Source organism: Sphingobium sp. TCM1 (assembly GCF_001650725.1).
In the GTDB taxonomy this organism is placed as follows: domain Bacteria; phylum Pseudomonadota; class Alphaproteobacteria; order Sphingomonadales; family Sphingomonadaceae; genus Sphingobium.
Genome location: NZ_LXVX01000008.1, coordinates 57672 through 111453, shown reverse-complemented (window position 1 = coordinate 111453; position 53782 = coordinate 57672). Strand labels below are relative to the sequence as shown.

Sequence of the window (53782 nt, the reverse complement as noted above, 5' to 3'; positions counted from 1 at the left end):
AGATGTGTATAAGAGACAGGCTTCACTGAAGGCTGGTATAACCCGAGGATAGAGATCATGCCTCTGCAAAATCGCGTCGATCCACTCGGCAACATTATGGCGCATAACTCGCGCGGCATGCTGATGGTGAATCGCGGTCGCCTTCATGATGAGAACAAGCAAACGGCAGCAAGGGTTGGACAACCCAAAGCTGGGTCACCTGTGCCTTGAGTGTCAACCGCCGGAGGCGTGAAATCATGGCGCCCGGTAGCTATTATACCGAACTATTCTTCCTCGACGAAGCCACCGCCCTTGCAGCAGGGCATCGGCCTTGTGAGGAATGCAGACACGAAAATCACAAGGCATTCGTTGCCGCCTGGAAGCGGGGCCATGGGCTCGCCGAGGATCACAGGCTCACTGTCAAAGATATCGACACCATCATGCATCGCGCCCGCAAGCAACTCTTCCAAAGCCGCAGCCTTGTCGATCCCAATAGCATTCCAGACGGCGCCATGGTCGCCCATTCAACCAGCCAGGTGTGGATCAAATGGGTGGACGGTTTTTATCCATGGTCCTTCGATGGTTACGGTCCAAGGCAAAGCACACTCGACAGGCCGGTTACGCTGGTCACACCAGCCAGCACAACTCACGTCCTCCATGCCGGATGGTTGCCCCGATAATGCCGAGATGGTCGCTGACAAACGGAATCCAGCAGACCTCACCACCTCCCGTCCCCGATAATTGATTCCATGCGAGCCCGGTCGCGGCATTTGAGTGTCGCCGGGAATGGTTCGGTGCTAGTCCATAGGGACTAGGCCGAACGGGTGAGGGATCGCCATTCTGCGCATCGTACCGGCCTGAATATGCAGCGCCCTGCCCCCGGTGCAGCCTATAGCCTCTCCCGCATCGAGGAAGGTGGCGATGCAGATCGATTCGGGTACGACGCAGGAATTCTGGCAGGGCGGTGAAGATGCCCCGAGGGCATCGGTCAGGCGCCTTACGATCGAGCGGTGCCGGATTGCGTTGTGGTGGCTGATGCTGGTGGCGGTCGTGGCCGTCGCGATCATGAACCTGCGCTTTCTTTGGATAGATGTGCCGCGCATCATGCACCGTGCCGTCGATCATCTGGAGCATGACCGGTTCAAACTGTTCCTGCATCTGTCGACCGCACCCTTCATCCTGGTGACAGGCGCGGTGCTTTTCCGAAGGGCCTTGCGCGAACGCTGGCCCCGGCTGCATCGCTGGGGCGGGCGGATATATCTGAGCGCGGTGCTGGTGACTGCTCCGGCCACCTTTCTGATGGCGCTACGGGAGACCGAGGGACCGCTGACAGTGTTGTCGTTCGCGACCCTTTCAATCCTGTGGTTCGGCACCGCGCTGCTCGCCTGGCGGGCGGCGCTGCGGCGGGACCATAATGCCCATGGACGCTGGATGGTGCGGAACTACGCGCTGACATTTACGAACGTGACCTTCCGCGCGGAGTTGCATCTCCTGTTGTTGCTGGGCTTTCCGCTGCCGCTCGTCTATGAACCCGTCCGCATCCTCCAGATCATTCCCAACCTGATCGTCGCGGAACTGATCATTCGGTCGAGATTTCTCACGGCTGCGAAATGGTCCAGCCTGCGGCTGGGCCAACGGAAAGAATGGTCGATTACAAGGACCAATAGTGGATCGGGGACGGGAACAACCGCGAATCGAAGCGGCTCCTGACATCCGCGAACATCCCTGCGGGATTAAGCATGTCGCGGAGATTTTCGGACGACAGCTGGTCATAGACGCGATGCGGCACCGCCAGAACCAGCGCGTCCAGTCCGGCAAACATGGTCAAGGGCGTGGTTCCGGCGCCGAAAAGCCGACCAACATCGGCTTCGTCCGCGATCGGATCGTGCAGCAACACATTCAGCCCATAGTCCCGCAGGGTCCGTACCATGTCGACCATGGCCGAGTTGCGAAGGTCCGGCACATTTTCCTTGAATGTCAGCCCGAGTATCCCCACCGACCCGCGCGCTAGCGCGACGCCGCTGATCGCCAGGGTGCGAACCACCTGCCCGGCGACATAGGCACCCATGCCGGCATTGATCCGGCGGCCCGCGAGAATGACCTCCGGATGATAGCCGAGTTGCTGTGCCCTTGCGGTGAGATAATAGGGATCGACACCGATGCAGTGCCCGCCGACCAGGCCGGGATGGAATTTCAGGAAATTCCACTTGGTCCCGGCGGCGGCCAGAACGTCGCTGGTGCGGATGTCGAGCAGATGGCAGACCTTCGCCACCTCGTTCATCAACGCGATGTTGAGATCGCGCTGGGTATTCTCGATCACCTTCGCGGTTTCGGCGACGGCGATGGAGGGAGCGCGGTGCAGACCGGCGGGAACGATGCGGCCATATATGGCGGCCACTCGGTCCAGCGTCGCCATGTTCTGGCCTGCGACGATTTTCACGACATCCGCGATCCCATGCTTCGTATCGCCGGGATTGATCCGTTCGGGACTATAACCAAGGACGAAGTCAACGCCGCGCGCCAACCCCGACGCCTGCTCGAGCAGCGGACCGCAGACATCCTCGGTCGTCCCCGGATAGACGGTGGATTCGATGACGACCGCCGCACCAGGCCGCATATGCGCCCCGACGGTCTCGCAGGCCGCGCGCAGCGCACCAAGGTCGGGGCAATGATTGGCGTCCACAGGCGTCGGCACCGTGACGATCCAGAACGTCACGTCGGCAAGATCGTCCGGGCGGTCGGTCAGCACTAGCCCGGTTGTCCGCAACGCTTCGACGCCAATCTCTCCCGTCCAGTCATGGCCGTCGCGCAGCGCCGCGACGCGCCGGTGATCTATGTCGAAACCGATGACCGGCAGGCCCGCGCCGGCAAAGGCAATGGCCAATGGTAGTCCGACATAGCCAAGGCCAATGACCGCGATCCGCTCCTGCCCGTTCATAGGCATCACGCAGCCAAGCCCGCAGCGTCGGACCTTTCCCGTCGGCAGGAGGAAGCCAGTTCGGCCATCGTCACGCTGGTCATGCCAAAATCATCGGCCATCCTTCGATAATCGTCCAGGATTGCGCCCAACATGTGCAGGTTCTGGTCAATATCCTGCCCGAAATTCTGGGGATGCCACCAGATATGGCATATTCCGCGTCGCTGCGCGGCACACCGCATACGGCCCCTGATCCGGATGCGCTGGAGCTGGTCGAGCGCGGTCAGCCGGATCTGCGCCGGGCGCAAGAAGTGAGAGGCGGCGATGTTCACCAACCCCGCCGTCACGACCGGACGACCGGGCGCGTTAGGTGTCAGCGGCAGATAAGTTTCCGCCAACCGGGCGGCGCGATGGCGCAGATGGTCCCCCCGTCGCGGACGACCGTCATGGGAGCCCCCCTGCTGCGTTCCCCTGAAGCTCTCATATCCTGCAGATCGGCAAAGCGGCAGATAGGCTTCCTTCACCTGATTGCGCGGAAAGACGAGGCTTTTCAACTCTACGCCCAGCGAGGCCGCCGCTTTGGAAGCCGCTGCGAGGTCCGCGGCGAAAGATTCCGGGTCATTACCGTCTTCAAGGGCGTAATAATGCGAGAAGCTGTGGCCCGCTATCTCCTGCCGAGGATAGGCCCCGATCCGCCGCAACAGCGACCGACCGAAATGAAGCGGGTCTTCCCGCTCGTTACGACCGACATCGTTCAAACGGGCATAGGCGGAAAGGGCCGGATCGGCATAGCTGGGCCGCTGGGCAGGCAGTTGGCTCAGCATCTCGTCCCTCTCATCGAAGAACAACAGGCCAACCGTCGCCCATGTGAGCGCGACATTCCGCTCCGCCACCAGGTCGAGGATGCGCGGAATCGCGCGACGGGCACCATGATAGGCCGCCAGTTCGGCCGGGCCGATCCGTTGCGGCTCGCTGCCCCAGGCCTGTTCAAGGTCGAGGGAGATGACCAGCGCTGGAAGGCATCCTTCAGCAGACAATCGCGCGCTCCAGGGATAGAGGGAACCGAACTCAATCTACCCGCACCGAGCCGCCATGCCTCGTTGACATAACGGCGCGCCCAAGCGCATCCGACGTACCGATTTTGGGCTAAGGCAACCGGCCCGCAATCGACATTGCCCCGACCCGGCGCCTGCATCAGCTTCCTACCAAAGTGATCGAAGGAAGGCACGTGTCCAGCTCAGTTTCGCGATGTCGAGCCGATGCGGAGTCTATCCATCGGACGGACATTTTGATCATCGGCGCCGGTCCCTCCGGCCTCACCGCAGCCGACCGCCTCGTCTCGGCCGGACGACGGCCACTGATCGTCGAGCGATCCCCGCATGTCGGCGGCCTGATGCGATCCCTGCGTCACGGCCGCTTCACGGTCGACCTGGGCCGCAAGGAACTCTATGCCCGCATTCCCGAGATCGACGCACTGTGGACAGGGCTGCTCGGCGACGCCCTGAAACCCTACTCCCACCGGATCGGCAGCCTGTTCGCCGGACGGATATTGGAGCTGGCCGGCCAGTTTCGTGGCCCGACGCGCGGTATGCCGCCCGGTCTGCTGATGCGCGGGGGCTGGGATCTGGTACGCGGCTGGATCGACGGAGCGATGCGCAGGCCCGACAGCTATGAACGTTTCTGGCATCAGCGCACGGGGCGTCGCTTTGCACAGGTACTGGCGCAGGGCTATTGGGAGAAGTTTCGCGGTCGCCCGTGGCGCGACATGCCGGTTCCCGAAGAGCTGGCGGACGGCGAACGGGGCGGATCGCACAGTTTCGCGGCGGTAGCGCAGGGACTTAGGCTGGCCGCGCGAGGCGGTGTCGGCCGCCAGTCCAGCTGGCGCCATCCTGCGCTCGGCACAGGACAGTTGACCGACCAACTGGCCCGGCGGGTAAGGCAGGGCGGCGGCGAAATCCGTCTGGAGACGGAAGTCGTAGCGCTGGCGCCGGACGCGGATCAGTCCTTTTCGGTGACTTTGCGCCATCGCGGCGATGCGATACGGTGCCATGTCGGTACCGTCATTTCCAGCTTGGCGCCCGACGCGCTCCAGTCACTGCTGGTGCCCGGCGATGAACACGGACGCGCCGATCCAACCCGCTGTGTGGTCATGGTCTATCTGTTCCTCGATGAGCCGCCCCGCTTTCCCCATGCCTGGTTGGAAGTGAATGACCCGATGGTGCAGGCCGGCCGGATCACCAATTATGCGGCTTTCGGCGGAGACATGGTGCCGCCCGGGATGACCGCACTGTGCGTTGAGTTCTTCCTTGACGAGGATGATCCGAGACATGGCCGTTCCGATGGGGATTGGATCACGCTCGCCATCGACGAATGCCGCTCCAACCGGTTGATCCGGCCCGATCATCTCATCGACACGCGGATTCATCGCCTGACCCGATGCAACGCCGCCGCCAGCTGGCGCGAGGCACAGGACCGCCGACACGGTGCCTTCTACCAGCGGCTGCCCCTGTATCCGAGCCTGTTTCACGTCAATCGACCGGGAACCGACTGGGCGAGCTTTGCAGGGGTTTGCGCGGCGGACGCGATTTTGGCTGGCAACCGCAGGACCTTCGATGCGCGCGCCGACCCCACCCGCAGCTATGCGGCAAGCAATGAGGCTGCGACGCTGATGCGATCGGAGGTCACATGCAGCGCCCCCTGATCGTCATCGCGGGGAGCCTGTCGGTTTCGCTCACCAATTTCCGCGGGCCGCTGATCGCGCAACTGGTCAGCACCGGATACCGCGTCATCGCCTGCGCGCCCGATACGAACCCAGTGGTCATCCAGGAAATCCTTGCGCTGGGCGCCGAATTCCGGGTTGTTCCGATGCGCCGGACCGGGCAGAATCCGCTGCACGACCTGCGGACGCTCTTCTCCTATATCCGCCTCCTCCGACGCGAACGCCCAAAGGTCGTTCTTGCTTACACGCTAAAGCCGATCGTTTACGCTGGACTAGCTTTGCGCTTCTTCCACGCTCCCCGCTTCGTCGCGATGATGACGGGTCTGGGCTATGTGTTCGGCGAAACCGGCAGCAGCGGATGGCTGCAATGGCTGACGGCCCGTCTCAACCGGGCGGCATTGCGCCGGGCGCAGGACATCCTCGTCTTCAATCGCGACGATGCCGATGAACTGTTGCGGCGTCGGATGATCGACGATCGATCCTTGGTGACGCTGGTTCCCGGGTCCGGCGTTGATTTGCAGCGGTTCGCCCGACGCCCCTTGGCCAACGGAATGCCTGTCTTCCTGCTCGTCGCGCGATTGCTGGCCGACAAGGGCATAGGCGAATTCGTCGCAGCAGCCGCAATCGTACGCGCCAGCTTCCCCGGCGCGCGATTCCAGTTGCTCGGCCCGTTCGACTCCAATCCGGCCGCAATATCGCCTGCCCAAATCGAAAGCTGGGTCAGCATGGGTAATGTCGAATATCTGGGCAGCACGCGCGACGTTCGCCCCTTCTACGCGCAATGCACGACCTGCGTCCTGCCCAGCTACCGGGAGGGCCTCCCCCGGACAGTGATCGAGGCAATGGCGACGGGCCGTGCGATCATCACAACCGATGTTCCAGGCTGTCGCGACACCGTGGAGGTCGGCAGAAACGGCTTTCTGGTGCGCGCGCGCGATGTTCAGGATCTGGCCAACGCGATGATGCGTTTCTGCCATGATCCTTCGCTGGCAACCCGAATGGGCGAAGCGTCGTATCGCATGGCTACCGACAGGTTCGACGTGCGAAAGATCAACCGGCAATTACTCGACATCATCGGCCACCTCGCCCGGAGAAGCGATCCGGAAGACTTGCCGTGTGTCCCCTTGTCAGCAGAATGCCACAGGTCCATGCAGTGAGCGGAACGGATCGGACGGGGCGACGGAAATTTTGCGCTCGTCACACGAACGTACAATTCGCCGATCCGCTGTCGACCCATCGGAGCGGAAATGGACGATCCCCTGGAGGATGCTTATCGGAACAGCGGAAGAGTATCTATCCCATGCATCGCACGAGCACTTCTGCCACAATCATTACCGGACCGCATCGGCAGACCGTCGACATGTCCAAGATAATGGGGATTGAACATCCCCATCTTCGCCAGCGCTTCGAGATCGGTAATTTCGAGCGTGCGGTGACGCCAGTAAAGCAACCCGGTCGCTCGGAGCAGATTGATGCTGCGATTGACCTGTACCAAGCTCAGCCCCGTGCAATCGGCGATGTCTCGTTGCGCCATCGGACAATCGACCCGGCCCTTTACCCCACTGGTTCCCAGAGCCGACGCGCGCACATATAGTTCACACAGAAGATGAGCGATCCTTTGCGTGGCGCCGAAACGGCCGAGCGTCGAAATCCACTGGCGCTGGATAGCCAGCGTCATGCTCAAATCCCATCGCAGCGCACGTTCGATGCCCGGCACCTGTGCCGTCATGACCGCAAAATCGGCATGGGACAGTTGGGCGAATGCGAGCGGAGACAGCGAGCAGGCGGAGTGATCCTGATGAACCTGGGCGACGTCATGCCCGAAAATATCTCCGGGCATCAGGATCTGGACAATTTGCCGCGTTCCATTTTCGAACTGATGATAACGACATGCCCATCCATCGAGGATGATCCGCACGCATGAGGCCGGATCGCCATCCGCATAAATGTCCTGACGTGGTTTCAGTTGGCGCAACTGTCGACATGCGACTTCCGCCAGCGCCAGCGCCTCTTCGGAAGACAGGCCAAGTTTCCGGCCGATCTTACTGGCATACCCTTTTAGCACCACAGCCTCCACGGACGTGACTTAGAACGCCTCGACCCGTTTTGAACTTTTAATACAAAATATCTAAAAAGTAACCATGGCATTCGTTGCATTAATTACCATGGAAATCGCAGACAGTATCCATCAGCAAAAATTTCTCATTAACACATTATAGCACTCTCACGGTTGACTGATTTCAACATTTATAAGAATATGATTATCATTATCAATTGCATTTTTATCTTCAAATCTTTTCAATAATAAAATCTGTATACTATTTCCCCACACCTCATGATGATCCAAAATCATCTAATGTCGGCTTGGAGCAGGTTGCTGGCGATAGCGACAACTTGTGTGCGGTTAGTCGCACCGAGCCGACGCATCAGTTCCTTTACATGAGCCTTTACCGTCCTCTCACTGATCGTGAGCCGGACAGCAATCTCCCGATTGGTCATACCACGAGCAACGCCTTCAAGCACTTGGCGCTGCCGTTGGGTCAAACGTTCGTCATTACTGAGCAAGCCGGCGGCAGACAGGAAGTTGGCTTGCAACGGTGGCCCCGAAAGCACGGACCGCGGGTAGATGATGCACCCGCGTCCAACAATGCAAATGGCATCCTTGGTCAGTTCGAACGACATCTCGCTGTTTAGATAACCGTCAACGCCCAGACGCATTGCAGCCGACGCATGCTCCATGTCGGTATGAGTAGTCAGCAGGAGAATTCGCCCATTCGGCGCGGCGATCTGCAAAGGACCGATCATTTTGGCAAGGATAGCCTGGTCGAATGCGTCCGAGGCCAAATTGAGGAGGACGGCGTTGAACAACCGCCGTTCAGACAGGATGGTGGCTGCCTCCCACACGCTGCCAACCGCTGCGACGGAACGTATCTCCGGCGTGTCCTGGAGCGCTGCCATCAGGCAATCGCGCGTCAATGAGCGGGGATCAATCACCAGCAGATGCAGTTCGCGCAACATATCGCGCCCTGCCGCCGCAAGCCCTCCCTCAATTGCGATTAAGTCTGGGGGCAACGACTTGCCCTTTCTAGCAAAACGGTCACCGGTCCGCCAATCTGGCCCGTCCGTATCCTGCATCAGTGCGGTTCCATATAAAGGCCCATTTCCCGCGTTAGCGGAGCAAGCCGATTGAGCGCCGCCCCAGTGACAGGCTCTCCGAACTGCAATATCGCAGGCCGCCTCTCGATTGATCGAGCGGGTTCCGCGAAGCAGGCATAGGGTTCCTGGAAGACCCGCTCGATGATAGCGATCCGGTTCCCGCGACGTTTGGCCAACCGGGGAACACCACCCCACAGCGGCAGAGCGGCGATTGCTGAGACATGCCGCCGCGCGACGTAAGGGGGCAGCCGAAAATCTGGCAGCGCACGATGCTGCATAATCGATCACTCCGAATCGGAATGCCGCCGGACATTGGTGGCCGGTCAGAGCTTACGCGTGGCTCAAGGCGCTGCTAGGAACCAGAAGTATGTAGCTCGGCAATTCCGGGTAACTTCGCGCATCCCAATGCTGATCGCGAGCTCAATCCTACCCCTACGGAACTATCCCTCTTTGCCGCTGGAAAATTGCTTCGTAAAGCGGCAGGCCAAGACCATGAACCAACCGCCGTCGCCGCCGCCCCTTCCCGCACCGGTCGACAGGGCTACAGAAGCAATGGCTGTCGCGCATGTCCCGCGGCACGATTTAGCCGCCCCGCCGAGCGTCCAGTCTCCCCTTCAGAGGATGCTGCGACAAGCGGCACATCTTGCCACCGGGAACGCCACCGCGGTCGGAATCGGCATGATGACTCTGGCGCTTATGGCGCAGATGCTGGGACCGGCTCTGCTCGGGATAATCGCCATGGTCGAAGCCTATGGCCGTCTGATCGACCAGATCATTCGCCTCGAATCCTGGCAGGCCATCATCCGCTATGGCTCAGCCGCAATAGAGAAAGGCGATCGGGCGGCTTTCGTGCGCCTGGTTCAGTTCGGTGTAGCGCTCGACGCGATTGGCGCGCTGGCAGCCGGCGCCATCACTTTTCTGGCCGTTCCGTTTGTCGGCGCATGGTTGGGCTGGAACTTGGAAACCCAGAACATGGCCAGATATTATAGTATCGCGGTCGTGTTCGGTATTTCTTCCACGCCGATCGGAATTCTGCGCCTGTTCAATCGTTTTTCGGTCATCGCCTGGCTCGAACCAGTGCTTGCTTTGTTGCGTCTTGCTGGCGTCGTTAGTGTTGCAGTGTTGGGCGGGGCGATATGGCCTCTGCTGGCAATCATTATCGCTATTCCTTGCCTTCAGCGGCTCGCCCTGACTTTAGCGGCGATCCTTGAGTTAAGACGCAATGGCTACAGATTCGCACCGAGCTTCAGCGGCCTTTCCCATGCACGCGAATTTCCGGATATCTGGTCTCTCGTGCTTTCATCCAATGGCGTCGTCCTCATTCGCAAGGCCACGCAGGAAATGGATATTCTCGCCGTCGGCGCCATAGCCGGCCCGATCGGCGCCGGCATCTATCAGTTCGTACGCAAGTTTACCCTTGCAGCCATGAAAGCGGGTTCCATGCTGCAACAGGTGGCACTGCCCGATCTGGCGCGCCTGTGGGCGCGCCGGGATATCGACAATTTCGTGACAGCGATTCGGCACGTCGAACTGCTCACAATTGCGGTGGCGGTATCCTTCGTGCTGGGAGTGCTTGCGGTAGGCGACCGAGCGATCCTGCTGATCGCCGGCCCGGGGTTCGAGGATGCCGGACCAGCGTTGCTGGTCCAGTCCTTCGCCGCATTGCTCTTCCTGGCCGGGAGCGCCCTCCGCCCCGCGCTGATGACGATGGGCCTTCAGCCCCAAGTGTTCCGGGTCGCACTAGTCGCCGGCGTCGTTTTTGCACTCACCCTTTACCTTGCAACACCAAGGCTGGGCGTGATCGGCGCCGGCGTGGCGCACATTTTGTTCAATATTATATGGCTACCTTCATGTCTGCTATTGTTCGCACGGGCTCTAAAACGGGAGCGCGAACCGGCGTCTCCGCATCACTCACCAGCCCCCGACTGACGGCCCAGATCGCCGCCTGTGTCCGGTTCCGCACGCGCAGTTTCCGCAGGATTGCCTTGATATGGACTTTCACGGTAGCATCGGCAATCTGCAAGCGACGAGAAATCACCTTGTTCGGCTCGCCGTCGACCAGGCAACGCAGAATGTCGACCTCGCGGGTGGAGAGATTGCTGCCGGCGACGCCCACGCTCCAATATTTCGAAATCGAGCAAGGTTGCGATTGCGCCAGAGATTCAGCGATCTGGGACGGCAGCACCTTCTCACCAAGGGCCGTCAGTCGCAGAGCGCCCGCCAAAGGACGGCAGGAGATCTGCTTGACGACATAGCCGTCCACCGCTCCGGTCATGAAGGCGCGCGAGACATCCTGCACACTATATTCGTCGGCCATGATGACGATACGGCCATTGGGATAGCGTGCGCGAACCTCCTCGCAAGTCGCCAGCCCTTCATCGATGTCGGTTGCATCGACGATGATTACCGTGCTCTCGTCAACCCTATGATCCAGATCAATCGGTCGTGAAACGGTGCCGTCGACCAGGAAGTCCTCTTCTATAAGTATTCTCTTCAAACCTTCGCGGATTATCTCATTCTTGCCTACAATGGCCAGATGAACGGGTGCTTCTATCATGTCCAGTCTCCCCCTCGTGGATTAGGGCGGATCGTGCGACCAATTCTCGAAGACTTTTCCGATCCTCGGTTGATAACTATTTATTAACCCCACTTACGTCCAAAAGGGCTAGAAAAAAAATATACCAGTTTAACAATCGCTCGATAAATGCATCGACGCAAAAGAATGTCCGAAAATGTGACACTTCGACAGGCATTGCTTACAGCAACAGAAGCAGTTTCAGACATCAACTTGACACAGGTTAGCAATGCTGTCCTTGCGTCGCACCATTTATCAGGATCGCAGGGCCGGTGTCCCGATTGATGGAGATGCGGCGCCTCGGCGCGAATCGAAAGATTCGTCACGCGCCATCTCGATCGCGCGCATCCACGTCTCCAATATAGCGCTCTCGCCAAACTGTTTCGCCCTTTCGATCGCGGCAGCACTCAGCCGCCTGCGGCGATCCGGAGAAGCCATCAATCCGGCGAGCGCATCCGACAGCGCGGCAACATCTTCGGGCTTCACGAGAACACCGCTTACTTCGGGTTCGATCATGTCGGAGGGGCCGAAGTCGCAGTCATAAGCCACGACGGCAAGCCCTGCCCGCATGGCTTCGCCAACGACGTTGCCAAACCCCTCATATCGAGAAGAAAGCACAAACAACGTCGCCTCTTCAATCCATTCGCCATGCCGCGCCGTACATCCGGGCAGACTTATCCGATGTGCCAATCCCAGCTCTTGTACCTGTCCTTCCAAGGCGGACCGTTCCGGTCCTTCACCGAATATCCTCAAATTCCATTCGGGAAAGCGATCGGACAGCGTCGCGAAGGCAGCGATGAGCATGTCGAAGCCTTTTTGCTTGTCGAGCCGGCCGACCGCAACCAGTTGAGGCGTTCCGCCCTGCCGCGGCAGATAGGGGAAGGCCGAAATAGGATTAGGTATGACAATGGCCCGATCGCGTTCAGCCTTGCGCAAACGTTCCCTGCCGCGATGAGTCAGCATGACAATGGACGAGGCGCGCGGGTACAAATGACGCAGTGCGCAACGCCACAAGGGATGCGCGGGCTGGCGGTCCGGATTGTTGCGTTCCGAAACCAAGACTGGAACATCCAATCCAAGGGTGGCCAGCAAAGTGAGCACATTGATCTTCGTGAGGAAGGATATGACGACGTCAAACCGCCCGCGCAGGTGTCGCCGGAGCATCCACAGGCGGCGTACCACCCTGATTACCGCCGCCGGCCCTTTACCCCCACTAGGCAAAGCGAGACGCACCAAGGCGACGCGCGGATCAATCGCATGAAAAATCGGGTCATCGGGTGAATCGAACGTGATGATCGTCACGTCCCAGCCGCGCCCGAGCGCAGCCTCCGCCAGTTTGCTGATCACGCGTTCGGCGCCGCCGGCGCTCAGGCCCGACAGGATGAATGCGACCTTCATACGGCCTGTCGCCGTTCGGCTACCTGATCCAGCAGCGCCTCGATTGAGCCATGACTCAACTGGTCCAGCGACTGGATCGTCATGTCAGCCCGATGTGCGTCACTGGGCGCCGTTCTGGGATGGACGGCTTCAGGGCGGTCGATCTGAATGGTCGCCCAGCCCATGGCGCGCGGCGCCAGGAAATCCTTGGCCGGGTTGTCGGCCACATAGATGAAGCCGGTCGCCCTTCCCGCATGGGCCGTCCGCACGGCCTCGAACGCGCGCCGATGCGGCTTCCAATAATCCCGCCCCCAATCATCGGTGCAGATCATCGGGCCAATCGCGAAGCGGGACAGTCCCAGAGCGGCAATCTTGCCATGTTGCGCGACGCTGAACCCGTCAGTCACCAAGGCGAAGCCGTAATCATGACCGGCGGCGAGAAAATGCTCCGCGTCAGGCGCGAGCCGGATGTCCGGAACATGCTCCCGATACACCGAGACCATTTTCGCGATGACCGCAGGATCGAGCGGATGGCCCAAAGCAGCCAGCGACGCGTCGAACAATCGGTCATTCCGTCCTGACCGCAGCAGTCCGGTCGCGGTCATGCCCAGTCCTTCCATACCAAGCGTCGCGCGAGCCCAGCCATCCACCGCGCGGATACCGCTATGGATATAGTCCCGCTCCAGATAGAGCGTATCATCGAGGTCGAAGACGAGGGAGACGGTCATGGCGATACGAAGATCGCCGCGTCGTACCGCAGCATCATAACTCCGGCCGTCCAGTCATTTCCCGCGCTGCTGGGCAAACCCATACGTTCCTCGATCAGCCATTGGGCAAAGGAAGCGCCAGCGGACTCCGCAAGGGGATAGCCGCCGCCGAAGCGGGCGTTGATTTCGAACAGCTTGGCCGACCCGTCCGGCGAGATGATCGCCTGATAGCAAAGCGCCCCACGCGACCCCGGGAGCGCGCGTGCCAGTTTTTCCGCGATATCGACAAGTTGGGGCGGGCGTCCGGTAATCCCCTTCTCCACCTCACCTGCGCGTACCTGCAAGCGATGATGCGGCACGACAGAGCGAAGCCCGCCCTTGCCGTCAAAATAGAGATTGACCGTCCACTCCTCCCCCTGGAGCAGTTCCTGGACGATCATCGGTTCAGGCGCGGTCGCCGGCAGCGCAGAGATATCGTCCAGTCGCGTGATCGCACGGCCGGCACTGCCATGACGGGGTTTGACGATCGCCGGCCCTTTCCAAGCCTGGCGATCGACATGTTCCCAGGCGACACTATGGGGAACCGGAATGTCGTGCGCGGCCAGAAATTCGGCCGTGAGCAGCTTGTCCCGGCATATCTCGACAAGACCAGGATCGCTGACGGACACCCATACGCCCGCTGCGGCGAAGCGCTCTCGCGCGTCGGCCAGCGGCTGAAGCTCCGGATCTATCGTCGGCACCACGAGGCCAACGCCATGATCGCGGCAAATTGCCTCTATTGCAGCGACATAGCCCGGATCGTCCGCACGCGGCACGCGGATCGCCTTGTCGGCGAAGCGACAGGCCGCGCTCCATTCAGGCTGGACGTCGCAGGCGATGATCCGCAGATCGACACCCAGATGGCCCGCCGCGCGGCGGAAGGCGATGAGCAGTTCGACCCTGCGCCCGGCGGAGCAGAGCAGCATGGTGAGTTGCCGTTGCGAGGGCGGCGGAGGCGTGACATCCATCACCCGTTCTCCCGTCTCCTGATACATCAGATCATCTCCCGAATAAGCAGGAATGCCTCAGCGGCATGACGATGCACGGTCGCCCCCCGCAACATCGCGAGCGCGCGCAACGCTTCGGGCGACCGCTCATTGGGGAAGGCGCAGCATTGTGACCCATAGCAGGCGAAAGCCGCAAGTTTTCGCTCCAGCGTTTCGCTGATGTCGATGAAGACATTGGGCACGAAAGACGGCTCGATATGCGGCGCGGCCCAGTTCGTCTCCGATAGGGTTTCATAGGCATAGAGGCGTCGTGGATAGGTCCACGTCCGGGGCCGCGCGGCGACCATGGCGGAGCGAAAGATCAGTTGATGATCCAGATGGATGTCACCCAGAAACGGAAGGAATATCGTGTCGGGCCGCACCTCATCGAACAGCCGGCCAAAGGCGGCATTCAAGTCGGCATGGGGCACCCGATCCAGCTCCGCCGCGGGTTGATCGAGAAAGTGGGTGCGCGCCACGCCCAGCAACTCGTGCGCGGCCACCGCCTCCTGCCGCACCCGATCGGCGCTTTCTTCGCTGTAACGCGGGGGCCGGCCGCGCGTCGCGATCGCCACATGGACTTGCTGCCCCGCGTTTGTCAGGCGTGCGATCGTACCGCCGCATCCCAACACCTCATCATCAGGATGAGGCGCGATGACCAGCGTGATGCCGGCGTCGCCCAGCGGCCCCTTCATCAATTCCCTCCCAATATGCTGTGCAGCGCTGGCCTGCGCGACAGGCCGGATTCGAATTCCATCACATGGATCGCGCGGCCGTCGCCGCAACAAACGGCGAAGCCTTGCTCGTCGCGCAGGACCACCTGTCCGGGACTGGCATGTTGGCGATCAGCGCAGGCGCAGGCCCGCGCCGCCCATATTGTGATCCGTTCATCCCCCGACATGGTGAACGCACCGGGATAGGGGCGTCCGACCGCCCGCACCAGTCGCTCGACCACGGCCGCCGGCTGCCGCCAGTCGATCAACCCGTCGCTGGGCCGACGCCGCGTCGCCCAGGTCGCCATACGCTCATCCTGGGGCGTGCCCGCCACATCGCCCTGCAACAGTCGCGGCAGCAGTTCGCGCAGCATGGCGTCGAGCGCCGTCATATGCCTGGCGTACAGCGTGGCGGCCGTCTCGTCCGGGGCGATATGAAAGAAGCGTTGCGCCAGCAGCGGCCCGCTGTCGACCCCTTCGTCGATCCAGAAGAGGCTGGAGGCCGTGATCTTTTCGTCCAGCAGGATGGTCCAGGGGATCACTGCTCTTCCCCGCAGCCGGGGAAGCGGCGCGGGATGGTAGCCGACCACGCGCCCTCCCGCGGCGGCGCGAAACTCCGGTCCGCATATCTGTGACCAGCCGATTACGAAGACGATGTCCGGCGCGATGTTTCTGACCTGCTCGATGAATTCGGGAGCATTGCAGGCGGGCACCGGGATCAGCGCTGCGCCGGCGCGCGCCGCAACCGGGGCCAGATCGACGAAATCCGAATGACGGGCCGCCAGTTCGGGGGGCAATGTCCCGATCGCGACCAGTTCCCAGCCCGGCGTCGCGGCAATGGCTTCGGCGGCAACCAAGGTGCCTTCAACCGCGCCGATCAGCAACGCTCGCATAAGCCCTCCCGACATGCCGTTGGCTGATCCGTTCACCGCCAAACAGAGTTGCGATCGTGCGGAGCACGATCCATAGATCGCGCGTCAGCGACCGACGATCGACATACCAGATGTCGAGCGCAAGCTTGTCCGCATCGCTCAGCAGCGCATTACCATTGACCTGCGCCCACCCGGTCAGTCCCGGCCGCACCTGCCCGCGATGCTTTCCACCTTCGCCCATGTTCTGCACTGTTTCCGGGAGCAGTGGCCGGGGTCCGACGAAGCTCATCTCGCCGCTTGCGATGTTCCAGAGTTCGGGCAGCTCATCAAGCCGGCTGCGGCGCAGCAGCCTCCCAAATCGCGTCAACCGCGCCGCGTCCGGCAGGATATTCCCCTGTCCATCCCGCAAATCCTGCATTGAACGGAACTTGACGAGTTCGAAAACATCGCCATCCAACCCAGCGCGACGCTGCCTGAAAAGGACGGGCCGACCGAGGAAGAGCCCCACCGAAACCGCCACCAGCGCCATGACCGGGACTGCAGCCAGCAGAGCGATCCATGCAAGCGTGCGTTCGGCCAGACGATGATCGCCGAGCGCGCGCCTCATAGGCCGTACCGTGGACGCCCCGATCAGCCCCATCTCCGAAAGGAGCAGGCTGTTTACCTTTTCGACATGGTAACACTCTTCGGCGAGGCGCCGCGAACGGGCGCCCATTGCGCGTATCCGTTCCGGATCGCGCGCCAGCGCCGCCATGGCGTCGGCAAGCGCCGTTACATCGCGCGGTGGAACGAGCAGCCCGTTCTCGCCGGGGATGACAGTTTCGCGACAGCCCGGCGTCAGCGTGGTGATGATCGGGCGCCCCACGGCCATGGCTTCCAATATGGTCCGGGGCAGCCCCTCGCGGTAATAGGTCGGCAGCACGAACACGCTTGCCGCAGCAAGATGGGGCCGGACGTCACGGGTTGTTCCCAGATATTCGACACCTCCGGCTTTCCAGGCCGCCATTTCCTCCGCGCTGAAGCCAGCCGCGCCCGGCTCGGCCGGACCCAATATCTGGAACCGCGCCTCGGGATATCGCTCCCTTACTGCCGCGGCCGCCGCGACGAACTCGGATATGCCCTTGTTGCGCATCAGGCGCGCGATCAGCAGGAAGGTGGGCGGGCCATTCCCGAAGGGCTGTTGCGCGAATTGCACCGTGTCGATGCCCGATCCCGGCACCTGAGTCGCGCGCTGGCGAGGCGAAAGGATGGCGTGCCGGCGCATTTCCGCTTCATCGTCGGCGTTGAATACGAAAATTCCCGCGGCCCTGCGAACAGCGACGCGGTAGAGCAGCGAGATCAGCGGACGCAGGAACTGCGTCTTTCGCGACGTGGTGCCATCATCCGAGTAGACATGGCCGAGTCCGCTCACCATCGCAAAGAAGCCTGCGCCGGGCGCTGCAAGCCGGGCTGCGATGCCGCCGTAGACAATCGGCTTCTGGGTATAGGCCAGGATCACATCAGGCGCCTCGGAACGGATTGTCTTGCCGATAGCCCAGAGGGTGCCAAGGTCGCGCACGGGGTTGGTGCCGATGCGGTCCATCGGTACCCGCCGGAAGGCGACGCTCATCTTCCGCAGTTCACCCGATGTGACGGGGTCTTCATCGGGCGCGCAGGCGACCACATCATGCCCCTCCGCCACCATCCGCCGCAACAGCGCGCCCCGGAAATTGACCAGCGAGTAGGAAAGGCTTGCCAGCACCAGAACCTTCATAAGCTCTGCGCTCCGGCCTCGCGCGCCAGGGCGCTGGCGTTCACCGACCCTGCACCCTTGGATACATGACGGACTGCGCTCGCATAGAGCCGGCGATACTGCACGGCGATGTCGTTGATGTCGAAATGCTCCACCGCGCGGGCGCGACCGGTCGCACCCATCCTCCGCCGCGCATCATCGGGCAGGTCCGCGAGGCTACCGAGCGCAGCCGCCATGGCGTCGGCGTCCCGTGGCGGCACGATACGTCCGCCCTCACCCAGCACCCAGGCGCTGTCGCCGACATCGGTGGCCACGCAGGGCACGCCACAGGCCATCGCCTCGCCCAATATGTTCGGGAAAGCCTCTCCCCATGCCGATGAGAGCGCCAATATGTCGAGGCCGGGCAGCCAGTCGGCCACGTCCGTCCTTTCGCCCGCGATCGCGACGATTTCCGGAGGCAGATGTTCCGCAATGGAACGCATCAATGCTGGATCGGCGGCGTCCATGCCGGGCCCGACCAGAAGAAGCCGGCAATCCCGCCCCCCCGCAAGCATCCTGCCCATGGCGCGCACGAGCATGGCATGGTCCTTCATCGGATGATTGCGCGCCACCATGCCCACGACCAGTCCCTGCTCCCCAATCCCGAACAGGGAGCGGAACCGCTGGCGCGCGCTGGGATCGGGGCGGTAGCGCGTCAGATCGAAACCATTGGGGATATGGATGGCGCGAGCCGGATCGAAACCGATGGCGGCATGTTCCTGCGCCGCGGTCCGCGAATTATAGATGATGCCATCGACATTACGCGACATTCGCGCGCTCAGCGACAATAGCGCGCGGCTGGCCAGTTTTTCGACCTTCGGATCGGCCAGCGAATGACGGACGTTCCACAGCAGCGGCACCCTGCGCCTGACCGCTAACTGGGCCATGCTAGCGGCAAGATTGCCATGATACATCCACCCCTGGAGCAGATCGGGCTGGAGCATCGTCGTGATCCGCAACAGCCGGAGCAGAGCGATTGGCCCCGGATAGCCCCGCGTCATACCCAGCGTGTAGGTGGGGCAATTAATCTGCCTGAGACGCTGCTCGAACGTGCCGGGTGGCATGAGCGAAAGCACGGCGGGCCGGACACCATTGCGCTTGGAGGCGGTGGCCTCGACCAGTTTTACGAGCATCGATTGTGCGCCACCGACGTCCAGGCTGGTCGTGATATGTTGCACGAGCCCCGGCATGGCCGATACCTCGCATGGGCGATGAGCGGTCATGCGGCAAGCACCTCCCTGTAGATTCTGGCGATCTTGTTCAGATGGGTCTCGACGCTGAATTTCTGCAGCGCCTCCCCGCGCGCCCGTTGCGCGATGGTCATGGCCGTTCGCGGCTCGGTTATCAGGCTCAGCACATGATCGGCCAGATCCTCGGGATCGTCCGGGTGAGCCAGCAGGCCGTTGCCCCTGTTCCTGATCGCCTCCATATTGCCGCCCGATGCCGCCGCGACGACCGGCGTGCCAACTAGCATCGCCTCGATCAGCGTGCGTCCGAAGGGTTCTTCCACCGCCGGCACGAGCAACACATCGCTCGCCGCGAGCCATGGCTCCACCGGCTGCACGAAACCCATCATTCGCACGCAATCGGCGAGGTCGAGCTCCTGGATTCTCTGCTGGATGCGGGCCTCGATCCCCGGCTCGAATTCCTCGCCGAACAGAAGCCCAACCACGCGAATACCGGGTCGGGACCGGCGCATCGCGGCGATCGCCTCTACGAATACGAGGGGACGCTTGCGCGCCGAAAACTGACCCAGAAATGCCACCACCGCCGTATCCGGGGTGATGTCCAGCCGGGATTCGAGCATCGAACGCGCCGCCGCACGATCAATCTGGGCGATCGAGGTGTCGAACGGACTGTAGGCTACGCTGGATTTAGTGCGCGCGGACCAAAGGCCCGGCAGCGGCGCCGCGAAATGGGAAACGCATATGACACGATCGGCCACCAACGGCGCCAGAAAGCGCAGGCCCGCCGCGCGCGGATTGCCGCGATGATGCCAGATGTGCCGAGCGCCGGCGAGCCGAGCGGGCAAGCCCCAGGTCGCGTGCATGGCGCCCTCGTTGCTGTGCACAATCCTGATGTTCCTGACGCGCAGGAATGCACGCATTCGCGCGATACTCGCAGGCACGCGCATCAGGGCGCCCAAGGATGGGCGACTGCCCGGCTCCCAGTAATGAGGAACCGGCGCCTGTTCGAAGCCGATCCCGGCTTCCTTGAAAAAGTCCGTCAGCGGACCATTCATGCCGTGGAGCAAAACGACAGGCTCAAATTGGGTATGCTGGAGGGCCTGGATCAACTTCAGCGCCGAGATGTGGCTGCCGCCGACAAGTCCTCCAGCAAAGGGAAAGCACACCCGGTACCTGCCCGCATTATCCGCACGGCCCTGACTCCGCTCCAGCGGCGGAAGAAAAGGTGGGACGTTCAGGTCGGAAGCCATGTGGCTTTGTCGCTCGAGCATGTGGGAATCATCACCCCTTACAAACCGTTATCGAGCATAGTCGTCACTCGACCGGCACGCCGCCACAGCAACTACGGACACTATCCAAAGGAGGGAGGAGAAAGGGCGATCTTCCCTCTTCGCGTCCGCAAAATGAACGCAGGGCGCACAAGGCTTAGGCCACCGGCACCCATATTCGACCGTCTACCGGCGATAGATCATTAAGGATTACACCAAGGCACAAGGGTTATCGCCCCCCTGTCCGTAAGGACGAAACCTGATGCCCAACTTAATGACACCCCGCTTCCTGTCTAACCTCTCTTCCAGAAACTCGCCAAAACAGTCGCCACAGCAACCGACCACGCTGATTGTGCAGCGCATGAACTGCGAAGGGACCGAAGATGGCAGCAGCAACTCAATTTCGATTTTCCGCTCCAGGCCGGACTTCTCTTGTCTACCTGATCGACGGCCTGATTGCGGCCGCCTCTCTTATCGGCGCGATCAGCCTGCGCGTCGGCTTGGTGCGAGCGGAGGCCGTGCTTGCGGAACATCCGCTAGCACTGCCGCTTTTCGTCGCGGTTGCGCTAACGACTTTCGCGGCAATGCGGCTTCACCGGCGGGTGTGGCGCTACGCTTCGACCGGAGATATTTTCGCCGTTATGAAGGCGGCCTCAATCGCCATCGCCGCCTATGTGATGCTTCTGGTGGCAATAGGGGGGGCGGCCTGGCTGCCGCGGTCGATCCCGATCATCCAGTGGCTGGTTCTGGTCGTCTTGATGGGCGGCGCGCGCATGGCGCGGCGCCTCGTCGGTGAATATTTTGCAGGTCGCTTCCATCCGCCCGCACCAACTGCCGATCCACTTGTCTCGAGTCGGCCGGCGCTGCTGTTCGGATCGAGCGACGACATCGAACAATTGCTCCGCCAACTGGAACAGGAATCCCATCCCGGCTTCCGGCCGGTCGGCATCCTGGAGGAAACCGGAAAGCATATCGGCGGATGGATGCGCGGCGTGCCGATCGTGGGCCGTCCCACCGACCTGGCCCAGGTGGTGGGGCGCCTCGGCGCAGAAGCGGCGAGGCCGGAATGCCTGATCTTCGCCGGTGCGGTCGAACGGCTGCAAGGCATGGCGATGGTTGATCTGGTCGCACAGGCCCAAGTGCTTGATCTGGACATCGCCTACAGACCCGCCTTCACCGGCTTCACGCCGGAGCGAGGCGTCAAGCTCGACTTCCGCTTCCTCAACGTGGCGGACCTGCTGGGTCGCCCCCAGGCGCCGATGGATAGTTGCGCGGTCGCCGGCATGATCGCCGGACGGCGCGTCCTGATCACCGGGGCCGGCGGAACCATCGGTCGTGAGTTGGCGCGCCAGATCGCAGGCTTTGCGCCCGCGCATCTGGTCCTGCTCGACGCAAATGAGTTCAATCTCTACGATGTCGACCTGGAAATGCGGGAAAATCATCCGGAGATCGATCGCACACCGGTGCTCTGTTCGATCCGGCAGCGCAACCAGTTGATGCAGGTCTTTGCCGAGCAGCGGCCCGAACTGGTCTTCCACGCCGCCGCCCTGAAGCATGTGCCGCTGGTCGAGGCGCATCCTGTGGCGGCCATCCAGACCAACGTGCTTGGAACGCGCAATGTCGCCGACGCAGCCCGGCGCTATGGCGCACGCGCCATGGTGCAGGTATCGACCGACAAGGCGGTCAACCCTGTGGGCTTCATGGGCGTCACCAAGCGGCTCGGCGAGCTATACTGTCAGGCGCTGGACCTGGAAGGACGAATCGATCCTCGCGCCCCGCGGTTCATTACGGTCCGCTTCGGCAATGTGCTGGGATCGAGCGGTTCGCTCATTCCCCTGTTCCAGCGCCAATTGAGCAAGGGCGGCCCCCTGACCGTCACCCATGAGGAGATCGAACGCTTCTTCATGACGGTGCATGAGGCCGTGCAACTCATCCTGCAAAGCGCCTCGCGCGGATTGCGCGACGGGGTTCGCCATGGTCGGATCTTCGTACTGGACATGGGCGAACCGATCCGCATCATCGAGATTGCGCGCCGCATGATCCGCCTTGCCGGGCTTGACCCGGAGGTCGATGTCGGGATCGAGATCGTTGGGCTGCGTCCGGGCGAGAAGCTGTTCGAAGAGCTTTTCGACGTCGAGGAGGAACAGCTACCCTCATCCATTCCCGGCGTCTTCGAAGCAGAGCCCCGGCCCGTCCCTCTGCATGTCCTCAACGAGGCGTTCGACATACTTCAGGAAGCGAGCAACGATTCCGACGATGATGCGTGTCGCTTCATCGCGACGGATCTGCTCGATCGCAAGTCATCCCTCGTCCAGGGCCATATCGCGATGACGAGCCGCACGCCGGGAGCTGCCCATGTTCACGCGAATTGACTCCTCCATGTCGATGGCCGCCGCGACACGTGTCAGCCACCTGGCCGAGCGACCCTCGCCCACCCTCGCGAGCGGAACCGGGGAACCGATCCGGTCCCGCTGGCCGGTCTATGCCGAAGACGAGATCGCCGCCGTCGCCTCTGTCCTGCGCAGCGGCAAGGTCAATGCCCTGCATCATGGGGAGCAGACCCGCGCCTTCGAACGCGCCTTCGCCGACCTCTGTCGCGCGCCTCACGCCATCTCGGTGGCGAACGGAACCCTGGCGCTAGAACTCGCGCTGCGGGCGCTGGGCATCGGTCCGGGCGACGAAGTAGTGGTTCCCGCGCGCAGCTTCATGGCATCTGCCAGCTGTGTGGCAGCGGTCGGCGCCACGCCCATATTCGCCGATGTCGATCCTGATTCGCAAACGCTCAACGCCTGCACGATCGCCCAGGCGATCAGCACCCGAACACGCGCGGTCATCGTAGTCCATCTCGCCGGCTGGGCCGCTTCGATGCACGAAATCATGGTGCTCGCCCGGTCCCAGGGCATTTTCGTGATCGAGGACTGCGCCCAGGCGCATGGCGCAGCGCAGGACGGCGACCCCGTCGGCTCGCTTGGCGACGCCGCGGCCTTTTCCTTCTGCACCGACAAGATCATGTCCACGGGCGGCGAAGGGGGGATGCTGGTCCTGCACGACCGGAAAGCATGGGAACGGGCCTGGGCCTACAAGGATCATGGCAAGCTGCCGCATCCCGTCGATCAGGGTGGCGCCCCCGGCACATTCCGCTGGCTGCACGCCAGCCTTGGCAGCAACTACCGGGCGACCGAAATGCAGGCGATGCTGGGCCTGTGCCAACTGGGCAAGCTGGCGGGTTGGGTGGAAACGCGACAGCGCAACGCCCGCATTCTCGATGCCGAACTCGCGCCCTTGCCAGCTATTCGGCTGACGGTACCGCCATCGGACGTCCACCACGCCTATTATAAATATTATGCGTTCGTCCGGCCGGAACGGCTCGCCAGCGGTTGGAACCGCGATCGCATCATAGGCGAATGCATCGTGGCAGGCGTTCCCTGCGGCGCGGGTAGTTGCCCCGAAATCTACCGGGAGCAGGCCTTTGTCGGTAGCCCTTCCGCCCCATTGAACCGACTGCCCGTTTCTTCGAGGCTGGGGGAAACCAGCCTGATGCTACCGGTCGATCCGACGCTCGACGCCGAAACCGTCCGGCGAATGGGCATGATCGTCGCGTCGGTCGTTGCAAACGCCACAGCTTGAAGAGTGACCAGATGAACGAAGCGCCTCTTCCGAATATGATCGTAATCGGCGCCGCAAAGTCCGCGACGACGTGGATCGCCCGGCAGCTTCGCACCCGGCCCGACATGTTCATGCCCGGACCCGAGCCGCATTATTTCAGCCGGGATTTCGACAAGGGCCTACAATGGTACCAGTCGCTGTTTGCGGACGCCCGACCAGGCCAGTTGGTAGCGGAAAAGTCCGCCGACTATCTCGCCCATCCTCATGCGCCGGCGCGGATCGCCGCGCTCCTGCCATCGGTGCAGTTGATCGCGCAGTTGCGCAATCCGGTCGAGCGCGCCTATTCCGACTATTGCATGTTGTTCCGCCGTGGACAGGTCGATGGTGATGTCGCGCGCCATCTCCACTCGAGGACGGCCATCGAATCCCGTTTCCTGGAGGACGGGCTTTATGGCAGACACATCCGCCGCTTCCTGGACCATTTTCCCCGGGAGCAACTCAAGATCATCCTGCACGAGGATATCAAGCGCGATCCGGCCGGGGTGACTGCGGGCGTGCTACAAACGCTCGGCCTGCCACCACTTCCCGATTCCGCGCATCTCGAAGCGCGGGTCAACGATGGCGCCTCGCCGTTGGTCCCCCTGGCGCTGCGCCGCTTGCCCTCACCGATCAAGCGGATGGTCGCGCCGCTGCGCGGCAATCCCCTGTTCGAAGGCGCGCGCAACCTGATTGCCCGCCCCGTTCGCTATCCGCCGCTGCCCGACGATGTGCGGCGCTATCTTGTCGACTTCTATCAGCAGGATATCGAAGATCTGGCGCATATCCTGGACCGACCGCTGTCGGGATGGGCCGGACACGCTCTGGCCGCCTGATGCCCTATCCCGCCGCGCTCGCGGAGTGGGGCTCGGCGTGGCAGGATCGAAATCGTACACCCCATCATTATGCCATGCTTCGCTTGGCCGGATAGGTGCTGGTGCTGGCGGTGTCGCTGGTGCCCTACATCACCTGGCGCGTGGTTCCGCCCTATCTCTTCACCCTCAGCGACGCGCTCTTCTGCCTCGCGGCCGTGCTGCTGTTGGCAGGGCGCGGCGTGGCACTTTGTCCGCTAGGCGAATGGTGGATCGTGTGAATTTCCGGCCTGAATGCGCTGCTGCTGGGGTTTTTCGTCGACAGCAGCGTCAACGGCGATCCGCTCCGCTGGATCATCGTCGCGGGCCAATATGGCTTCGCGTTCGCGGTTCTCCCTCACTCCTGCTGCGGGAGCAACGCTCATTCCTCGTCACGTGCGCCCTAGCGCTGATCTCAGGGGTTGCCACGATGGCCTGTTCGGGACGCTCGTCTATCACGCCACCGACGGCTCTCATGAAGAGGCCAAGCGGTTGACTTCGAATTCATCACCGGCGCCCACCGATTTGCGGCCTTCATGGCCGACGCCAACTGGAACGCGGCGATCATCGGGACGACATTGCCGTTCATTTTCTTTCTCGCGCGTACAGGCCGGCTGCACTCTGTAATGACCTTGTCCGCCCTGGCGCTGCTATGTTCGGGCCTTTTGTTGTCCGGTTCCTTCACTGGATTCACGAGCGCGGCCCTGGGGTACTGACCTTCCTGCTGCTCGACTGGGGGATGCGGTCCGCAACCATGCTCGCCATTATCGTCTCCTTGGCGGGCATGGTTGCTTCTTCGGGCGTGGCGCTGCCCACCGTCTTCCAGAACCGCGTGGTAGCATCGCTCGAACAGGGCGACATCAGTCAGGCAGGAACCTTCACCGCCCGGATGGCACTGATCCGCGAAGCGTGGGACATGGCAGGCGAAACAACCATAGTGGGCCTGAGAGTAGACCAATATCGCGTTGTGAGCGCTGAGAAAGCACCAGTCCACAACATGTATCTGCTCGCCTGGACCGAGGGCGGTCTCCTTTCGCTGACCGGGTGGCTTCTCGTTCTTTGCGTGCCCCTGGCCATAGCGCTCAACACATTGCCCGTAGACCGCAATGCCGCCGCACTCGTCTTGGCGGTGCTCGTTCCGTTCTTGATCTTTTCCAATGCCGCGCCGCACGTGTATCCGCGCAGCTGGGTCGTGCCGCTGATCCTTGCGATCGGCATTGCGATCACCCGTGCGCCCCGCCCTGCAGCGCCCCCGCGTGCCGGACTACTCATTTCAGGGTAGTTTGGGTCTCGGAAGTATAGGCCCTTATGAAGCCCATTCTGCCTCAGATGCGTACACCTACGGACAGGTTGGAACGGCTAGCATCATGTCAGTGGAATCGACCATAGCTGGGGAACTGCCGTGAACCGCCGTAATATGCTGATCGGCTTGATCGCGCTGCCCGTTGCGGGCTGCACGAATGCCTATTCGAACCTGCCCGTAGCCGCAGCCGCGGCATCCGACCGTTATACGCTTGGACCTGGCGACTCAGTCAAGATCGCCGTGTATGGCTTCGATATGATGGCCGGCAGCTATCTCGTGAGCGACGCCGGCACGATATCGCTGCCCATGCTGAGTACGGTGGAAGTTGCCGGCAAGTCTGCGCCGGAGTTGGAGGGATCGCTCGCGGCGCTGCTGCGCGCCCGCAATCTTGCCCCCAATGCCAGCGTCAGCGTCCAGGTCGACAAATATCGGCCCTTCTACATATTGGGCGAAGTGCAACAGCCCGGCCAATATGCCTATGTTCCCGGCATGACGTTGCTGACTGCGGTTTCCATCGCGGGAGGCTATACATTCCGCGCGAACAAGAACATGGCTGCGGTCAACCGGAAAAATGGCACGAGCCAGGGCAAGGTCCGGCTAGCCCCGGATTCGCCGATAATGCCCGGCGACACAATCACCATCCCTGAAGCCTGGTTCTGAGCGCCCGCCGTGTCGCAAGATCGATTCGTCGGGGCCGAAAGAGGCCGGTCGCCTATCCTCTGGGCCGCGTCGCTTGTGGTGATGGCGATCTTTGGAGCCAGCGCCAGCCAGGCCCAGGACGTCCGGCGTGGCGCATCGCCGCGCGACCTGCCCCGCCTCGGTTATGAACGGCGTCCGATCCGCCTTGGTCCCACCAACGTGCGGATCGACCTCGATCTCTCCGCGCTGTACGATACAAATGTCTATGCGACATTACGAAATAGGACCGACGATATCGTCGTCTATGCCCAGCCCAAGGTTCAAATTGACTGGCAGGGCGCAAATGCCCAGATTCACGGTGAAGTTTACGCCCAAACGCGGCGCTTTGTCGATCTGACGAGGGAAAATGCGACCAGCTTTGGTGCAGCAACTTCCACCCGGCTCGCGCTCAGCCGGGCGCACAATCTGTCGACCGAACTACGTTACGACCGGACGATAGAAAGCCGCGGAGATCCCGAAGCGCGTGCCAGTGCGCTACAGCGCCCGCGCAAGATCGACGTGCTGGCCGGTGAACTGAACTATGGTCTCAGGGGTAGCAGGATCGGCCTTGACTTGACCGGGGGTGTCCAGAAATCGAACTATCTCGATCCCAATGAGAAGGATCGCGACTTTGCGATGTTTCGTGGTTCGGCACGCACTATCTGGCGTCCGGCCGCACCTCTCGCCCTGTTCGTGGAAGCCTATGTCAACCGGCGCAACTTCCGCACCGCGGTCGACATCAGCGGCATCAACCGTGACGCGACCACCTATGGCCTGCTTGCCGGCGTCAGCCGCGAAGTCACCGGCCGGCTGACCGGCAGGATCGGCGCCGGCGCATTCCGGTTCGATCCGGACGACAGTCAACTCGATCGTTATTCAGGCTTGGCCTTCAGCGGCGACATCACCTGGACGCCGCGCCCACGAACCATGATGACCGCCCAGTTTTTCCGCGGTGACGTTGCAACCGCGCGCATAGGCGCGACCGGCCGGACCGACACGCGGATCGCCTGGACCCTCCAGCAAGAGGTGCGCCATAATCTTCTGCTTATCGGCCGTGCCGGATGGACGCGTACCCAGTATCGAGGAATTGGCGCCGACCGGTTGAGCACGGCCAGCGCCGGCGTCGAGGTGGAATATCTGGTCAACCGGCGGTTCTCGCTCTTCACCGGCGTCGACTATGGACGGCGGACGTCGAACGATCCGTTCGAGGAGTTTTCACGCGCGCGCCTCCAAGTCGGCGTCCGCGCCGGTTTCTGAGCATCAAGACGATGGAACAAAAAGTCCTGAAAAAAGGTGAGTCACGACTGGGGTCTGGCGCTATTCTGGGACATCCGTTTCTGCCACCCGCCGCCCATGCGCCGAGCCCCGTTCCGACAGATTAGCGCGTCACCTTTCCCGGCGCGGAGGATATAGCCGTTTCGCCCATTGCAACCGGAGCGGAACGGATACATCAGCCGGGCAATCTCATCTACGACGGTCAGATCATCATCCAACCATCGCGCAGTCGGCTATGGTCGCCTCCTCGGCGTGGCCGATCGAAAACGAGGTTCTCGACGCGCGTCGGGTCCATCGCCTTGCGCGCGCGAGCGCCTTAACCTCTTCCCGTGGCGTGCACAGACCAGGATGGAAACGGCTGGGCCAGTTTCGAGCAGTTCTTGAACCACGCCCAAGAAATGTGGCTCGCGGGGCTCGATGCGGTAAGGTAACGGCAGCGAAATGGCGGGCCTGTCCTTCAACCGGCCATATCCAACACGATATGTTCGACTTCCGATCCTGATCCATATCGGTCCATGATCGTCAGGGCGCCATTTTCCTTCATGCGGAACAGCGTCCCTTGGTGGTCGGCCAGGCCGTGCGTGCGGACAACCAGGAACCACGCCCCCGGACCGCTGAGATAGGCGATCGCATTGCCGATGGCCCGCCGAAGGACGTCAGGTTCGAAATAATGCAGGTTGAGGAGGTTTGCTGCGCGTACCAAGTCGAAGCGACCGAGCATCGCTGGACTGCGTTGAGTGATATCATCCTCCAGCCACTGGAAGGCATCGGCATGACGAAGCCGCGGGCTGATGAGCGCGACTTCCGTGCCCTGCCCGGCGGCGGCCTGGGCAATGGCGGGCTCGCGCAACCGGCCCTCGACCAACCTGCGGACAATGTGCATTCCAGTCCAGCGATCGAGACGACGCTCCCATGGGCGAACGGCCTGGCCGAGCACTTCATATTGCAGAACATGCCCGTTCGGTTCGACCAGCGCCCTGCACCCGAAAGGCAGAGTGACGAGCCGTGCCCGCACCGATCGATCGGTGCCGGTCAGTTGCACATCATGCCCCGCCGTGCGCAGGCGGTCGAGCAATTCCAGCGTCGTCACCCCCGATGAAATGCCCAGGTCCAGCGCCGTGCCGATCCGGCTGCCATGTCGAGACATCATCTCCACCAAAGCGGAATCGATCCCGGCAAGACGCGATGACTCGGTCCGCTTGAACGTGTTGTTGGCGGTCTTGAGGAGCCCGAAGAAACGCGCCTCGTCCCGCGCGCTGATGCGATCCGGAGCGACCGAAAAGAAGGAACTGGCGCAATGCACGGCTAAATCGCCTCCCTGATCGAACGGCGACCGATCTGGCCGCACGCGTGATCGGGTCTAGCATTCCGGCACGCGATGATCAGGAGTGCCGTGGAGGTACCTCTCCTGCCCACGTCCCGCCCCGGGGTGGCTGCGCTATTCAGAAGGCAGAAGCTGTCAGGATGACCAGATATGACGACGATGGACATTGGCTCGAACGTCGCATTTCGCCAGCAAGGGCGGCTGACCAAGCTCAGCGCCTATGCCGTGCATGGCGCCATCGCCGCGCTCGCCCTGTGCGTGCTGGCCCTGTTCGCGCGGATCATGACCTATCCCCTACAGCATGACGAACAATTCTATGTGTCCGCGGGCATATTGATGGACCGATATTCGCTGTATCAGGATCTGGGCTTCAGCCATCTTCCGAATATCGCCCTGCTCTTTTCCGGCGCCTTCGCCTTGCTGGGCGACACCCATTATCTGCTGATCGGCCGCCTCATCGTCTTTGCCTGCTGGATCGCGACGATCGCCGCGCTGCTGCTCTTAGCGCGCGATTATGTCCGCAGCCTGCTGGTAGGTAGCCTGATGGTCGCATTCGTGCTTCTCAACCCCATGTTCCTCAACGCGACGGGCATGGCGGCCACCAACAATTTCATGCCGGTGCCCTTCGCCCTGTTCGGTCTCTACCTCTTCCTGCGAGCGACGGACCGCGTTCCAGCATCGGCAGCACTCGCCTTCGCCAGCGGCGTCCTGCTGGCCATCGCGGCAGGGTTCAAGGCCAATTATGCCCTGCTTCTGCTGCCCTTCGGGCTGGCGGCGCTGCTCGCGCCGCCGTGCATCCCACTGGCCCAGCGGCTGCGGCTGATCGCGCTGCCGATGCTGGCGGGCGGATTGATCGGTGGGCTGCCGACGATCATCTACGCGCTGGAGGACATGAAGGGCTTTATCGTCCACGTCCTGGATTTCCAACGCGGGCCCCAGCTCGGCTACTGGGCGACCCACGCCGATCCAGCCGATCCCAAGGTGATCGCCATTGGCGACAAGCTGCTGCTGGCGCATCGGCTGTGGCTGTCGGGCGTCTCCATGCTGATGATCGTGACCTTGCTGTCGTTCGCGGCCATCGCCATCTCCCGACGATCGCCGCTGTTGCGCTGGCCGGTCCTGCTCGTGGCGGCCATCGCCGCGCTCGGCACGTTGCTCGCTTTCGTGCCAAGCCCCTCCTTTCCGCAATATTTCACGCCGGCGCTGCCATTCCTGGCCGTTCTCATCGGACTGGTGTTCGGCGCGTTCGATGGGGAGGGACGCAGGCTCGCCCAGCCGCTCATTGTCTCCATCCTGCTGCTGACCGGCGTCACTGGCGCCCCGCTGTTGCTGCCGTCCCTGACGGGCTTGGTGAAGCCGGCGGGATGGACCGGGCTGCGCGTAGCGCGCGACGGGCGCGAGATCGCCACGATCATCCGCGCGCGATCGGCAGATGGTCCGGTCGCAACCCTGTCTCCTCTTCATGCACTGGAAGGTGGCCTGCCCATCTATCCGCATTTCGCGCTGGGGCCGTTCGTCTATCGCGCGACGCCCTGGATCCGGGAGGATCATCGCCGATATTTCACCTATTTCGTGACGGCCGACACCATCCCCGCGCTGCTGGCCAGCCAGTCGCCTGCCGCGATCATGACCGGCATCGAAAGAGGCACAGACGCCCCACTCGAACGGTTTGCGCAGCAGAATGGGTATCAGGCCATCACGATGTCGCTCAAGAAGACCGAAGATGGCGAGGTGGTCCGCCTCTACCTGTCGAACTGACCCGCGCTATCCGATCGATCCGGCATCCTTCAGCCCTGCATCCGCCGGTCCTGACAAAACACGCCATCGTCAACGGCGGCGGAGGGGATGGCGGAGTTGAGTTCCGCCTCCACGATCGGCGTTGTCGATCCCTTCACCTGCAGGAAGATGCGACCCAGATATTCGCCGATTATACCGAGGAACATGGCGTTGAGCGTGACCCCCATCAGGATCAGCATCGTCGTCGTCGCAAAGCCCGCCGGCCATTGCTGGCCGAACACCAGCCGCCCGGTCAGGTAGAAAAGGGTCAACAGGAAAGTGCAGACGCCGACGGCCAATCCCGTCATCGACGCGATCCGAAGCGGTATGAGCGAGTGGTTGAGGAGGCCATCGAGCGCCAGGCTGATCATCTTGCTGAGCGGAAACTTGCTTTCGCCCGCCTGCCGGGCTTCCCGGTCATAGGGAAAGCCGACCTGGGAAAAGCCCATGGCGCTGATTAGCCCGCGCAGATAGGGGGTTGCGTCATTAACCTTGCGCAGTTCCGCGAGAACGCAGGCATCGACCAATCGGAACTCACCGGCATTGACCGGCAGGTCATCCTCACTCAGTGCATTGAGGCCCGCGTAAAATCCCCGGCGCAGGGCTGCGACCGCAGGGCCATCGGGCAACTTCCGGCGAACGCCGTAGACGACCTGATGCCCCTGCCGCCACATGTCCAGCATGTGCGGAATGAGCTGCGGCGGATCCTGAAGATCGCAGTCGATCTGGATGGCGCAGGCTCCCCGCGCACGCTGATAGCCGACCAGCAGGGATCGCTGATAGCCGTTGTTACGGGAGAAGCGCACGACGCGCACGCGCGGATCGACGGCCGCGATCGCCTTCAGCTTCGGAAAGGTCTGGTCGGTCGAGTGATTGTCCGTAAAGACCAACTCAAGCGCATAATCAGGCAGCGTGTCGAACAGACCGGCAATCTCGCGATAGGCGCGTTCAACGGTCGCCTCCTCGTTGAAGGCCGGAACGACCACCGAGACGAGCGTCCTGTCGTTCATGCCGCCGCCTGCGCGCGCATCTGCTCGACCATGCATCTCACGCCCTCCTCGAACGATATGGCGGCGGTCCAGCCCAGCAGTTCGGCTGCTCGGGCAGGATTGGCGCCGACCCGGTTTACTGCGGACGACTGCGACGCCTGTACTCCATAGCGGACCGAGCCGGCCGGCGCGGATGTGGCGGCGAGCACTGTTTCCGCGATAGTTCGCACGCTCAATAACTGGCCGCTGCAAAGATTGATGATCGTCCCTCCGGGCAGGTCGCTGCTCGCAAGCGCGCGAAGCCCGGCAACGCAATCCGCCACGGCCAGCATGTCGCGCAGGGCGTCCGGCGAACGGACCTCGCTTACCTGTCCGTTCAGGCAACGTCGGATCAGCCAGGGCAACAGGAAATCCTCCGATTGCCCGACGCCATAGGTCAGCCCCAGCCTTGCGGTCAGCACTGGGAAATGCAGTTGCGACCGTAGCGCGGCCGCGTAATGGGCGCCTGCCGTCAAAGCCAGCGTGTAAGGAGCCAGCGGCTCTTCGCGCGCATCCTCATCCGGATACTCGGCGGCATTGCCATATTCAGCGATCGAACCGGTGCGGACGAAGACGCGAAGCGTATCGACCCTGGACGCAGCCGACAGAAGCGCCAGCAGATTGATGAGATCATCCGCCAGCCCCGGCCATTCCTCGGGTGCGGGCAGTTGTGCGCCGCGACCGGTGCCCGTGCCCAGATGATAGAGCAAAGTCGGCTGCACCGATTGCAGGCAGCTCTCGACCGCGCCTCCGTCGGCCAACGCGACGCGATGGACGATGGCACGGCTGAGCCGGTCCGAACGCAACTGGTGCTGCGGGCGGACGAGAATATGTACCTCGTCGCCCGCCGCCAGATGCCCGGCCGCCAGATGGGAGCCGATAAAGCCCCCACCTCCAGTCACGAGCACGCGTTGCGCCATGATTCGGTCCGGACGATCAGTTGACCAGCATGGGCTGGGGCAACGGAACCAGGAACCTGCCGCCACGCGCCACAAAGTCGGCCTGCTGCTCGCGGATCTCGTCGAAGAAATTCCAGGCCAGCACCATCAATATGTCGGGATTTTCAGACTCGATGGCGTCGGGGGAGCGGACCGGAATCTTCATGCCCGGCGAATAGAGGCCCTGTTTCAGCGGGTTGCGGTCGACCAGGAAATCCAGATCGTCCGGCCCGATGCCGAAATAGTTGAGCAGCGTATTGCCCTTGGCCGGCGCGCCATAGCCCGCGATTTTCTTCCCTTCCGCCTTCAGTTCACTCAGCATGTCGAGCAACTGGACCCGGATCGCCTCGATCCGCGCGGCGAAATGCTGGTAGGTTTCCGGCTCCAGCATCCCGGCCTCCCGCTCCTCGCGCAACATGGCATGGACTTCCTCGCTCGGCACGGCCAGCCCGTTCCGACGGAAGAAGACCCGCATCGAACCGCCATGAACGGGCATACGATGCACATCAACCACGTCCAGATCAAAGAAGGCGCCCAGCTTCTGCAGGGACAGCAGGCTGAATTCGGACACATGTTCCTGATAGACGGTGTCGAACTCGTTGCGCTCCAGCAGTTCCTTCGCCCATGGCACTTCCACGATGAAGTGGCCGTCGTCCGCCAGCAGCCGGGTGACGCCCTCCATGAAGCGATGCAGGTCGCCAATATGGTTGAACGTGTTGGTCGTGACGATCACCTTGGCGGGGCCATGCGCGTCGCGCACTTCCAGTGCAGTGTCGGGATCGAAATAGGCGACATGCACCTTCACCCCGCGCTCCTCGGCGATATCCGCCAGGTTTGCCGCCGGATCGATGCCCAGAGTCTGCTGACCACGCGCGTTGCAGGCCGCCAGCAGCAGGCCGTCATTGCAGCCAATGTCGACAACCAGCCCGCCGTCGGCAGCCGTGCCCAATATGTCGGCCAGCTTGTCGAAATGGTGATGCATCGTCGTCGCGCTCGACGGGACATAGAGATAATGGCGGAAGAAGTCGGCCGGGATCTGGTCGGCAATCTCGATCAGGCCGCAGTTCAGGCAGACTTCGGTATTGAGCGCGAAAGCCGGCTGCATTTCGCCATGCTCCTCGGGCCGGACGAACATATTGGCCGGCGGATGCTGGCCCATCGGCAAGAAGAGATAGGGGCTGGGCGCCAGGCAGGCGCGACAATGCTGAAGACGGTCCATGAAAATTCCTCCCGCTAGATGATGGGTTAGGCCGCGTTCCATGCAGGCGCGGCGTGACGTTCGGCGAAGCTGCGAAAAGTCTCGTGGATATGGTCGATCTGCGGCTCGCTCAGACCGTGGTGGCAGGCCAGCAATATGCCCCCGCGCGTGACCGCGTCGGCGACGGGATAGCCTCCATCGGTGACATGCGTCTTGATCTGCGCCATGGCCGGCTGCCGCAGGATGTTACCGGTGAAGACAACGCGCGTCTGAATGTCGGCCTGTTCGAACCAGATCTGCAACGCGCGTCGGTCGAACGGCGCGTTCGGACGCACGGTAAGCGGAAAGGCGAGCCAGCCCGTCCGCGCTTCGGGCAACTGGCGCGGCAACACGAACCAGTCCTCATATTGCGAGAAGAAGGCCAGATGCCGGGCGAAGTTATGTTCGCGAAGGGCAATATTATTGTCCAGCTTGTTCAACTGGACCAGCCCGAAGGCCGCCCCCATTTCCGACGGCTCCATATTATAGCCCAGTTCCTCGAACAGGAATTTGGCATCATAGGGTATGTCGCCCAGCGTCACGTCGAAACGGCGCTCGATCGCTTCGGAATCGACGAAGATCGACGAAGATCGACCCCAAGACCGCAGCAGCAGGCCGCGACGGTCCCACGCCTCGTCATTCACGCACAACATGCCGCCATTGCCGGCCGCGTTGATGACATGCGAACCATAGAAGCTGGTCGTGCTGATGTGCGATCGCGCACCGGTGGGCGTCCCACGCAAAGTCGCTCCCAGCGTGTCCGCGCTGTCCTCGATCAGGATCAGATTATGCCATTCGGCGATTTCGCGCAGCCGGTCCCAGTCGGGCAGGTTACCGATCAGCGAAGGAATCATCATCGCCCGCGTGCGCGACGTGATCATCGACTCCAGCAGATCTTCGTCGATATTATATGTGCCCTCACGCACGTCGACGAAGGCCGGGACCAGGCCATGACGCACGATCGGAGCCACCGTCGTGGCAAAGGTCAGTGCGGGCGTGATGACCTCGCTGCCAGCCGGAAGTCGAAGCAGTTCGACCGCAAGATAGTTGGCCGACGATCCGGAATTGACCATGATCCCATGTCGCTTGGCGAACAGCGCGGCGACGCGTGCTTCCATGTCGCGCACATTCGCGCCCATCTGCGTGGAACCGCGCAGCACGGAGACGACGGCATCGATCTCCTCTTCCCCATGAACGCTCTGACCGTAATTCACCCTCATGCGACTGCCTCCCGAAAAACCGGATCAAATTGCGGCGGCGTCGCCGGACGCACGCCTAGCGCGTAGCGGGCGATCTGCCGCTCGCTCAGCAGACGAAGATCAGCCTGGCCCGCCAGTGCAGCGCGATACCACTCCACCGTCAGCGCGACAGCGTCGGCGAGCGCCAGATGGGGCCGCCAGCCCAGCCTCTCGCGCGCCTTGCTGCTGTCGAGGCGCAGGATCGCCGCTTCGGGGGGCGACTGCCCCGGATCACCGAACATGAAGGTCGGCGCGCCCTTGCCCCACGCAGTTTCGACCAGCGCCGCAAGCGTAGCCACATCGACGGTCGCTTCGGCATCAGGCCCGAAATTCCAGGCGCCCTCTACGCTGCGGTCCCCGTCGGCCATCCGGGCCGCCAGCATCAGATAGCCGGCCAGCGGTTCAAGTACGTGCTGCCAGGGACGCACGCTGGCGGGATTGCGTATCTGGACGGGCTTGCCCGCCTCAACCGCGCGGATGATGTCGGGCACCAGCCGGTCCACGCTCCAGTCGCCGCCGCCAAAGACGTTCCCCGCACGGACCGATGCCAGCACGGGACTGTCAGACTCGCGGAAAAAGGAATGGCGATAGGCTTCGACCACCAGTTCGGTACAGCCCTTGGATGCGCTATAGGGATCGGCGCCGCCCAGCCGGTCGGTTTCGCGATATCCCCAGTGCCAGCCCTGATTTTCGTAACATTTGTCGCTCGTCACAACGATGACGCCCTTGAGCGATCGGAAACGCCTTGCCGCATCCAGCACAACCGCCGTGCCCACGACATTGGTCTGGAACGTCTCGATCGGCGACACATAGGAAGGACGGACCAGCGCCTGCGCCGCCATATGGATTACCAGATCGGGATTGACGTCCTCAACCGTGCGCAGGAAGGCCGCCTCATCGCGTATGTCGCACAAGCGATGGTCGACCAGGCCATCGACACCGATGGCGTTGAACAAGCTGGGTCCGCGGTCGCACGGGGGTAGTGCGACCGCGGTAGTGTCGGCGCCCAGCCGCCGGAGCCACAACGCAAGCCAGCCGCCCTTGAATCCGGTATGTCCGGTCAAGAGAATCTTGCGACCGGCGAGCGCACGGCTCAGCCGCTCTTCGTCGAACCGCTGATCAGGCATCAGCGCTTACCCTTTCAAACGCGGAAGCGACGGGCCGCTGCACATTGGGGAGCCACGGCGGCGAAGCGGCCGCACAAAGCTGATTGAGGTGATCGCGGTCCCGGACGGTATCCATCGGATGCCAGAAGCCGGTATGTTTGTAGGCGAAAAGTTCGCCATCGGCCGCGAGCCGCGCCAGCGGCGCCTGCTCCAGCGGTTCCTCATCGCCGCTCAGATAGTCGAGTACGCCAGGTTCGAAGATGAAGAAGCCGCCGTTGATCCAGGTTTCATGCTTGCGGACCTTCTCGGTGAACTCTACGACGCGCGGACCATCCAGTTCCAGATTGCCGAACCGCGCCGGCGGCTGAACCGCGGTCACCGTCGCCAACCCGCCATGGGATTTGTGAAACTCCAGCAGCTTGCCGATATCGACATCGCCCACGCCATCGGAATAGGTCACCATGAACGTGTCGTTTTCCAGCCATTCGCGCAGGCGCAGCAGGCGACCGCCGGTCATGGTCAGTTCGCCTGTATCCACCACTGATATGTTCCAGTCCACCGACCGGCATTGTCGCAATGCGATCTGGCCGTTTCCGACCTTGATGGTGAAGTCATTGTTCATGAAATGAAGGTCGTGGAAGAACTTCTTCATCAGCATCATTTTGTAACCGCACGCGACGACGAAGTCGGTAAAACCATGACGTGCGTAGATGTCCATGACATGGAGGATGATCGGCTTGCCGCCGACCTCGACCATGGGTTTGGGGACGCGAACTGTCTCTTCCGCGAGACGCGATCCCAGTCCGCCCGCCAACAGCACAATCTTCATCTCGGTGCTCCTTGCCCCTCGACGCTTTCCGTCTCAGCGACACAGTAGGCGAGGTTCGGGGAGAAGCGATTTGGGCAGATGAGTTACCGCATCGCTCAAGCGGAGTATGGCGACTGCTTAAAGGAGACGCCTCCCTGCCAGTGCCGCTGCCCAAGATCGAACAGGCACGCCTTATTTCGCAGGATTTTCCGCTTATCCCCCTGCTCGCGCCTCCAGGGCTCCAGCATTTCGCCCTCGAAATCCCGGGTCGGGTCAGGAAAAGCAAGCCTTGGTCCAATCCTGCCCGGTCAGACAACAGCCCCCCTAATCCCAAGGATCATCGCACATGGTCCCAACAGCCATGCACTAGCCAGATTGGGTAGGGCATGGACAATGGCCTGGTAGTGATCGCTCACCGCGTGGCCTTGGCCCTTGCTGTCCTGGTGGATTGATTGACATTTGCGTCGCCTTGGCGCCTGGGATGGGTCTGCAAATGTCTAAATCGTAAAATCCATTAGAATTCATAATTTCTAATGGCCCTGAAAGAGTCTGGCATTCGAATGCAACTTGGCTTCGAATGCTATCGAATGTCAGAATCGGACCACTTGCCTGGCGCATCCGCAACCGGAGAACCCATGACGAAAATCCTGTCGACACGGCTGATCTACGAAGACTGGCTGAACCTGCGCATGGCCCATGTTCGCGCCGAAAGCGGCGACGAGTTCGAGCGTCATGTCGTCGAAATGCGTCCCGCCATCGCAGTACTGCCCTATGATCCGGAGCGGCGTGTCGCCCTGACCGTTTCCATGCCGCGCGCACCCGTGACCTTGGCCGGCCTGCCCGACATGATGGAGGCCATCGCCGGCCTGATCGACGAGGAAGCGGAACGATGCGCGCGCCGCGAAGCGATGGAGGAAGCGGGCGTGCGCCTGGGCGATCTCGTTCATGTCGGTCAGATCTGGAGCATACCCAGCGTCGTTACCGAGAGGATCGACTATTTTCTGGCGGCGTACCGAGCGCAGGACCGCATCGAAACGGGCGGTGGTCTTCCCGACGAGCAGGAGAATATCACCGTCCATGAACCTTCTCTTGACACGCTCTGGACCATGATGGTGCGCCGGGAACTGACGGATGGCAAGCTCGCCATCCTGCTTATGGCGCTCCGTCTGCGCCGGCCGGACCTGTTCAGCGTGCCGGTGGACTGATGGCCACGGCGCGGGGCGGAACCAGCATCTCTCCTTCGGGCAACAGGAACCGGCATTCCTCGCCGCTTCCGTTGATGCAGACGGCAAAGCCGCTCGACCGGTGGCGCAGCGCGATCCGGCGGCGCTGCGGGTCTTCCCACTGGCCGACGGTCATCGCATGTCCCCGTTCGTCCAGCCACTCCACGTCTCCGTCAGCGAGTTGCGCCGTCCCGTGCAATTCCGGACTGGACCCGCGCAACGCCGCAAGGGCGAAGGCATGGGCCTCCAGGTCGGTGTCCCGTCCGGTCCAGTCGACCCAGCTGATCGCATTGTCCTGGGCATAGGCATTATTGTTCCCCTGCTGGCTGCGACCGAATTCATCGCCCGCCGTCAGCATGATCGTCCCGCGGGAACAGAAGAGCGTGGCAAGCAGCGCCTTTATGTCGCACCGCCGCGCCAGTTGCACGGCGGCATCCTCGCTCGGTCCCTCGACTCCATTGTTCCAGCTGAAATTCTCGCCATGACCATCGCGATTCTGCTCGCCATTGGCTTCGTTATGGCGATGTGCATAAGCCACCATGTCCGCCAGGGTGAAGCCGTCATGCGCAGCGAGGAAGTTCACGCTGCGCGTCTCGCCCTCCCTGAAAATATCCGATGATCCCGCCAGTCGCGTTGCCAGCGCGCCAAGCGTCGACGCATCCCCGCGCCAGAAGCGGCGCACGTCGTCCCGATAGCGATCGTTCCACTCCAGCCACCCTTCGCCAAAGCGGCCAAGTTGATAGCCGCCCGGCCCGATATCCCATGGTTCGGCGATCATCACCCGGTCGGCCAGCACCGGATCGGCGCGCATGTCCTCCAGCAGCGGCGCGCGGGGATCGAAACCGTCCGGCAGCCGGCCCAGCGCCGGCCCCAGATCGAAACGGAAACCATCCACCCCGGCCTCGGTCACGAAATGGCGCAGCGAGTCCAGGATCAGCGCACGGACGAGCGGCGCATTGCAGGCGATGCTGTTACCTGTACCGGTGTCGTTGATCAGCCGACCGTCCGGCTCGTGCCGGAAATAGCCGCGTGCATCGAGCCCACGCAATGAAAGCGTCGGCCCGGAGATGTCGCTTTCGCCGTCGTGATTATAGACCATGTCGATGATTACGCCGATCCCCGCCTGATGCAGCGCCGTCACCGTAGCCCGCAAGTCGGCAAGGCCGCCCGGCGCCAGGCGCGGGTCGATCGCGAACCAGCTGACCGGATTATAGCCCCAATAGTTGGTGAGGCCGAGCGGGCCCAGATGGCGCTCGTCGATCCAGGCGTTGATCGGCATCAGTTCCACGGCGGAGACACGCAGCGCCTTGAGGTGCGCGATGACCGCGGGATCGGCGAGTGCGGCAATGGTTCCGCGCTGTTCCTCCGGCACGTCGGGCTGCAGCATGGTGAAACCGCGCACATGGAGTTCGTAGATCAGCCCACCCGGGGTGAAACGCGGCGGTTGTCTCGCCAGTCGTGGTAAAGGCGACTCCAGCACGCCCTTCGACATTAGCGGCGCGGTGTCCCTGCCCTGCCCGCGCGGCGCGGCGAGCGCCGGATCATAGACGAACGCGCGGTCTATAGCGGTCGCATAAGGATCGAGTAGCAGTTTGTCTGGATCGAACCAGAAGCCCGCATTGGGATCATAAGGGCCATCTGCACGAAGGCCATAGCGGGCGCCCGCGCCAACCCCCGGTGCATCGATACGCCACAGACCGTCGCCTTGGCGAACCATCGGCAGCCTGACTTCCCGATCTTCGCGATCGAACAGGCAGAGCCAGAGCTGCGACGCATCGGGCGACCAGACGGCAAAGCGTGCGCCTGCCGATGACAGCTGAGGCGCGCCCGGCCGCACGGTCACACCGCTTCCGCCAGCAGCATCCGGTAGAGCGCGGCATAACGCGTTGCGCTATGCCGCCAGGACACGTCGCTGCGCATCGCGGCGCGCTGCATCGCCTGCCAAACGGGCTTGTCGCGGTGCAGTTCGATTGTCCGCGCGATCGCGCCATGGAGCGCCAGCGGATCTGACGGCGCGAACATGACGCCCGTGGCCGCGCCTGCGCTCACCGCCGCTTCATTGGCGTCGATCACCGTATCAGCAAGGCCACCAACGCGCGCCACGACCGGCAGGCAGCCATAGCGCAACCCGTATAACTGGGTGAGGCCGCAGGGTTCGAAGCGCGAAGGGATAAGGATGGCGTCGCCGCCCGCCTGCATCAGGTGGGACAGCGGCTCGTCATAGCCGATCTGCACGCCCACCCGCCCGCGATATCGGTCGGCGGCGCCCAGGAAGGCGCCTTCCAGCGGATGGTCGCCCGATCCAAGAAGCGCCAGCTTGCCGCCCAACCCGATCAGATGGTCGATCGCGCCGATCATCAGGTCCATTCCCTTCTGCCAGGTCAGGCGGCTGACGATGATGAATAGCGGCGCGCCATCCTGCTCCAGTCCGAAACGATTTTCGAGCGCGCGGCGGTTCACGGCTCGGGCAGACAACGCCCGAGCGCCATAACTCCTGGCGATCAAGGGATCGTCAGCGGGGTTCCAGATGTCGGTATCGACCCCGTTCAATATGCCATGCAGCCGGTCGACCCGCCCATTGATCAGGCCGTCCAGCCCCATGCCATGAACCGGGGACCGGATTTCCTGCGCATAGGTGGGGCTGACGGTCGTGATCGCCTCGGCAGACACCAGCCCTGCCTTCAGATAGCCAATGCCGCCATAATATTCGACTCCATCGACGCCCCAGGCTTCGGGCGGCAGGCCCAGGCCGGCGAAGACATCCGCCCCGAACCGCCCCTGAAATGCCAAGTTGTGGATCGTCACGATCTTGGGCACCGCATGGGCCGCGCCGAAGCGCATATAGGCTGCGGTCATCGCCGCCTGCCAGTCATGCACATGCACGATGTCCGGCCGCCACCCCTTGAGCGCGCCTTCGGCAATGTCCGCCCCGACTCGCGACAGGGCGGCGAAGCGGCGCCAATTGTCGGTCCAGTCATTGCCGCCATGGTCACCATAGGGCCCGCCCTCCCGCGCGAAGAAGGAAGGCGCGTCCAGCACCAGCAGGTCCAGACCGCCGACGCTGGCGGCAAGGACCGTCGCTGGCGCGCCGAACAGCGCATCATAGCGACGCACCACCTTCGCCTTGCCAAGCCGGGCGATGACAGAGGGATAGCCAGGAACCAGCGTCCGGGTGACGACACCCTCCGCCTCCAACGCGCCGGGCAACGCGCCAACGACATCGGCAAGCCCGCCAGTCTTGATGAGCGGATAGATTTCGGACGCGACCGACAGCAGTTTCATCGACACGATGTCGTCCCCTGTCAGCCGACCAGCCGGTCGATCATTGGCTGCGTCACCAGGCAGACGCCATTGTCGGTACGGCGAAAACGCTGCGAATCATGCTCAGGATGTTCGCCGATGATGAGGCCTGGGGGAATAACGATGCCGGAGTCGACGACGCATTTGTGCAGCCGCGCGCCGCGACCGATCTCGCAGTCGGGCATGATGATGCTTTCGGTGACGGACGAAAAGCTGTGCGTCCGCACGCCGGAAAAGAGCAGGCTGCGGTGCAGGGAGGAGCCGGAGACGATGCAGCCGCCCGCGACCAGTGAAGAGGTCGCAGAACCGCGCCGGCCATCCTCATTATGCACGAACTTGGCGGGCGGCGTGACCTCCGAATAGGTCCATAGCGGCCAGCTGCGGTCATAGAGGTCGAGCGAGGGGACGACGTCGGTCAAGTCGATATTGGCCTGCCAATATGCGTCGATCGTCCCGACGTCGCGCCAATAGGGGACCAGTTCGCTTTCCGCACGCACGCAGCTGCTGGAAAAGCGGTGCGCCACGGCTTTCCCGTGCTTGACGATGTAGGGGATGATGTCGCCGCCAAAATCGCGCTTGCTGTCCTTCTCGTCGGCATCGCGCAAAAGCTGCGCGATCAGGAAGCGGGTGCGAAAGACATAAATGCCCATCGACGCGAGCGCCATGTCGGGCTGGCCCGGAATGGCGGGCGGATTTTTCGGCTTTTCGACAAAGTCGGTGATGATGTCATTTTCATCGACATGCATGACGCCGAAGCCGCTCGCCTCCTTGCGGGGCACCTCCAGGCAGCCGACGGTGACGTCCGCGCCACTATCGACATGCTGCTGGAGCATCAGTTCATAGTCCATCTTGTAGACATGGTCGCCCGCCAGGATGACCATATATTCGGGCGCGTAGCTTTCGATGATGTCGATATTCTGGAACACGGCGTCCGCCGTGCCCTCATACCACTGGCTTTCGGAAATGCGCTGGCTGGCCGGCAATATATCGAAACTCTCGTTGCGCTCGGGCCGCAGGAAATTCCAGCCACGTTGCAGATGCCGGATCAGCGAATGCGCCTTATATTGGGTCGCCACGCCGATGCGGCGAATGCCGCTGTTGAGCGCATTGGACAGGGCGAAGTCGATGATCCGCGCCTTGCCGCCGAAATGGACGGCCGGCTTGGCGCGCCTGTCCGTCAGTTCAGCCAGCCGACTGCCGCGCCCCCCGGCCAGAACATAGGCCATGGCGTCGCGTGCGATCGGCTGATATTTTGTCTGCATTGGGCCTCTCCTTATCTGCCCGCTCGTCGCCTGCACGCGCCCGTCGGTGTTCAATAATCCAGTTCCAGCATCAAGGTTGCGAAGGGCGGGATGGTGATGTTCGCCCAGCCTTCCTCGTCGGCCCTGACCGCCCCCATATTGCCAGCGCCGCTGCCGCCATAGTCGGCTGCATCACTGTTCAATATCTCTCGCCAGCGTCCCCCCGATGGCAGCCGCATCCGATAGGCGTGCCGCATCACAGGGGTGAAATGGCTGATGACGACGATTGGCATGGCGCCCGGCGCGCGACGCACCCAGGCGAACACCGAATCCGCCGCCGCGTCTACCAGCACCCATTCGAACCCTTCCGCTTCGCAATCGCGCGCGTGCAGAGCGGCCCGGCTACGGTACAGGCGGTTGAGATCGCCCAGCAACTGCTGCACCCCCCGATGCGGCGCATGGTCCAGCAAGTGCCAGTCGAGCGCCGCAGCCTCGTTCCACTCAGCCCGCTGAGCGAATTCCTGCCCCATGAATAGAAGCTTCTTGCCCGGATAGCCCCACATCAGGCCATAATAGGCGCGCAAAGTCGCAAATTTCTGCCAGTCGTCGCCCGCCATCTTGTGCAGCAGCGAAGCCTTGCCGTGCACGACTTCGTCATGGCTGAGCGCCAGCACGAAATTCTCGCTGAACGCATACATGAGGCCGAAGGTGATGTCGTCATGATGATGCGCGCGATGCACCGGGTCGCGCTCCAGATAGCGCAACGTATCGTGCATGAAGCCCATATTCCATTTGAAACCGAAGCCCAGTCCGCCACCGTGAACCGGTTTCGAGACGCCGGGCCAACTGGTCGATTCCTCCGCAATGGTCATCACGCCGGCATGGGTGCCGTAAAGCGCCTTGTTCATCTGCTGGAGGAAGGCGACGGCCTCCACATTCTCGCGCCCGCCATGGTCGTTGGGCACCCACTCCCCGGCCTTGCGCGAATAGTCGAGATACAGCATCGAGGCGACCGCATCTACGCGCAGGCCATCGACATGATAGCGCTCCGCCCAGAACAGGGCGTTGTTGATCAGGAACTGCGCCACTTCGCGCCGGCCGAAATTGTAAATGGCGGTATTCCAGTCGGGGTGGAATCCCTTGCGTGGATCGGCATGTTCATAGAGCGCGGTGCCGTCGAAATTGGCGAGGCCATGTTCGTCGGTCGGGAAATGCGCCGGCACCCAGTCGAGCAGGACGCCCACACCCGCCCGATGGGCCCCGTCCACGAAGCGAGCGAAGCCGGCGGGATCACCGAAGCGCGCCGTCGGAGCGTAGAGGCCCAGCGTCTGATAACCCCAGCTCGGATCATAGGGATATTCGCTGATCGGCAGGAACTCGATGTGGGTGAAGCCCATGCCGACGACATAGGGGATCAGACGCTTCGCCAGTTCGTCCCAGCTGAGGAATTCGCCCTGCTCGTCGCGTTGCCAGGAACCTGCATGGACTTCGTAGATCGAAATCGGTTCCCGGCGCGGGTCAGCCTTGCGCCAATGATCGCCATGATCGTCATCGCCCCACACATGATCCAGCGGCGCTGCGACGATCGACGCGGTCGATGGGCGTAACTCCGACTTGAAGGCGAAAGGATCGGACTTGAGCGGCAGCATGACGCCATCGGCGCCGATGATCTCATATTTATACGCGCTGCCCGGCCCGACGTCAGGCAGGAAGATTTCCCAGACGCCCGCATCCGCGCGACGCCGCATCAGGCCACGGCGACCATCCCAGCGGTTGAAGTCGCCCACGACAGACACCCGCTTCGCATTGGGCGCCCACACCGCGAAATGCGTGCCCGTAGCGCCTTCATGCGCGATCACATGGGCCCCCAGCTTGTCAAACAGCCGGCCGTGCGATCCTTCGGCGAAATAATGATCGTCCATCGGACCCAGCACCGGGCCAAAACCATAGGGATCGATCAGCGCATAGTCGCCGCCATCGTCATAGTGGGCGACATAGCGCAACGGCTGGCGCTTGCGCACTGATACCCTGCCGAAGAAAAGCCCGTCGGGATGGATGCGCTCCAACGCGCCGACTGCCTTTCCCGCCAAAGTCTGCGCGGTGACTCGGACTGCTTGCGGCAACAGGACGCACGCCGTGAAGCCCTTTTGTGCCGGATGAACGCCCAGCGTAGCAAAGGGGTCGTCCTCGCGGCCGTGGATCAATCGGTCAATCTGCTCCTGCGTCAGCACACCCGCGTCCGCGCCTCCGTCATGCGTCGATCTTCCAGATGTCGGCGGCATATTCGCGGATGGTGCGGTCCGACGAGAACCAGCCCATACGCGCGACATTGTGAATTGCCTTCTTCGCCCAGAGCCCCTGGTCCGTCCAAAGCCGGTCGACATCGCGCTGGGCGGCGGAATAGCTGTCGAAATCGGCCGCGACCATGAACCAGTCATGGTCGTAAATGCCTTGGATCAGCGCCTTGTAACGGTCCGGGTCGTCGGGCGAGAACACCCCGCTGGCGATCGCGTCCAGCGCCTGGCAAAGTTCACGGCTCTGCCCGATCACCTCGCGCGGAACATAGCCCTGGGCGCGCCGGTCGTTCACTTCCTGAGCGGTCAGGCCGAAAATGACGATATTTTCCGCGCCGACATGATCGCGCATTTCGACATTCGCACCGTCCAGCGTGCCGATCGTCAGGGCGCCATTCACCGCGAATTTCATGTTGCCCGTACCGGAGGCTTCCATGCCGGCGGTCGAAATCTGTTCGGACAGGTCGGCGGCGGGGATCATCATCTCCGCCATGGAGACATTGTAGTTGGGCACGAACTGGACCTTCAGCAGCCCCTGGACCGCTGGATCATAATTGACCGCGCGGGCCACGTCATTGGCCAGTTTGATGATCAGCTTGGCATTATGGTAGCTTGACGCCGCCTTGCCGCCGAACAGCTTGACGCGTGGCACCCAGTCCTTTTCCGGATGTGACCGGATCTGGTCGTAGAGCGACACCGCCTCCACGATGTTGAGGAGTTGGCGCTTATATTCATGGATACGCTTGATCTGGATGTCGAACAGCGCGGCCGGATCGATGCGGGCATTTACGCGCTTGCGCAACAGGTCGGACAGGGCCGCCTTGTTGGCGCGCTTTACCGCTAAGAATTTTTCCTGAAAGCCCTTGTCGTCGGCGAAGGCGTCAAGATCGCGCAGTGCTTCGGGATCATCCATGAACCGGTCGCCGATCGCCTCGCGGACAAGCATGAACAGCCCATGGTTGCACTGCATGAGCCAGCGGCGGAAGGTCACACCATTGGTCTTGTTGTTGATCCGCGCCGGATAGAGTTTGTGCAGGTCGGCAAAGACCGTGACTTTCATCAGGTCGGTATGCAGCGCCGACACGCCATTGACGCTGTGCGACCCCGCAAAGGCCAGATTGCCCATGCGAACGCGACGGCCACCATGCTCGTCAATCAAGGATATGGCGCCGATCGCACCATCGTCGAACTGGCCCGACCGCCGCGCCTCCGCCAGCAACCGGCTGTTCACGGCATAGACGATCTGCATGTGCCGGGGCAGCAGCCGTTCGAACAGCGGCACCGGCCAGCTTTCGAGCGCTTCTGGCAACAATGTGTGATTGGTGTAGCTGAACGTGCGCCGGGTTATGTCCCAAGCCTCGTCGAAATCCAGCCCATGGTCGTCGAGCAGCATCCGCATCAGTTCCGCGACTGCTACCGCCGGGTGGGTGTCGTTGAGCTGGATCGCCGCCTTGTCGGGCAGGGTCTGGATGCTGCCGAAATATTGGATATGCCGCCGAACGATGTCCTGCAACGATGCGGAGGAGAAGAAATATTCCTGACGCAGCCGCAATTCCTGCCCAGCTGGCGAACTGTCGGCGGGATAGAGGACGCGCGTCAGTGCCTCGGCCCGGTTGCTTTCGGACAACGCCCCCAGATGATCGCCGGCATTGAACTTGTCGAGCAGGATCGGATCGATCGGCTGCGCTTCCCACAGGCGCAGCGTGTTGACCCTCTTCCCGCGCCAGCCGGCGATCGGCGTGTCATAAGGCGTCGCGATCACCCGCTCGCTCGGCTTCCAGTGCATCTGGTGCGGGCCGGCATCCTCATCCTCGGCCGGATCGACCCTTCCGCCGAAGCCGACCTCGTAACTCGCCTCGCGCCGCTCGAACTCCCACGGGTTGCCGTGCGCCAGCCAGTTTTCGGGCAGTTCGACCTGCCAGCCGTCACTGATCTCCTGCCGGAACATGCCGTTCACATAGCGGATACCATAGCCATAGGCCGGCACGTCCACTGTCGCCATGCTTTCCATGAAGCAGGCTGCCAGCCGCCCCAGGCCACCGTTGCCCAGCGCCGCATCCGGCTCCAGTGCGGCGATCAGGTCGATGTCCACCCCCAGGGAATCAAGCGCGGCCTGAAGATCGTCCAGCATTTCCATATTGGACGCCGCGTCGCGCATCAGCCGACCGATCAGGAATTCGAGGCTCAGATAATAGACCCGTCGCCCCTGTTCTTCATAAGTTTTCTGCGTGGAATCGATCCAGGCGTCGATCACCCGGTCGCGGATCGCAAGGATCACGGCGTGCAGCCAGTCGTGCGGCTTGGCGGCCGTGGCATTCTTGCCGATGCGATAGGTCAGCCGCTCGACAATCTCATGCGCCAGCACATGCGGATCGACCTGACGCGGCGCGGGTTTGGGAAGCTTGGTCTGGCCCTTGAGGTTCATGGCGCGGCGGTCCCCTGCTGAGTCACCATGGATGATGGCACAGGCTCCAGCCCCGCGCCATCGCCATTTTTGCGGTGCAACAAGAAGAACTGGACGACCGTCCTGCCGCTGTCAGACCCCTCGCCTTTCGGTAATGGCGTCAGCCACCCCTTGTCGCAGTTGCGCCCGCACGGGATAGGCGCTCGACGGCAGCAATTGCGTCATGAAAATTCCGATCAGCCGTTCGACGGGATCGATCCAGAAATAGGTCGAGAACACCCCGCCCCAATAATAGGTACCGCTGGCGAGGTTCATGGCGAAGCCAAGGCCAAAGCCCACGCCCTGATAGTCCGCCTCGCTGAACATTCCGCTCGAGAGGCTGGCAAGGTCGCCGCCACCGGGAAGATGATTGGCGTGCATCAGCGCCACCGTCTCCGGCTTCAACAGCCGCCTACCATCCAGTTCCCCCTCCCCCAGCAACATGCGCGCGAACCGGTGATAGTCGGCCGCGCACGACACCAGGCCGCCTCCGCCCGACAGGAAGCGCTGCCGTCGCCAGCCGCTGCGCGCACCATGATCGGCAATCGCCCGGCCACCGCCCTCAGCCAGCCGCCAGGCGTCGGTCATCCGATGCGCCTTGTCCTCAGGCAGAAGAAAGCTGGTGTCTGCCATAGCCAGCGGATCGAAGATACGCCGGCGAAAAAAGCTTTCCAGGTCGAGGCCGCTCAGCCGCTCTACGACCACGCCCAGCACGTCGGTCGATACCGAATAGGTCCATCTGTCTCCTGGTGAGAATTCCAGGGGCAGCGTCGCCAGGTCGGCGATGAACTGGTCCGACGTGCGCTTCTGCTGGAACTCGTCCAGGCCCAGCCTGCGATAGCGAGCGTCGATCGGGGTCTGGCGTTGCAAGCCGTAGGTCAGGCCCGACGTATGGCGCAGCAGGTCGATCATCGCCATGGGCCGGCCGGGCCGCGCGCGGTTGGCCCGCCCGACCCGCAGCTCCGCAAATTCGGGGACGATGTCGGCGACCGGTGTATCGAGCGCGACCCGCCCCTCATCCACCAGCATCATGAAGGCGACCGAGGTGACCGGCTTGGTCATGGACGCGATGCGGTAGAGAGCGTCCCTCTCCAGCCTGGCTCCGTTTGCACGGGCGGCGCCACGCGTCACCGAAAGAAGCGGCTGCGCATCGCGCGACAGCAAAAACTGCATGTGCGGCAGCTTGCCCGATGCGATATAGGTCCGGTCGAGCATGTCCACCAGCGCTGCCAGCCGGTCCGGATCCATCCCCGCCGCTCGCGCCGCTACCCTGTCCAGACCATCCGTCATCCGTCCCATGCTCCCGCCAATCTCTAACGACCGCTAGAACAGCGGTGCGCGCGGGTAAACAGCTTGCCGATTGCCAAGACCCCACCCTCCCCTCTATGGCAACCCGCCTGATCGCCACGCATTGGACAAAGACAGGCATGGCCACCGGCCTTTCCGCAATATTCATGGCAAATCGTCCCGCCCTGCTGCGCTTTCTGCGCGCGCGCGGTGCGGGTGACGATGCCGAGGATCTGCTCCAGGACATGTGGATGAAGCTGGAGGCCAAGGATCTCGGCCCGGTCAGCGACCCGCTGCCCTATCTTTACCGGATGGCCAACAATCTGATGCTCGATCGTTATCGATCCGCCACCCGGCGCGAACGTCGTGAACAGGATTGGGCCGAAGGTGCCGGCGGGGTCATGGCCGATCCGGCCGAGGACATCGCGATCGACGAACGCATGATCCTGAACGAAAAGCTGAAGGAGGCACGCGGCGTGCTGCGCGACCTCGGACCGCGCGTCGAATTGGTGTTCCGCCGGTTCCGTATAGAGGGGGTCGGACAGAAGGTCATCGCGGCCGAACTCGGCGTCAGCCTGACCACGGTCGAAAAGGATCTGCAAAAAGCCTATCGTGCCATGCTCGCGCTCAAGCAGAAAATGGATACGGAATGAGCGGGTCGGCGGCGTCAGGCTCTGCAAGGGGCAAAAAATGAACGGGGCTGAAGCCATGATGAATCAGGAGGCGCTCGCGTGGGTGATCCGCACGCGTGATCCCCAATTTGACGACTGGGATGGCTTCACCCTGTGGCTGGAGCGCGATCCCGCCCATGCCGCAGCCTATGACGCCCTGATGGCGGACGATGCCGATCTGGAAGCGATTATCCCGCCCGATCCGGTGGGGGTGCCCGTCGCCGCAAACGACGTCGAACCTGGCAGGCGTCCCTGGCGCTGGGTCGGCGGCGGCGTGATCGCCGCGGCGCTGGTTGCTGCGATCTCGGTCGGCATGGTGAACCGGTCCGACATCTATACCGTCGCGACCCGGCCTGGCGAAACCCGCACGATCGCGCTGGGCGACGGCACGACGATCGACCTGAACGGCGGCACCCGCCTGCGCCTCGATCACAAGGACGCGCGTTTTGCCGCACTCGACAGCGGCGAAGCGGCATTCACGGTGCGCCATGATGCGGCCAATCCCTTCCGGGTCACGGTAGGCGATGTCGTGTTCGAGGACGCCGGCACGGTCTTCAACATCGTCCACGCTGGCGGCGCGACCCGGATCGGCGTGTCCGAAGGCAAGGTCATCTACAATCCGCAGGCGGAGGCCATCGCCCTGCCCGCCGGACGGGCGCTGACGGACGACACGCAGGGGCTGCGCGTCATGGATATCGCCCCAGCCGCGGTCGCCAGCTGGCGGCAGGGCAATCTGGTCTATGCCAATGCACCTGTGACGCAGGTGAGCGAGGACATCGCCCGTTCGCTCGGCATCACCGTCCGCTTCACGCCCCAAGCCGGAGCCAGCCGCTTCACCGGCACGATCCGTCTCGACAGGAACGCCGCGCGCTTCTTTGCCGGAGCCGCGCCGCTGATGGGCCTTTCCGCCGTGCGGCAGGGTGACGGATGGCTGCTGAAGGAAGGGCCGCTCAAGGAAGGAAATGAGCCGCAGAGCTGATCTTCTTCTCGTCACCGCCCTCGCCATAACGAGCGCAACGCCCGCGCAAGCGGCGGACAGACATACTATCAGCATCGCTCCCGGCAGGCTGGGCGAGGCAGCGATCGCGCTCGGCCGTCAGACCGGCGTCAGCATCGGCATGTCCGACCAGTCCCTTGCCGGCGTCGCGACCGGCCGGATCGAGGGCCATCTCTCGGTGGAACAGGCGATCAGGCGCTTGCTGAAAGGCACCGGCGCGACCGCGCGGCGGATCGACGCCACCACCTGGCGCATCACCCGCATTCGTCCCGCGCCGCCCCCGGTCGCCGCGTCGCCCGCACCGGTCCAGGCTGCACTCGCGCCCGATCTGCCGCCCGCCGAGATCATCGTCACCGCCTCCAAGCGTGACACGCCGCTGCCGCGCTATGCCGGCATGGTGGAAGCGCTGGACAATCGCGCCTTCACGAGTGGCGAAGCGGCGAACGGCACGGCAACGCTGCTCGCGCGGATATCCAGCCTCAGTTCCACCCACGCGGGCAATGGCCGCAACAAGCTGTTCATCCGCGCCATCGCCGATTCCGCTCTCGCCGGGCCGACACAGGCGACAACCGGCCAGTATCTGGGCGACATGCGCCTCAATTATGCCGCGCCCGATCCGGACCTCAAACTCTACGACGTCGGCCGGGTCGAGGTGCTGGAGGGACCGCAAGGTACGCTCTATGGCGCCGGATCGCTCGGCGGCATCATCCGCATCATGCCCAACGCGCCCAATCTCGGCGAATATGGCGGGCAGCTGTCCGCCGGCCTTTCCGCCACCCAGCATGGCGATCCCGGTGGCGATGCCTCCGTCACGCTCAACCTGCCGATTGTCGCAGAAAAGCTGGCGCTCCGCGTAGTCGGCTACGGAGTGCAGGAAGGCGGATATATCGACGATGTCGACCGCAGCGAGGACGACGTCAACCGTGTACGCACCTGGGGGGGCCGCGCGGCACTGCGCTTCGCGCCGGGCGACGACTGGACCATCGACCTCAACGGCGTTTACCAACATATCCGCGGCGACGACGCCCAATATGCGACACGCTCGGTCGGGCGCCTTCAGCGCGCCTCTTCCGTCGCACAACCCTATTTTTCGGACTACCTGCTCGGCAACGTCCGCATCGAACGCCAATGGGATAGCCTGCGCCTCGTCTCTTCGACCGGCTATGTCCGCCACGAACTGGCTGAAAGCTACGACGCGACCCAACCCGACAGCGCGCCTGCCCTGTTCCGCCAGAACAACGAAGTGGACATCTTCACCACGGAAAATCGGCTGGTGCGCGACCTCGACAATGGCCTGGGCTGGATATTGGGCGGCTCCTATCTCGAGAGTTCGTCGCGCCTGCACCGCTCGCTGACATCCTATGGCGCCGGCGTCCAGCCATCGGTCATTCCGGGCGTGCCCATCTACGGCATGGGCCGCCCGGCTCCTGCAACAGGCGTGCGCAACAGGGTGAGGGAAGCGACGCTGTTCGGCGAAGCCTCGTTCGAGCCGGCCGATGGGCTGATCGCCACAATCGGCGGACGGCTCACCAACAGCCGTCTGTCAGGCGAGGCGCTCGATCCGGTCGCGGCCCTATCCTCCGCCGACCTCGCCCGGGCCGAGGCGCAGGCCGACCGCAGCGAGACCATCTTCCTGCCTTCTGCGTCCGTTCTGACCGACGCCATTCCTGGCGTTACCCTTTACGCCAAGTTTCAGCAGGGCTTCCGTCCCGGCGGGCTGGCGGTCGATGACCAACGCGTCCGTCGTTTCCGGAATGACCGCATCTCCACGTTCGAGTTGGGCTTCCGCAAAGGTACGCCGGGCCGCGATCGGGTCGCGATCAGCGCCAATCTCGCCTATACCGACTGGCGCGACATTCAGGCCGACATCACCGACAGGATCGGCCTGCCTACCACCGCCAACATCGGCGACGGACGCATCTACACCTTCGAAGGACGCATCTTCGTGCGACCGCTGCCGTCGCTCAGCCTCGACGGCAGCTTCATCTACAATGACAGCCGTCTCAGCCAGCCGGCCCAGTTCCTTCGCGCCCTCTCCTATGACGGACGGTCGCTCGCGCTGCCGAACGTCGCAAATCTTGGCGGCAGGATCGCCTTCGATTATCGCGCGCCGCTGGCAGATGACATGGATTTTCACCTGAACGGCGCAGCCCGCTATGTCGGCAAATCGCGCCTCGGCGTCGGTCCGATCCTCGGCCAGACGCAGGGCGACTATGTCGACACCAGCCTGACTGCCAGCCTGACGCGCGGGCCGGTGCAATATTCGCTGTCGCTCACCAACTTGCTGGACAGCAACGGCAATCGCTTTTCGCTCGGTACGCCGTTTGACCTGCGGACCGACTATTATACCCCGCTCCGCCCCCGAACCGTGCGGATCGGCATCGACTTCGCCTTCTGACCATTTCTTGATCGCATCGCCTGACGGAATGCACCGTCCGGCGTCGTCCCAAGCCGACGCGCGCACAGAATATCCAGCGCGACACGCAGAGGAGACATCATGCGACATCTACTGGCCTGCACGGCCATCGCGCCCGTGCTGGCAGCCCTGACGGTGGCTGAAGCGGCCGCTGAAACCACGATAAGTACCGCCACGACAACAGCGGTCAGGACCTCAACGGTCGCCAGCGGCGCGGCAGACGACATCACCATCAGTTCCGCCGGATCGATCACCGTTACCGGCGGCGCGGCAGTGACCGTCGACAGCAACAATGACGTGTCCAATGCCGGTACGATCACCATCAACGATGCCGACGCCGTAACAGCTATCCTGGCCGCGCCAGGCACAACAGGCGACATCACCAACAGCGGCACCATCACGCTGACCGAGGACTACACCGCCGAGGACGAGGATGATGA

General features: G+C 62.7%; 44 protein-coding genes (1 of these 44 running past the window's edge). 18 read left to right on the top strand and 26 right to left on the bottom strand.

Features of this window, described 5'->3' with window-relative positions; translation table 11 throughout:
• Nucleotides 1-236: 236 nt before the first annotated feature.
• Complete coding sequence (locus tag A7Q26_RS25520; protein ID WP_198162864.1) at nt 237-659, top strand: hypothetical protein; 423 nt, start codon at nt 237-239, stop codon at nt 657-659.
• A gap of 241 nt (nt 660-900) precedes the next feature.
• The gene (locus A7Q26_RS07120) at nt 901-1689 is read left to right on the top strand and encodes a DUF2306 domain-containing protein (protein WP_066858665.1); all 789 of its coding nucleotides are present in this window, start codon (nt 901-903) and stop codon (nt 1687-1689) included.
• On the opposite strand, the gene A7Q26_RS07115 is transcribed toward A7Q26_RS07120, so the two are convergent.
• Together A7Q26_RS07115 and A7Q26_RS07110 are read right to left on the bottom strand one after the other, a co-directional pair.
• Nucleotides 1631-2923, bottom strand: coding sequence for a nucleotide sugar dehydrogenase (locus tag A7Q26_RS07115; protein ID WP_198162867.1), 1293 nt, complete (start codon nt 2921-2923; stop codon nt 1631-1633). The two genes, A7Q26_RS07120 and A7Q26_RS07115, sit on opposite strands and share 59 nt — an antisense overlap.
• Nucleotides 2923-3933 carry a polysaccharide deacetylase family protein gene (locus A7Q26_RS07110; protein ID WP_084439019.1) on the bottom strand — a complete coding sequence of 337 codons (1011 nt, stop codon included), beginning with the start codon at nt 3931-3933 and terminating at the stop codon, nt 2923-2925. Before A7Q26_RS07110 ends, A7Q26_RS07115 begins: the two co-directional genes overlap by 1 nt.
• A gap of 251 nt (nt 3934-4184) precedes the next feature.
• On the opposite strand from A7Q26_RS07110, the gene A7Q26_RS07105 reads away from it, so the two are divergent.
• Entirely contained in the window at nt 4185-5597 is a 1413-nt protein-coding gene (locus A7Q26_RS07105; protein WP_066858659.1) for an FAD-dependent oxidoreductase, read from the top strand.
• A complete protein-coding gene (locus tag A7Q26_RS07100; RefSeq protein ID WP_066858656.1) occupies nt 5582-6772 on the top strand; it encodes a glycosyltransferase family 4 protein in 1191 nt (396 codons plus the stop codon). Before A7Q26_RS07105 ends, A7Q26_RS07100 begins: the two co-directional genes overlap by 16 nt.
• A 113-nt stretch (nt 6773-6885) precedes the next feature.
• Here the strand turns inward: A7Q26_RS07100 and A7Q26_RS07095 are convergent, their stop codons facing one another.
• Nucleotides 6886-7692, bottom strand: coding sequence for a Crp/Fnr family transcriptional regulator (locus A7Q26_RS07095; RefSeq protein ID WP_084439017.1), 807 nt, complete (start codon nt 7690-7692; stop codon nt 6886-6888).
• A 272-nt stretch (nt 7693-7964) separates the two neighbouring features.
• Entirely contained in the window at nt 7965-8750 is a 786-nt protein-coding gene (locus A7Q26_RS07090; protein ID WP_066858650.1) for a response regulator transcription factor, read from the bottom strand.
• Nucleotides 8751-9449: 699 nt separating this feature from the next.
• Here A7Q26_RS07090 and A7Q26_RS25065 point away from each other — a divergent pair.
• Nucleotides 9450-10700 carry a lipopolysaccharide biosynthesis protein gene (locus A7Q26_RS25065; protein ID WP_232313711.1) on the top strand — a complete coding sequence of 417 codons (1251 nt, stop codon included), beginning with the start codon at nt 9450-9452 and terminating at the stop codon, nt 10698-10700.
• On the opposite strand, the gene A7Q26_RS24510 is transcribed toward A7Q26_RS25065, so the two are convergent.
• The 9 genes from A7Q26_RS24510 to A7Q26_RS07040 form a co-directional block, all read right to left on the bottom strand.
• Nucleotides 10606-11328: a LuxR C-terminal-related transcriptional regulator gene (locus tag A7Q26_RS24510; protein WP_084439015.1), complete on the bottom strand. Its 723-nt coding sequence runs from the start codon at nt 11326-11328 to the stop codon at nt 10606-10608. The genes A7Q26_RS25065 and A7Q26_RS24510 overlap by 95 nt on opposite strands.
• A 273-nt stretch (nt 11329-11601) precedes the next feature.
• The gene (locus A7Q26_RS07075; RefSeq protein WP_066858643.1) at nt 11602-12744 is read right to left on the bottom strand and encodes a glycosyltransferase family 4 protein; all 1143 of its coding nucleotides are present in this window, start codon (nt 12742-12744) and stop codon (nt 11602-11604) included.
• Nucleotides 12741-13451 carry an HAD family hydrolase gene (locus A7Q26_RS07070; RefSeq protein WP_066858640.1) on the bottom strand — a complete coding sequence of 237 codons (711 nt, stop codon included), beginning with the start codon at nt 13449-13451 and terminating at the stop codon, nt 12741-12743. The genes A7Q26_RS07075 and A7Q26_RS07070 overlap by 4 nt, the downstream gene beginning before the upstream one ends.
• Complete coding sequence (locus A7Q26_RS07065) at nt 13448-14464, bottom strand: ATP-grasp domain-containing protein (RefSeq protein ID WP_232313710.1); 1017 nt, start codon at nt 14462-14464, stop codon at nt 13448-13450. The genes A7Q26_RS07070 and A7Q26_RS07065 overlap by 4 nt, the downstream gene beginning before the upstream one ends.
• The gene (locus tag A7Q26_RS07060; protein ID WP_066858638.1) at nt 14464-15150 is read right to left on the bottom strand and encodes a PIG-L deacetylase family protein; all 687 of its coding nucleotides are present in this window, start codon (nt 15148-15150) and stop codon (nt 14464-14466) included. The genes A7Q26_RS07065 and A7Q26_RS07060 overlap by 1 nt, the downstream gene beginning before the upstream one ends.
• Nucleotides 15150-16061, bottom strand: a complete 912-nt coding sequence (locus A7Q26_RS07055; protein WP_066858635.1) for a formyltransferase family protein — start codon at nt 16059-16061, stop codon at nt 15150-15152. Before A7Q26_RS07055 ends, A7Q26_RS07060 begins: the two co-directional genes overlap by 1 nt.
• A complete protein-coding gene (locus A7Q26_RS07050) occupies nt 16033-17793 on the bottom strand; it encodes a sugar transferase (RefSeq protein ID WP_066858632.1) in 1761 nt (586 codons plus the stop codon). Before A7Q26_RS07050 ends, A7Q26_RS07055 begins: the two co-directional genes overlap by 29 nt.
• Nucleotides 17790-19034: a glycosyltransferase gene (locus A7Q26_RS07045; protein WP_066858629.1), complete on the bottom strand. Its 1245-nt coding sequence runs from the start codon at nt 19032-19034 to the stop codon at nt 17790-17792. The genes A7Q26_RS07050 and A7Q26_RS07045 overlap by 4 nt, the downstream gene beginning before the upstream one ends.
• On the bottom strand, nt 19031-20248 hold the full coding sequence (locus A7Q26_RS07040) for a glycosyltransferase family 4 protein (RefSeq protein ID WP_084439014.1): 1218 nt from the start codon (nt 20246-20248) through the stop codon (nt 19031-19033). The genes A7Q26_RS07045 and A7Q26_RS07040 overlap by 4 nt, the downstream gene beginning before the upstream one ends.
• 401 nt (nt 20249-20649) lie before the next feature.
• On the opposite strand from A7Q26_RS07040, the gene A7Q26_RS07035 reads away from it, so the two are divergent.
• The 7 genes from A7Q26_RS07035 (at nt 20650) to A7Q26_RS07005 (ending at nt 27997) form a co-directional block, all read left to right on the top strand.
• Entirely contained in the window at nt 20650-22638 is a 1989-nt protein-coding gene (locus A7Q26_RS07035) for a polysaccharide biosynthesis protein (RefSeq protein WP_066858626.1), read from the top strand.
• Complete coding sequence (locus tag A7Q26_RS07030; protein WP_232313709.1) at nt 22622-23893, top strand: DegT/DnrJ/EryC1/StrS family aminotransferase; 1272 nt, start codon at nt 22622-22624, stop codon at nt 23891-23893. The genes A7Q26_RS07035 and A7Q26_RS07030 overlap by 17 nt, the downstream gene beginning before the upstream one ends.
• An 11-nt stretch (nt 23894-23904) precedes the next feature.
• Nucleotides 23905-24744: a sulfotransferase family protein gene (locus A7Q26_RS07025; protein WP_066858623.1), complete on the top strand. Its 840-nt coding sequence runs from the start codon at nt 23905-23907 to the stop codon at nt 24742-24744.
• A gap of 119 nt (nt 24745-24863) precedes the next feature.
• Nucleotides 24864-25001: a hypothetical protein gene (locus tag A7Q26_RS25060; protein ID WP_157102476.1), complete on the top strand. Its 138-nt coding sequence runs from the start codon at nt 24864-24866 to the stop codon at nt 24999-25001.
• A gap of 410 nt (nt 25002-25411) precedes the next feature.
• Nucleotides 25412-26041 carry a hypothetical protein gene (locus A7Q26_RS07015; protein ID WP_198162862.1) on the top strand — a complete coding sequence of 210 codons (630 nt, stop codon included), beginning with the start codon at nt 25412-25414 and terminating at the stop codon, nt 26039-26041.
• 120 nt (nt 26042-26161) lie between these two features.
• Nucleotides 26162-26722, top strand: coding sequence for a polysaccharide biosynthesis/export family protein (locus tag A7Q26_RS07010; RefSeq protein WP_232313708.1), 561 nt, complete (start codon nt 26162-26164; stop codon nt 26720-26722).
• Between the two features lie 81 nt (nt 26723-26803).
• Nucleotides 26804-27997: an outer membrane beta-barrel protein gene (locus A7Q26_RS07005; RefSeq protein ID WP_157102475.1), complete on the top strand. Its 1194-nt coding sequence runs from the start codon at nt 26804-26806 to the stop codon at nt 27995-27997.
• Between the two features lie 475 nt (nt 27998-28472).
• Here the strand turns inward: A7Q26_RS07005 and A7Q26_RS07000 are convergent, their stop codons facing one another.
• Nucleotides 28473-29318 (bottom strand): hypothetical protein, encoded by an 846-nt coding sequence (locus A7Q26_RS07000; RefSeq protein WP_066858608.1) that lies wholly within the window; start codon nt 29316-29318, stop codon nt 28473-28475.
• 171 nt (nt 29319-29489) lie between these two features.
• On the opposite strand from A7Q26_RS07000, the gene A7Q26_RS06995 reads away from it, so the two are divergent.
• Complete coding sequence (locus tag A7Q26_RS06995; RefSeq protein WP_066858605.1) at nt 29490-31097, top strand: hypothetical protein; 1608 nt, start codon at nt 29490-29492, stop codon at nt 31095-31097.
• A gap of 29 nt (nt 31098-31126) precedes the next feature.
• Here A7Q26_RS06995 and A7Q26_RS06990 read toward each other — a convergent pair whose 3' ends face one another.
• Genes A7Q26_RS06990 through rfbF form a run of 6 tightly spaced genes read right to left on the bottom strand, consistent with a single transcriptional unit; the run spans nt 31127 to nt 37491 of the window.
• A complete protein-coding gene (locus tag A7Q26_RS06990) occupies nt 31127-32125 on the bottom strand; it encodes a glycosyltransferase family 2 protein (RefSeq protein WP_066858683.1) in 999 nt (332 codons plus the stop codon).
• A complete protein-coding gene (locus tag A7Q26_RS06985) occupies nt 32122-33063 on the bottom strand; it encodes an NAD-dependent epimerase/dehydratase family protein (protein ID WP_066858602.1) in 942 nt (313 codons plus the stop codon). The genes A7Q26_RS06990 and A7Q26_RS06985 overlap by 4 nt, the downstream gene beginning before the upstream one ends.
• Nucleotides 33064-33079: 16 nt before the next feature.
• Complete coding sequence (locus A7Q26_RS06980) at nt 33080-34300, bottom strand: class I SAM-dependent methyltransferase (RefSeq protein ID WP_066858599.1); 1221 nt, start codon at nt 34298-34300, stop codon at nt 33080-33082.
• 26 nt (nt 34301-34326) lie between these two features.
• The gene (locus tag A7Q26_RS06975; protein WP_066858596.1) at nt 34327-35538 is read right to left on the bottom strand and encodes a DegT/DnrJ/EryC1/StrS family aminotransferase; all 1212 of its coding nucleotides are present in this window, start codon (nt 35536-35538) and stop codon (nt 34327-34329) included.
• Nucleotides 35535-36683 carry a CDP-glucose 4,6-dehydratase gene (gene rfbG, locus A7Q26_RS06970; protein ID WP_066858593.1) on the bottom strand — a complete coding sequence of 383 codons (1149 nt, stop codon included), beginning with the start codon at nt 36681-36683 and terminating at the stop codon, nt 35535-35537. The genes A7Q26_RS06975 and rfbG overlap by 4 nt, the downstream gene beginning before the upstream one ends.
• Nucleotides 36676-37491: a glucose-1-phosphate cytidylyltransferase gene (gene rfbF / locus A7Q26_RS06965; RefSeq protein ID WP_066858590.1), complete on the bottom strand. Its 816-nt coding sequence runs from the start codon at nt 37489-37491 to the stop codon at nt 36676-36678. Before rfbF ends, rfbG begins: the two co-directional genes overlap by 8 nt.
• Before the next feature lie 614 nt (nt 37492-38105).
• Between rfbF and A7Q26_RS06960 the strand changes: the two genes are divergently transcribed.
• A complete protein-coding gene (locus A7Q26_RS06960; protein ID WP_066858587.1) occupies nt 38106-38675 on the top strand; it encodes an NUDIX domain-containing protein in 570 nt (189 codons plus the stop codon).
• On the opposite strand, the gene glgX is transcribed toward A7Q26_RS06960, so the two are convergent.
• The 6 genes from glgX to A7Q26_RS06930 all read right to left on the bottom strand — a co-directional run bounded on the left by glgX (nt 38656) and on the right by A7Q26_RS06930 (nt 49261).
• On the bottom strand, nt 38656-40536 hold the full coding sequence (gene glgX, locus A7Q26_RS06955; protein ID WP_066858584.1) for a glycogen debranching protein GlgX: 1881 nt from the start codon (nt 40534-40536) through the stop codon (nt 38656-38658). The two genes, A7Q26_RS06960 and glgX, sit on opposite strands and share 20 nt — an antisense overlap.
• Nucleotides 40533-41981 (bottom strand): glycogen synthase GlgA, encoded by a 1449-nt coding sequence (gene glgA, locus A7Q26_RS06950; protein WP_066858581.1) that lies wholly within the window; start codon nt 41979-41981, stop codon nt 40533-40535. The genes glgX and glgA overlap by 4 nt, the downstream gene beginning before the upstream one ends.
• Before the next feature lie 14 nt (nt 41982-41995).
• Entirely contained in the window at nt 41996-43255 is a 1260-nt protein-coding gene (gene glgC, locus A7Q26_RS06945; RefSeq protein ID WP_066858578.1) for a glucose-1-phosphate adenylyltransferase, read from the bottom strand.
• A 50-nt stretch (nt 43256-43305) separates the two neighbouring features.
• Nucleotides 43306-45465, bottom strand: coding sequence for a 1,4-alpha-glucan branching protein GlgB (glgB, locus tag A7Q26_RS06940; protein WP_066858575.1), 2160 nt, complete (start codon nt 45463-45465; stop codon nt 43306-43308).
• A 19-nt stretch (nt 45466-45484) separates the two neighbouring features.
• Nucleotides 45485-47953, bottom strand: coding sequence for a glycogen/starch/alpha-glucan phosphorylase (locus A7Q26_RS06935; RefSeq protein WP_066858572.1), 2469 nt, complete (start codon nt 47951-47953; stop codon nt 45485-45487).
• 111 nt (nt 47954-48064) lie between these two features.
• On the bottom strand, nt 48065-49261 hold the full coding sequence (locus A7Q26_RS06930) for a serine hydrolase domain-containing protein (protein ID WP_066858570.1): 1197 nt from the start codon (nt 49259-49261) through the stop codon (nt 48065-48067).
• A gap of 137 nt (nt 49262-49398) precedes the next feature.
• Here A7Q26_RS06930 and A7Q26_RS06925 point away from each other — a divergent pair, with 137 nt between their 5' ends.
• From A7Q26_RS06925 to A7Q26_RS06910, 4 genes are all read left to right on the top strand, one after another.
• Nucleotides 49399-49911 (top strand): RNA polymerase sigma factor, encoded by a 513-nt coding sequence (locus tag A7Q26_RS06925; protein WP_066858677.1) that lies wholly within the window; start codon nt 49399-49401, stop codon nt 49909-49911.
• 55 nt (nt 49912-49966) lie between these two features.
• A complete protein-coding gene (locus tag A7Q26_RS06920; protein WP_066858680.1) occupies nt 49967-50908 on the top strand; it encodes a FecR family protein in 942 nt (313 codons plus the stop codon).
• Nucleotides 50892-53324: a TonB-dependent receptor domain-containing protein gene (locus tag A7Q26_RS06915; protein WP_066858568.1), complete on the top strand. Its 2433-nt coding sequence runs from the start codon at nt 50892-50894 to the stop codon at nt 53322-53324. The genes A7Q26_RS06920 and A7Q26_RS06915 overlap by 17 nt, the downstream gene beginning before the upstream one ends.
• A 99-nt stretch (nt 53325-53423) precedes the next feature.
• Nucleotides 53424-53782 carry the beginning of an autotransporter outer membrane beta-barrel domain-containing protein gene (locus A7Q26_RS06910; protein WP_066858565.1) on the top strand. Its footprint extends 2857 nt past the window's final position, so the window shows 359 of its 3216 coding nt (coding positions 1-359); its start codon is at nt 53424-53426; the stop codon falls past the right edge of the window.

Excerpts from the sequence above, each read along its gene's own strand:
- A7Q26_RS25520 (WP_198162864.1), top strand. The coding sequence starts at position 237 with ATGGCGCCCGGTAGCTATTATACCGAACTATTCTTCCTCGACGAAGCC.
- A7Q26_RS07120 (WP_066858665.1), top strand. The coding sequence starts at position 901 with ATGCAGATCGATTCGGGTACGACGCAGGAATTCTGGCAGGGCGGTGAA.
- A7Q26_RS07115 (WP_198162867.1), bottom strand. The coding sequence starts at position 2,923 with ATGCCTATGAACGGGCAGGAGCGGATCGCGGTCATTGGCCTTGGCTAT.
- A7Q26_RS07100 (WP_066858656.1), top strand. The coding sequence starts at position 5,582 with ATGCAGCGCCCCCTGATCGTCATCGCGGGGAGCCTGTCGGTTTCGCTC.
- A7Q26_RS07090 (WP_066858650.1), bottom strand. The coding sequence starts at position 8,750 with ATGCAGGATACGGACGGGCCAGATTGGCGGACCGGTGACCGTTTTGCT.
- A7Q26_RS25065 (WP_232313711.1), top strand. The coding sequence starts at position 9,450 with ATGATGACTCTGGCGCTTATGGCGCAGATGCTGGGACCGGCTCTGCTC.
- A7Q26_RS24510 (WP_084439015.1), bottom strand. The coding sequence starts at position 11,328 with ATGATAGAAGCACCCGTTCATCTGGCCATTGTAGGCAAGAATGAGATA.
- A7Q26_RS07075 (WP_066858643.1), bottom strand. The coding sequence starts at position 12,744 with ATGAAGGTCGCATTCATCCTGTCGGGCCTGAGCGCCGGCGGCGCCGAA.
- A7Q26_RS07070 (WP_066858640.1), bottom strand. The coding sequence starts at position 13,451 with ATGACCGTCTCCCTCGTCTTCGACCTCGATGATACGCTCTATCTGGAG.
- A7Q26_RS07065 (WP_232313710.1), bottom strand. The coding sequence starts at position 14,464 with ATGTATCAGGAGACGGGAGAACGGGTGATGGATGTCACGCCTCCGCCG.
- A7Q26_RS07060 (WP_066858638.1), bottom strand. The coding sequence starts at position 15,150 with ATGAAGGGGCCGCTGGGCGACGCCGGCATCACGCTGGTCATCGCGCCT.
- A7Q26_RS07055 (WP_066858635.1), bottom strand. The coding sequence starts at position 16,061 with ATGCGAGCGTTGCTGATCGGCGCGGTTGAAGGCACCTTGGTTGCCGCC.
- A7Q26_RS07050 (WP_066858632.1), bottom strand. The coding sequence starts at position 17,793 with ATGAAGGTTCTGGTGCTGGCAAGCCTTTCCTACTCGCTGGTCAATTTC.
- A7Q26_RS07045 (WP_066858629.1), bottom strand. The coding sequence starts at position 19,034 with ATGACCGCTCATCGCCCATGCGAGGTATCGGCCATGCCGGGGCTCGTG.
- A7Q26_RS07040 (WP_084439014.1), bottom strand. The coding sequence starts at position 20,248 with ATGGCTTCCGACCTGAACGTCCCACCTTTTCTTCCGCCGCTGGAGCGG.
- A7Q26_RS07035 (WP_066858626.1), top strand. The coding sequence starts at position 20,650 with ATGGCAGCAGCAACTCAATTTCGATTTTCCGCTCCAGGCCGGACTTCT.
- A7Q26_RS07030 (WP_232313709.1), top strand. The coding sequence starts at position 22,622 with ATGTTCACGCGAATTGACTCCTCCATGTCGATGGCCGCCGCGACACGT.
- A7Q26_RS07025 (WP_066858623.1), top strand. The coding sequence starts at position 23,905 with ATGAACGAAGCGCCTCTTCCGAATATGATCGTAATCGGCGCCGCAAAG.
- A7Q26_RS07015 (WP_198162862.1), top strand. The coding sequence starts at position 25,412 with ATGTTCGGGCCTTTTGTTGTCCGGTTCCTTCACTGGATTCACGAGCGC.
- A7Q26_RS07005 (WP_157102475.1), top strand. The coding sequence starts at position 26,804 with ATGGCGATCTTTGGAGCCAGCGCCAGCCAGGCCCAGGACGTCCGGCGT.
- A7Q26_RS06995 (WP_066858605.1), top strand. The coding sequence starts at position 29,490 with ATGACGACGATGGACATTGGCTCGAACGTCGCATTTCGCCAGCAAGGG.
- A7Q26_RS06990 (WP_066858683.1), bottom strand. The coding sequence starts at position 32,125 with ATGAACGACAGGACGCTCGTCTCGGTGGTCGTTCCGGCCTTCAACGAG.
- A7Q26_RS06985 (WP_066858602.1), bottom strand. The coding sequence starts at position 33,063 with ATGGCGCAACGCGTGCTCGTGACTGGAGGTGGGGGCTTTATCGGCTCC.
- A7Q26_RS06980 (WP_066858599.1), bottom strand. The coding sequence starts at position 34,300 with ATGGACCGTCTTCAGCATTGTCGCGCCTGCCTGGCGCCCAGCCCCTAT.
- A7Q26_RS06975 (WP_066858596.1), bottom strand. The coding sequence starts at position 35,538 with ATGAGGGTGAATTACGGTCAGAGCGTTCATGGGGAAGAGGAGATCGAT.
- rfbG (WP_066858593.1), bottom strand. The coding sequence starts at position 36,683 with ATGCCTGATCAGCGGTTCGACGAAGAGCGGCTGAGCCGTGCGCTCGCC.
- rfbF (WP_066858590.1), bottom strand. The coding sequence starts at position 37,491 with ATGAAGATTGTGCTGTTGGCGGGCGGACTGGGATCGCGTCTCGCGGAA.
- A7Q26_RS06960 (WP_066858587.1), top strand. The coding sequence starts at position 38,106 with ATGACGAAAATCCTGTCGACACGGCTGATCTACGAAGACTGGCTGAAC.
- glgC (WP_066858578.1), bottom strand. The coding sequence starts at position 43,255 with ATGCAGACAAAATATCAGCCGATCGCACGCGACGCCATGGCCTATGTT.
- A7Q26_RS06935 (WP_066858572.1), bottom strand. The coding sequence starts at position 47,953 with ATGAACCTCAAGGGCCAGACCAAGCTTCCCAAACCCGCGCCGCGTCAG.
- A7Q26_RS06930 (WP_066858570.1), bottom strand. The coding sequence starts at position 49,261 with ATGACGGATGGTCTGGACAGGGTAGCGGCGCGAGCGGCGGGGATGGAT.
- A7Q26_RS06925 (WP_066858677.1), top strand. The coding sequence starts at position 49,399 with ATGGCCACCGGCCTTTCCGCAATATTCATGGCAAATCGTCCCGCCCTG.
- A7Q26_RS06920 (WP_066858680.1), top strand. The coding sequence starts at position 49,967 with ATGATGAATCAGGAGGCGCTCGCGTGGGTGATCCGCACGCGTGATCCC.
- A7Q26_RS06915 (WP_066858568.1), top strand. The coding sequence starts at position 50,892 with ATGAGCCGCAGAGCTGATCTTCTTCTCGTCACCGCCCTCGCCATAACG.